The 57,671-nt window shown below is 38.2% G+C and carries 42 protein-coding genes and 1 pseudogene (2 of these 43 only partly in view); 20 read left to right on the top strand and 23 right to left on the bottom strand.

Features of this window, described 5'->3' with window-relative positions; genetic code table 11:
- On the top strand, nt 1-1,036 hold the 3' portion of the coding sequence (gene fabB, locus ACFIK7_RS03580) for a beta-ketoacyl-ACP synthase I (protein ID WP_375630494.1). It extends 185 nt beyond the left edge of the window; the window shows 1,036 of its 1,221 coding nt (coding positions 186-1,221); the start codon falls outside the window, past its left edge; the stop codon is at nt 1,034-1,036.
- A 48-nt stretch (nt 1,037-1,084) separates the two neighbouring features.
- Nucleotides 1,085-1,903 carry an enoyl-ACP reductase FabI gene (fabI, locus tag ACFIK7_RS03575; protein ID WP_273790282.1) on the top strand — a complete coding sequence of 273 codons (819 nt, stop codon included), beginning with the start codon at nt 1,085-1,087 and terminating at the stop codon, nt 1,901-1,903.
- Between the two features lie 1,938 nt (nt 1,904-3,841).
- Here fabI and gpsA read toward each other — a convergent pair.
- The 11 genes from gpsA to acnA all read right to left on the bottom strand — a co-directional run bounded on the left by gpsA (nt 3,842) and on the right by acnA (nt 18,333).
- On the bottom strand, nt 3,842-4,849 hold the full coding sequence (gpsA, locus tag ACFIK7_RS03570) for an NAD(P)H-dependent glycerol-3-phosphate dehydrogenase (RefSeq protein ID WP_375630496.1): 1,008 nt from the start codon (nt 4,847-4,849) through the stop codon (nt 3,842-3,844).
- A gap of 397 nt (nt 4,850-5,246) precedes the next feature.
- Nucleotides 5,247-6,035, bottom strand: a complete 789-nt coding sequence (gene cyoD / locus ACFIK7_RS03565) for a cytochrome o ubiquinol oxidase subunit IV (RefSeq protein WP_375662946.1) — start codon at nt 6,033-6,035, stop codon at nt 5,247-5,249.
- Nucleotides 6,035-6,703: a cytochrome (ubi)quinol oxidase subunit III gene (locus ACFIK7_RS03560; protein ID WP_375662945.1), complete on the bottom strand. Its 669-nt coding sequence runs from the start codon at nt 6,701-6,703 to the stop codon at nt 6,035-6,037. The genes cyoD and ACFIK7_RS03560 overlap by 1 nt, the downstream gene beginning before the upstream one ends.
- A complete protein-coding gene (cyoB, locus tag ACFIK7_RS03555) occupies nt 6,700-8,718 on the bottom strand; it encodes a cytochrome o ubiquinol oxidase subunit I (protein WP_375662944.1) in 2,019 nt (672 codons plus the stop codon). The genes ACFIK7_RS03560 and cyoB overlap by 4 nt, the downstream gene beginning before the upstream one ends.
- A gap of 76 nt (nt 8,719-8,794) precedes the next feature.
- A complete protein-coding gene (gene cyoA, locus ACFIK7_RS03550) occupies nt 8,795-9,766 on the bottom strand; it encodes a ubiquinol oxidase subunit II (RefSeq protein WP_273790277.1) in 972 nt (323 codons plus the stop codon).
- 130 nt (nt 9,767-9,896) lie between these two features.
- Entirely contained in the window at nt 9,897-10,349 is a 453-nt protein-coding gene (aroQ, locus tag ACFIK7_RS03545) for a type II 3-dehydroquinate dehydratase (protein ID WP_273790276.1), read from the bottom strand.
- A 54-nt stretch (nt 10,350-10,403) separates the two neighbouring features.
- Nucleotides 10,404-11,534 (bottom strand): DNA replication/repair protein RecF, encoded by a 1,131-nt coding sequence (gene recF / locus ACFIK7_RS03540; protein WP_273790275.1) that lies wholly within the window; start codon nt 11,532-11,534, stop codon nt 10,404-10,406.
- Nucleotides 11,535-11,554: 20 nt separating this feature from the next.
- Complete coding sequence (gene dnaN, locus ACFIK7_RS03535; RefSeq protein WP_273790274.1) at nt 11,555-12,676, bottom strand: DNA polymerase III subunit beta; 1,122 nt, start codon at nt 12,674-12,676, stop codon at nt 11,555-11,557.
- A 186-nt stretch (nt 12,677-12,862) separates the two neighbouring features.
- Nucleotides 12,863-14,434, bottom strand: coding sequence for a chromosomal replication initiator protein DnaA (dnaA, locus tag ACFIK7_RS03530; RefSeq protein ID WP_273790273.1), 1,572 nt, complete (start codon nt 14,432-14,434; stop codon nt 12,863-12,865).
- Between the two features lie 700 nt (nt 14,435-15,134).
- Nucleotides 15,135-15,401: a 30S ribosomal protein S20 gene (gene rpsT, locus ACFIK7_RS03525; RefSeq protein WP_273790272.1), complete on the bottom strand. Its 267-nt coding sequence runs from the start codon at nt 15,399-15,401 to the stop codon at nt 15,135-15,137.
- A 238-nt stretch (nt 15,402-15,639) separates the two neighbouring features.
- Nucleotides 15,640-18,333 carry an aconitate hydratase AcnA gene (acnA, locus tag ACFIK7_RS03520; protein ID WP_375637199.1) on the bottom strand — a complete coding sequence of 898 codons (2,694 nt, stop codon included), beginning with the start codon at nt 18,331-18,333 and terminating at the stop codon, nt 15,640-15,642.
- A 297-nt stretch (nt 18,334-18,630) separates the two neighbouring features.
- Between acnA and ccmA the strand changes: the two genes are divergently transcribed.
- The 4 genes from ccmA to ACFIK7_RS03500 all read left to right on the top strand — a co-directional run bounded on the left by ccmA (nt 18,631) and on the right by ACFIK7_RS03500 (nt 21,551).
- Complete coding sequence (ccmA, locus tag ACFIK7_RS03515; RefSeq protein ID WP_273790270.1) at nt 18,631-19,242, top strand: heme ABC exporter ATP-binding protein CcmA; 612 nt, start codon at nt 18,631-18,633, stop codon at nt 19,240-19,242.
- Between the two features lie 11 nt (nt 19,243-19,253).
- Nucleotides 19,254-19,919: a heme exporter protein CcmB gene (ccmB, locus tag ACFIK7_RS03510; protein WP_273790269.1), complete on the top strand. Its 666-nt coding sequence runs from the start codon at nt 19,254-19,256 to the stop codon at nt 19,917-19,919.
- Nucleotides 19,920-19,965: 46 nt separating this feature from the next.
- Nucleotides 19,966-20,745, top strand: coding sequence for a heme ABC transporter permease (locus ACFIK7_RS03505; RefSeq protein WP_375662943.1), 780 nt, complete (start codon nt 19,966-19,968; stop codon nt 20,743-20,745).
- A gap of 191 nt (nt 20,746-20,936) precedes the next feature.
- The gene (locus ACFIK7_RS03500) at nt 20,937-21,551 is read left to right on the top strand and encodes a DsbE family thiol:disulfide interchange protein (RefSeq protein ID WP_375662956.1); all 615 of its coding nucleotides are present in this window, start codon (nt 20,937-20,939) and stop codon (nt 21,549-21,551) included.
- 847 nt (nt 21,552-22,398) lie between these two features.
- Here the strand turns inward: ACFIK7_RS03500 and ACFIK7_RS03495 are convergent.
- The 3 genes from ACFIK7_RS03495 to ACFIK7_RS03485 are packed head-to-tail and all read right to left on the bottom strand — an operon-like array spanning nt 22,399 to nt 25,583.
- Nucleotides 22,399-23,400 (bottom strand): Hsp33 family molecular chaperone, encoded by a 1,002-nt coding sequence (locus ACFIK7_RS03495; RefSeq protein WP_375637203.1) that lies wholly within the window; start codon nt 23,398-23,400, stop codon nt 22,399-22,401.
- A 36-nt stretch (nt 23,401-23,436) separates the two neighbouring features.
- On the bottom strand, nt 23,437-24,372 hold the full coding sequence (gene argF, locus ACFIK7_RS03490; RefSeq protein WP_273790266.1) for an ornithine carbamoyltransferase: 936 nt from the start codon (nt 24,370-24,372) through the stop codon (nt 23,437-23,439).
- On the bottom strand, nt 24,369-25,583 hold the full coding sequence (locus tag ACFIK7_RS03485) for an aspartate aminotransferase family protein (RefSeq protein ID WP_375630519.1): 1,215 nt from the start codon (nt 25,581-25,583) through the stop codon (nt 24,369-24,371). Before ACFIK7_RS03485 ends, argF begins: the two co-directional genes overlap by 4 nt.
- Before the next feature lie 488 nt (nt 25,584-26,071).
- Here ACFIK7_RS03485 and ACFIK7_RS03480 point away from each other — a divergent pair, with 488 nt between their 5' ends.
- Nucleotides 26,072-26,608, top strand: a complete 537-nt coding sequence (locus ACFIK7_RS03480) for a GcrA family cell cycle regulator (RefSeq protein WP_273790264.1) — start codon at nt 26,072-26,074, stop codon at nt 26,606-26,608.
- A gap of 913 nt (nt 26,609-27,521) precedes the next feature.
- Here the strand turns inward: ACFIK7_RS03480 and ACFIK7_RS03475 are convergent.
- Together ACFIK7_RS03475 and ACFIK7_RS03470 are read right to left on the bottom strand one after the other, a co-directional pair.
- Entirely contained in the window at nt 27,522-28,112 is a 591-nt protein-coding gene (locus ACFIK7_RS03475; protein ID WP_273790263.1) for a Smr/MutS family protein, read from the bottom strand.
- Between the two features lie 52 nt (nt 28,113-28,164).
- The gene (locus tag ACFIK7_RS03470; protein WP_273790262.1) at nt 28,165-28,857 is read right to left on the bottom strand and encodes a Tim44/TimA family putative adaptor protein; all 693 of its coding nucleotides are present in this window, start codon (nt 28,855-28,857) and stop codon (nt 28,165-28,167) included.
- 174 nt (nt 28,858-29,031) lie between these two features.
- Here ACFIK7_RS03470 and ACFIK7_RS03465 point away from each other — a divergent pair, with 174 nt between their 5' ends.
- Nucleotides 29,032-29,526: an FxsA family protein gene (locus tag ACFIK7_RS03465; protein WP_375662942.1), complete on the top strand. Its 495-nt coding sequence runs from the start codon at nt 29,032-29,034 to the stop codon at nt 29,524-29,526.
- 143 nt (nt 29,527-29,669) lie between these two features.
- The gene (gene secB / locus ACFIK7_RS03460; RefSeq protein ID WP_375630527.1) at nt 29,670-30,146 is read left to right on the top strand and encodes a protein-export chaperone SecB; all 477 of its coding nucleotides are present in this window, start codon (nt 29,670-29,672) and stop codon (nt 30,144-30,146) included.
- 66 nt (nt 30,147-30,212) lie between these two features.
- Here secB and ACFIK7_RS03455 read toward each other — a convergent pair whose 3' ends face one another.
- Nucleotides 30,213-32,513, bottom strand: coding sequence for an NADP-dependent malic enzyme (locus tag ACFIK7_RS03455; RefSeq protein ID WP_375637207.1), 2,301 nt, complete (start codon nt 32,511-32,513; stop codon nt 30,213-30,215).
- A gap of 195 nt (nt 32,514-32,708) precedes the next feature.
- On the opposite strand from ACFIK7_RS03455, the gene mutS reads away from it, so the two are divergent.
- Nucleotides 32,709-35,453: a DNA mismatch repair protein MutS gene (gene mutS, locus ACFIK7_RS03450; protein ID WP_375662941.1), complete on the top strand. Its 2,745-nt coding sequence runs from the start codon at nt 32,709-32,711 to the stop codon at nt 35,451-35,453.
- A 1,039-nt stretch (nt 35,454-36,492) separates the two neighbouring features.
- Here mutS and ilvD read toward each other — a convergent pair.
- The 4 genes from ilvD to ACFIK7_RS03430 all read right to left on the bottom strand — a co-directional run bounded on the left by ilvD (nt 36,493) and on the right by ACFIK7_RS03430 (nt 40,017).
- Nucleotides 36,493-38,331, bottom strand: a complete 1,839-nt coding sequence (ilvD, locus tag ACFIK7_RS03445; protein ID WP_375630533.1) for a dihydroxy-acid dehydratase — start codon at nt 38,329-38,331, stop codon at nt 36,493-36,495.
- Nucleotides 38,332-38,503: 172 nt separating this feature from the next.
- A complete protein-coding gene (locus tag ACFIK7_RS03440; protein WP_375662940.1) occupies nt 38,504-38,683 on the bottom strand; it encodes a hypothetical protein in 180 nt (59 codons plus the stop codon).
- Nucleotides 38,684-39,307: 624 nt separating this feature from the next.
- Complete coding sequence (locus tag ACFIK7_RS03435; protein ID WP_012754519.1) at nt 39,308-39,559, bottom strand: DUF1150 domain-containing protein; 252 nt, start codon at nt 39,557-39,559, stop codon at nt 39,308-39,310.
- A 26-nt stretch (nt 39,560-39,585) separates the two neighbouring features.
- Nucleotides 39,586-40,017 carry an Hsp20 family protein gene (locus ACFIK7_RS03430; protein ID WP_012754518.1) on the bottom strand — a complete coding sequence of 144 codons (432 nt, stop codon included), beginning with the start codon at nt 40,015-40,017 and terminating at the stop codon, nt 39,586-39,588.
- 120 nt (nt 40,018-40,137) lie between these two features.
- Here ACFIK7_RS03430 and nth point away from each other — a divergent pair, with 120 nt between their 5' ends.
- The 10 genes and pseudogenes from nth (at nt 40,138) to ACFIK7_RS03380 (ending at nt 49,884) form a co-directional block, all read left to right on the top strand.
- Nucleotides 40,138-40,878, top strand: coding sequence for an endonuclease III (nth, locus tag ACFIK7_RS03425; RefSeq protein ID WP_273790256.1), 741 nt, complete (start codon nt 40,138-40,140; stop codon nt 40,876-40,878).
- A gap of 155 nt (nt 40,879-41,033) precedes the next feature.
- A complete protein-coding gene (rpmI, locus tag ACFIK7_RS03420; protein ID WP_183193590.1) occupies nt 41,034-41,237 on the top strand; it encodes a 50S ribosomal protein L35 in 204 nt (67 codons plus the stop codon).
- Between the two features lie 33 nt (nt 41,238-41,270).
- Nucleotides 41,271-41,672, top strand: a complete 402-nt coding sequence (gene rplT / locus ACFIK7_RS03415) for a 50S ribosomal protein L20 (protein WP_012754515.1) — start codon at nt 41,271-41,273, stop codon at nt 41,670-41,672.
- A gap of 94 nt (nt 41,673-41,766) precedes the next feature.
- On the top strand, nt 41,767-42,843 hold the full coding sequence (gene pheS, locus ACFIK7_RS03410; protein WP_375630537.1) for a phenylalanine--tRNA ligase subunit alpha: 1,077 nt from the start codon (nt 41,767-41,769) through the stop codon (nt 42,841-42,843).
- Between the two features lie 39 nt (nt 42,844-42,882).
- On the top strand, nt 42,883-45,297 hold the full coding sequence (gene pheT, locus ACFIK7_RS03405) for a phenylalanine--tRNA ligase subunit beta (protein ID WP_375657967.1): 2,415 nt from the start codon (nt 42,883-42,885) through the stop codon (nt 45,295-45,297).
- Nucleotides 45,298-45,587: 290 nt separating this feature from the next.
- Nucleotides 45,588-46,496 (top strand): metal ABC transporter substrate-binding protein, encoded by a 909-nt coding sequence (locus ACFIK7_RS03400; RefSeq protein ID WP_375662939.1) that lies wholly within the window; start codon nt 45,588-45,590, stop codon nt 46,494-46,496.
- Nucleotides 46,493-47,323 (top strand): manganese/iron ABC transporter ATP-binding protein, encoded by an 831-nt coding sequence (locus tag ACFIK7_RS03395; protein WP_273790252.1) that lies wholly within the window; start codon nt 46,493-46,495, stop codon nt 47,321-47,323. The genes ACFIK7_RS03400 and ACFIK7_RS03395 overlap by 4 nt, the downstream gene beginning before the upstream one ends.
- Nucleotides 47,320-48,186, top strand: coding sequence for a metal ABC transporter permease (locus ACFIK7_RS03390; RefSeq protein ID WP_273790251.1), 867 nt, complete (start codon nt 47,320-47,322; stop codon nt 48,184-48,186). Before ACFIK7_RS03395 ends, ACFIK7_RS03390 begins: the two co-directional genes overlap by 4 nt.
- Nucleotides 48,183-49,088: a metal ABC transporter permease gene (locus ACFIK7_RS03385; protein ID WP_273790250.1), complete on the top strand. Its 906-nt coding sequence runs from the start codon at nt 48,183-48,185 to the stop codon at nt 49,086-49,088. Before ACFIK7_RS03390 ends, ACFIK7_RS03385 begins: the two co-directional genes overlap by 4 nt.
- A gap of 408 nt (nt 49,089-49,496) precedes the next feature.
- A pseudogene (locus tag ACFIK7_RS03380) lies at nt 49,497-49,884 on the top strand (YbaN family protein).
- 1,562 nt (nt 49,885-51,446) lie between these two features.
- Here the strand turns inward: ACFIK7_RS03380 and pncB are convergent.
- Both pncB and ACFIK7_RS03370 read right to left on the bottom strand, forming a co-directional pair.
- Nucleotides 51,447-52,751 carry a nicotinate phosphoribosyltransferase gene (gene pncB, locus ACFIK7_RS03375; protein WP_375662938.1) on the bottom strand — a complete coding sequence of 435 codons (1,305 nt, stop codon included), beginning with the start codon at nt 52,749-52,751 and terminating at the stop codon, nt 51,447-51,449.
- Between the two features lie 133 nt (nt 52,752-52,884).
- On the bottom strand, nt 52,885-57,671 hold the 3' portion of the coding sequence (locus ACFIK7_RS03370; RefSeq protein ID WP_375662937.1) for a GH36-type glycosyl hydrolase domain-containing protein. 3,784 nt of this gene lie beyond the right edge of the window; 4,787 of the gene's 8,571 nt are visible here — the last part of the coding sequence; the start codon falls outside the window, past its right edge — the gene reads right to left on this strand; the stop codon is at nt 52,885-52,887.

Below are 57,671 nucleotides of genomic sequence, written 5' to 3'. Positions count from 1 at the left end.
ACGTGCTCTACGTTTTCATGGGCGTGGAACAGCATGGAATCACATCGCCATGGATCAAGCAATTGCTGATGCGGGTCTAGAACCGCATGAAGTATCGAACGAACACACGGGTATTATTATGGGTTCTGGAGGTGCTTCAACACATTCAATCGTAGAAGCTGCTGACATTACACGCCAAAAAGGTCCAAAACGTGTTGGACCTTTTGTTGTCCCTAAAGCGATGAGTTCCACAGCATCTGCAACATTAGCAACTTTCTTTAAAATAAAGGGGATCAATTATTCAATCTCTTCAGCTTGTGCTACCTCCAATCATTGTATTGGTAATGCTTACGAAATGATACAATATGGTAAACAGAAGCGCATCTTTGCCGGTGGCTGCGAAGATTTGGATTGGACACTATCTGTTTTATTCGATGCCATGGGCGCTATGTCCAGCAGATATAATGACATTCCTCACAAAGCTTCACGTGCTTATGATGTTAATCGTGATGGTTTTGTCATTGCTGGAGGGGCTGGCGTTTTAGTCCTTGAAGATTTAGAACTTGCTAAAGCACGTGGTGCAAAAATCTACGGAGAAATCGTTGGATACGGTGCGACATCCGATGGACATGATATGGTTGCCCCATCAGGAGAGGGAGCGGAGCGGTGCATGCGCATGGCTCTTGCAACAGTCAATAATAAAATTGATTATATCAATCCCCATGCGACAGCAACTCCTGTTGGTGATCCTCCTGAGATAGAAGCTATCCGTCGTGTCTTTGGAGCAGGTGATCAATGCCCCCCCATTTCTGCTACCAAGTCTCTAACAGGACATTCCTTGGGAGCAGCAGGTGTTCACGAAGCAATCTATACATTGTTAATGATGAATCATAATTTTATTTGTGAAAGTGCCCATATTGAAGAACTTGATCCAGCTTTTGCTGATATGCCAATCGTTCGTGAACGACGTGATCATCAACAACTGAATACCGTATTGTCGAATACTTTTGGCTTTGGCGGTACCAATGCAACGCTTGTTTTCCAACGTTATGTATAAACAAAAGCTCTTAGTAATTGAAAAAAGTACGGTCTTACGGAGAATAATATGAAAGGTTTGATGGAGGGCAAACGCGGCCTTATTATGGGAATTGCGAATGACCATTCAATTGCTTGGGGCATTGCCTGTCAGCTCGCACAAGCAGGAGCGGAATTAGCGTTGACTTATCAAGGAAATGCTTTTGGAAAACGTGTTCATCCCCTAGCAGATAAACTTGGGTGCAAATTAGTGCTAGAGTGTGACGTTGAAAAAAGTGAAAATATTGATTACGTCTTTGAGCAACTTGAAAAAGAATGGAAAACAATTGATTTTATTGTCCATGCCATTGGTTTTTCAGATAAAACTCAGCTAAAAGGGCGTTACGTTGATGTTACAACACGTGAAAACTTTCAACGCACGATGGTTATTTCAGCTTATTCCTTTACTGAAATTGCCCAGCGCGCGGGTAAGCTTATGCCCAATGGAGGAACACTTTTAACTCTTACCTACGGTGCTTCACAGCAAGTTGTGCCTAATTATAACATCATGGGTGTTGCTAAAGCAGCTTTAGAAGCTATGGTACGTTATTTAGCAGCGGACTTTGGTCCTCAAAATATCCGTGTCAATGCGATTTCCGCTGGTCCTGTTAGAACTTTAGCAGGTAATGGTATTGCAGCTGCGCGGGCAATATTTTCACATCAACGCCGTAATGCCCCATTACGGCGTACCGTAAATATTCATGAAATTGGAAAATCTGCTCTTTATCTACTCTCTGACTTATCATCAGGTGTTACAGGTGAAATCCATTATGTTGATTCAGGCTATAACATCATGTCTATGCCAATACTTGAAGAACTGAAAAAAAGTGACGATTCCCAAGAAGAATAAAATTTATTTCATTGCACTAAAAAAGAAAATAAATCATGTCCATAGTGCTTTAATCGGGTATTGAGTACTTTCTCAGCTATATAATAGTGTATTGACTTATAATAATATGACGTAAGGCATATGTGCAAATGTTTGTAAGAATAAGTCAATACAAAACCAGATGTACGATGCCTTGTTTCGCAAAATATTTTATAAAAAGCCGGAGTATTTCTTCAATCCATGGTTGATAAAGTGTGTATTTTATGACGTTATTTACCTTACTAAAGCATACGCTTTTGTCGTTGCTTATAAATCAATATCCAGCCCTCATGCTACCGTAGTTTGAAACAGAGATTAGAGAATTATTAAAATCCTTAGTTTCAGCTTTTGTGTAGCAAATTGAAAAAAATATTCCTACCGTTTGATTTATTCTTGAAACGCAAATACAATCTAATTTAGGACGAATATGAAGGCGTAAAGAAATCAATCATTAATCTTACTATTATTCTTTAATGAGGCTTTACGATTTTAAAAGCATGTACATCAATGTTTTTTTAATAATGGAGGTTACGCTTTACCTCACACCTTTATTTTTCTTGTTCTTTAATGAAAGCATTTCTCTGATGTGTCAAGTAAAATAGAACACCCAAAAACACTATAGCTGTTTCTCCTTCATGCATTTTTTAAAGATATCTCTCAATGCACGCCATTCCATTTCACAATGGTACCTGTAGAACGTATAAAAAATCCCTGTGAAGTACATAAAATCCTTTTTTTACCACCATTTTAATGTTTATACAGATGACAAACTGACACCGTCATTTTACTTGCCATGTTCTAATATTGAAACAACCCTTGACACTTGAGATGATTCATTAGAAGTATCTTTAATAATTTTTATCCACATACTAACCCGCTTGTGACAAGCAAACACATATTTTTAATTAACTCAATACAAAAATAAAATGAATTATTTATATAAATCAATTTTTTATCTTTATAATCACATTATTTTTCAGTGTAAATGACAGCCACAAACAAGTACAATAATATTTTTTTCAACCTTAGACTTTCAAAGTTATAATTCCAAAAATCATTTCTTGCATATAAAAAACAGAATTGACATGTGAGAAAATAAAAGACTTAAATATTTCTACTGAACAGCTTCAAGTGCTTAGAGCTGTCTCAACATTGGGGGGTGTAATGATGCTCGGCTTCCTCCTTCATAAACGTAAAGATGGGGATGTGCACAATGGCTTTATCGTTACACTATTCACGGTTACCGTCGCGAAGTGGACTTGGAAGTTTTAAGAGAGGTCTCTTTAAAACAAGCGCGTGAATATACAACAGCTATCGTGTTTTTTTGGGCGTTCTATTTTACCTGACACATCAGAGAAATGCTTTCATTAAAAAATGAGAAAATAAAGGTGTGAGATAATCTCCATTATTTAAAAGATATTGCTTTAGATAGCGTAAAACTGAATTTAAAAATGATTGTAGAAATGGGAACTGGTTTTCATCTTTAAAATTTCATCTTCTTCCCAAAACAGATTGTCTTCTTGTTTTAAAGAATCACAAAAACAGAGATACATAATATCCCTGCCCCGATATTCTTAACTTATACGTTACATAAATAAGATGCTTCTACCTAATGAGTCTTGTATTATTCTGTTTGCAAACATCATTGTGAGATGAATTTAAGAGACAATAAAAATATCTTGTTCATTACATTACATAAACATGTGTAAGTGGAAACGATAATTTATCTTCAAAGAGATAGCTCTTAGATAAAAGCAAAAACTTTTATATTTCAGCCATGTTTCATAAAGAATCGAATGATATGAATCTATAATTTGCTGGAATATGACTACCTTATACAACCATCAATAAAATCTATTTTATATGTCTATCATAGCATGTTTCTATTTTTTACGATTTGAATTATTAAAAAACAGGATATCATTGTATTTCGTCCTTGAGGGCGCGGCTTAGTAATGTATTTGCCGCTTCAGTTATGTTTTTACCACAATAGAGAATTTGATAAATTTGTTCTACAATGGGCATTTCTACCCCAATACGCTGCGCCAACGTATGTACTTCCTTGGTATTTAAGTATCCTTCCACAACCTGACCAATTTGTTTTTCCGCTTCTTTTATATCTATTCCTTTACCAAGAAGTATTCCAAAACGACGATTACGTGACTGATTATCAGTACATGTCAAAACCAGATCACCTAAGCCTGTCATTCCCATAAATGTGGAAAGCTCAGCACCCATAGCCCCCCCTAAACGACTGATTTCAGCTAGTCCTCGTGTGATAAGAGCTATTCGTGCATTTGCCCCAAAACCTATGCCATCTGATATTCCTGCACCAATAGCAATAACATTTTTGACTGCTCCCCCTAATTGAACACCAATCATATCTGAACTTTTATAAACTCTAAAACTTTTGTCACAATAAAAAAGTTGCTGCAATTCTTTACCAAACTCAACATCAGAAGCTGCTATCGTCATTGCAGTAGGCCAACCAATAGCTAGTTCTTGAGCAAAAGTTGGTCCAGAAAAAACAGCTAAAGGAATTTTTTCACCTAAAATCTCACGAGCAACCTCTTGTAAAAAACGTCCAGTACCATGTTCTAAACCTTTTGTAGCCCAAATAACACGTGAATGCTGATCTAAATAAGGCTGAATATTACACAAAACTTGATGAAATACATGGCTTGGAACTGCGATTAATATATTGTGACTCGCCGTTATTGCAGTTTCAAGCGAAGCTTCAAGTAATAAATTGTCAGGAAATCGAATATCGGGTAAATATACTTGATTACAACGTTGTTCCTGTAATTCTTTGATATGTTGAGGACTATATCCCCAAAGTAAAACATTATGACCATTACGGGCAAGAGCTATCGCTAATGCAGTACCAAAAGAACCAGCACCAATAACTGTCATTGCAACGGTTTTCATTAAGTTTTCTGATTATTCTCTAAATTTTTGATTTCAATTGCATATTATTATTACAAATAACTTTAATGCTATCTTTAATATAAATTCTGTAAATCTAAAAACATTACTGCTTCGTGTTTTTTTATCTCACACAACATAAAAACTTGTTTCTCACATTCTCTTTCTTTGTAGTAAATTTTACAAACATCACTTTTTGTATATTCTACAAATAGCTATTTGTCTCAAAAATTAAAGCTTGACTAAATACCCCACGGACTTTCTCTTTTAAATTAAAAGTATATTCAAAATAATGATACTCATTCCACTGATATCTTGTACTTCTTCCCTTCTTTATATCCTACGAATTTCTTCTACGAGCTGATACATGCCGCATCAGCTCCATAGATATTTCTAACAACTACTCCACAGGAAACTGTGTATTTGGATCTTGATCCATGGGTATTTCTGAACCAGGCGCTTGATCTACAGGAGTTTGCGTACTTAGACCTTGCCCCATGGGTATTTCTGAACCAGGCGCTTGATCTACAGGAGTTTGTGTACTTAGACCTTGCCCCATGGGTATTTCTGAACCAGGCGCTTGATCTACAGGAGTTTGCGTACTTAGACCCTGCCCAATGGGCATTTCTGAACCAGGTGCTTGATCTACAGGAGTTTGCGTACTTAGACCCTGCCCAATGGGCATTTCTGAACTAGGTGCTTGATCTACAGGAGTTCGCGTACTTAGATCCTGCCCAATGGGCATTTCTGAACCCTGTATCTTTTCTGGCTGTTTTCTTACGGATATATCTTTGTTTGATAACTGCTCAGACACTGAAGAATCATCTCTACTTGATATTTCCGGTTCAATAACACGTCCTGAACCACCCATCATATTATAATTTAAATGAGAAATAGCCCACCAAGTTCCCCCAATAATAACAAAAACGCAAATAGCAGCAAACCATAACGCGCTTAAATTCCATTTGGCGTCTGGACCAGAATTCAAGTGCAAAAAGAAAACAATTTGTACTATAATCTGAATAATCGCCATCCCAATAAGATACGCAACCTTTGTACTAACTGCCCAACTCTCCATCATTCCATACATCACAGGAACAAAAGAACCCAAAGTGAAAAATACAGCCAGAATAAAACCAACCAAATAGGAACCAGTACTGGGACCATGTGTTTCATTTTGCACGCTCATCACAACGCTCCTAATAGATAAACCATGGTGAAAACACCAATCCATACAATATCAAGTAAATGCCAAAAAATGGAAAGGCATGCTAAACGTGTTTTATTGTTCTGATCCAAACCATTACGACGAAGATGAAAAAACATCACAACCATCCAAAGAAGACCAACACTTACATGAAGTCCATGGGTGCCAACCAAAGCAAAAAATGCTGACCAATAAGCAGAGAGAATTTCCCGTCCAAAAAGCTGTAAACCTGTTGCAGGATCAATACCCGCATAAGCATTTGGATCGTAATAAAAAACCTCACTCAAAAGTTCATGAAATTCGTAAAGTTCCATACCAATGAAGCAACACCCCAATACAAAGGTAACAGCCATCCATAAACGCACACCACTGATGTTATTTTTATGTGCTTGTACCATTGCAAAGCCATAAGTGACGGATGAAAACAACAAGAAAGCAGTCTCAACCAAAACAAACTTTAAATCTATAAACTCATTACCCGCTTTACCACCGCCATAAGAAGCAGAAAATACAGCAAAACTTGAAAACAATGTCGAAAACAGGATTAAGTCTGAAAGAATATAGACCCAAAAACCAAACGTCATTACCGAGCTACTATCGTGGTGAAGTTCATCTATAGTACTCGCGTTATTCATTGTTACAGCACTCATACTGTCACTCCTTGTTCTTTAAGAACAGCCGTAAAGGCATCTTCAGTTTTTTGCACTTCTTCAGCTGGAATATAGTAACCATGATGATCACCTGTTAATGAATGACACACAAGCGTTGCAATAAAACCAACCAATCCAACCGCAACAAGCCACCAAATATGCCAAACAAGTGCAAAACCAACAACTAATGAGAAGAATCCTGCAATAATTCCAGCAGATGTATTTGATGGCATATGAATTTTTGTAAATCCACTTGTCGGCCGTTGATAACCACTTTTCTTCATATTCCAATAAGCGTCATCAGACTGTATCTTTGGAAGGAGGGCAAAATTATAGGAAGGAGGCGGTGAAGAGGTAAACCATTCAAGTGTACGTGCATCACCCCAAGAATCATTTAATGTTACCGGTAAGTGACCTTTATGCTTAATACCGTACCAAATCGCCAAAACAACCTGTAACACAAAACAAAGAATACCAAGTAAGATAATACAAGCACCTAATGCAGCAATAATAAACATCGGCTGCCAACTAGGTTCCATGTAATGCTGAAGACGACGCGTCGCCCCCATTAAACCAAGCGCATAAACGGGGAAAAAGGCAAGGTAAAAACCAATAAACCAACACCAAAAAGATGCAATACCTAGTATGCGATTTGGTTTATAACCAAAAACTTTTGGAAACCAAAATGCAATCCCCGCTAAGTACGCAAAAACCACACCTCCAATAATTGTATGATGGAAATGTGCTATCAAAAAGAGCGAATTATGAAACTGCCAATCAGCAGGGACAATAGATAATAAAACACCGGTTAATCCACCACCAACAAATGTAAAGATCATGCCCATGCACCAAAGCATTGGAGGCTCAAAGCGAATTCGACCTTTATACATCGTAAGCAGCCAATTAAAGACTTTTACACCTGTTGGAACTGCGATGATCATTGTCGCAATACCAAAGAAAGTATTTACAGCTTCACCGCCACCCATTGTGAAAAAATGATGTCCCCAAACAAGAAGCGAAAGAATCAAAATAACCAACATGGCCCATACCATCGAAGTATAACCAAAGAGGCGCTTTGAAGAAAAAGTTGACACAACTTCAGAAACAATTCCAAAAGCAGGAACAACCAAAACATAAACCTCAGGATGACCAAAAACCCAAACATAGTTAATCCATACCATCGGATTTCCGCCACCAACATTAGAAAAGAAATTCATGCCCAAATAACGATCGCATGCCAAGAGTGCAAATGCTACAGCCAAGACAGGGTAAATAACTAAAATAAGAACATTGCTGACAAAAGCACTCCAACAGAAAATAGGCATTCTCATCATTGTCATTCCAGGAGCACGCATTTTAATCATCGTTGCAATAAAATTTACTGATCCCATTGTTGTTGCAATACCAGAAAGCTGAAGTGACCATAAATAATAATCTACCCCTGTATCTGGACTCGTTTGCAATTCTGTAAAAGGTGGGTACATCAGCCAACCACCACGACCAAAATTACCAACACCTAGGGATATGTTAATTAATATTGCCCCCGCAGCCGTAATCCAAAAACCTAGATTATTTGCAAAGGGAAAAGCAACATCACGCGCACCAATTTGAAGCGGTATAAGATAATTAAAAAGACCAAATAAAATAGGCGTGGCCATGAAAAAAATCATGATCGTACCATGCGCCGAAAAAATTTGATCAAAATGCTCAGGGGGCAAATAACCAGCTGTTTCACTCCCAAGAGCTAAAGCTTGATGCGTTCGCATCATAAGTGCGTCCGCAAAACCGCGAACAAGCATAATAATTCCAAGAACGATGTACATAATACCTATGCGTTTATGGTCAACCGTCGTAATCCAATTTCGCCATAGAACTCCCCACCACCCAAGTGCTGTTAAAGCAATAACAGCAATTAAACCAACCAAAACAATCGCAATACATGTATACAAAACGATCGGTTCATGTGCAAGCGCATGAAAAGCACCTGCCGTAGGATCTGTAAGTCTTCCAAACATTTCTCAACCCATTTCAAATGAAATTCAAGTTTAAAAGAAACCTTTGTTAAAAGGGCTCTTTACTTTATTGACTCTGTTAAATAACATCAGGATCAAATACTGAACATAGTGCACCCCACAGCGTCTGAGCAGCAGCACGTTTCATTAAATCTTCATTACATACCGTCTTTTCATCGACACATCGATTAACAACACGATAGTAAAGCCGCTTCTCAACAGGTGCAAAATAACGAACTTCAGCATCTTTTTCCTTCGCAGCAATATCACCCATACGAGGCGCAATAGAAAGTTGACGATAAGATGCACGATCAAGTACTCGACCATTAGCCCGAGCTTTTACAATCCAATCCTCAAAATCCTGCAAAGACACAGAATGCCACTTAAACCGCATACTCGAAAAACCATCACCACTGTAATTTGCTGAAGCTCCTTTGAATACTCCTTGCTCTTCAGCGACCAAATGCAACTTAGCATTCATCTGCGGCATAGCGTAAAGAACTGTACCCAATTTGGGAACCCAAAAAGCATTGACAGAATTCTCTGACGTTAATTGCAATAAAACTTGACGTCCTTCAGGCGCATAAATCTCATTAATCGATGCAACACCATATTCAGGATAAATAAAAAGCCATTTCCAATCAAGAGCAACAGCATCAATCTGTAATGGCTTTCCTTCACCCACAACTTCCACTGGAAGAGGATTTGTAGGTTCAAGCTTATAGGTATAATAAGCTGTTAATGAACCTAAAACCATTACAATTACAACTGGAATACCCCACATCAATGCTTCAATTTTATTTGAATGCGCCCAATCAGGAGAATAGTCCGCTTTCATATTCGATGCACGATATTTTATAGCTAAAAATACCACACTCACCATAACTGGGATGACAATACAAAGCATCACCACCACACAAACAACGATCAAAATGAGCTGTTGACGTGCAACATAACCTGATGGCTGTATAACATCAATTTTACAACCAGACAAAAGCAGTGCTCCCCCTAAAATCACAAGCATTTCTAATTGTCTAACAAAGCTTTTCACCTTTATTTACCCCCGTCATACGCACTAAAAATTGTCATAAATATATACCTCACATTGTACAGATTTGAAAATAATTATCAAGAGAATTCAATGCCTATATTACTCTTATTAAACGCCTACTCTTTATCTATCACAATTTAATTGTTTTGCTTAATTGTTTTGCAATATACTCAAGTGCAAACCAATATCCATCACCTCCACACCCAGTTATGACAGCGTCTACACCTGCAGATGTATAAGAATGGTGACGAAAAGCTTCACGCTGATAAATATGAGATAAATGAACTTCTACTTTCGGCCCTGAAAACATTTTTAGGGCATCAAGAAGTGCAACAGATGTATGACTGTAAGCCGCTGGATTAATGATCAATCCAGAACTTGCCTCTATTGCTTCTTGTATCCATGCTACTAATTGCCCTTCACAGTTACTTTGATAAAAATTTATTATAATATCATTTTTTTTTGCCCATTCTCTGCATCTTTTTTCAATATCTTCTAGAGTTTCAATTCCATAAATTTCTGGCTCACGTTGACCTAGAAAATTTAAATTAGGACCATTTAAAATTGTTATTATCTCTGACATAGCAAGCCTTTTCTTTCAGACCTATCACTTATTAAAAAAATATTTAGCATGTTTTTATGGCAATAAAGCTCCATCCTTAATCTCAAAGAATTCTGCGCGTCCTTTTAAGTCATCGAATAAAAGACGATCTGTTCCTGTCATAAATGTTTGTACAGCTAAATCATCAAGAATATCAAATAGAGCAGCACGTCGATGCGAATCAAGATGGGCAGCCATTTCATCAAGAAGAAGAATGGGAGATCTTTCCGATATCATACCTGTTAGACGTGCATGACACAAAACTAAACCTGTCAGCAGCGCTTTTTGTTCACCTGTTGAACAAGATGTTGCTGCTCTATTTTTATCAGCATAAAAAACCTGCAAATCTGCACGATGTGGTCCTTCTAACGTCCGACCAGCAGCACGATCCATTGCGCGATTATGCCGTAATCGATCACAAAATTGTTCTTCAACTTCAGTTGCTGATATTTCACTAAGAGCTGTTTCCAAAAAACCATCAATTTGCAAAAAAGCTCGTGGAAAAGGTATCTGTGATGGCATTTGTGTAAACATGTCATTTAAAAGACGAATAACATCAACACGCGCCGCAGAAATAGCTGTCGCCAGTTCTGCCATCTGCTTTTCTAAAGCATCAAACCAAGCACAATCTTCATTTCCATCTAAAAACAAACGATTACGTGCGCGCATAGCTCTATCATAATCGGCTATGCGGCGCCTATGCAAGGGATCAATCGCCAAAACCATACGATCCAAAAAACTACGGCGCTCAAGTGAAGGACCTGTAAAAAGACCATCCATAGACGGTGTTAGGACACTAATATGACAATAATCTGTTAGGCAATCACTCGACTCATTCACACCATTAATATGGACCTTTCGACTGTTATCACTAACCTCGAAAGCTGTACCAATCTTTACTTCACCATAAAGAGCGCATTCAAGACGCGCAAATACAACAAATCCTCCACCACCATCTACAAAGCTAACGTCAGAATAAACAGCGCGCCGCAAACCACGGCCAGGAGAAAGAAAAGATAACGCCTCTAAAAGATTCGTCTTACCAGCACCATTATGGCCAGTAAAAACCACATGCTGACCAGAAAAATGAATATTGAAAAAAGAATAATTGCGATAACGTAAAAGCTTCAGCTGCCTCACTGCCACTTTGTGCACATGACTGGCCATACATTGCAAAACAACCGCCCCTAAACGCGAATAGGCATCAGTACATAGAGCACATCCACATCATCATTATCACGAATCAGAGCGGGTGCTCCAGCCTCAGCCAACATAAAAACCATCTCATCGCTTGAAAGCTGCCCAGCAATATCCAAAAGATAACGTGAATTAAACCCTATCTCAAGCGGTTCAGATGCATAAGTTACTGATAATTGATCTTCTGCACTGCCCGAATCTGGGCTATTAACAACAAGCCTTAACTGTCCATGCTCAATCGTTAATTTAACTGCACGCCCCCGATCACTTGAAATCGTTGAAACACGATCAACGGCAGAAGAAAAGTCCTGCCTATTAACAATTAATTCTTTATCATTTCCAAGAGGGATAACACGTTGATAATCTGGAAATGTTCCATCAATTAATTTTGATGTAAAAATCACAGAGCCTATAGAAAAACGAATTTTTGTCTCTGAAAGCTCTATACACACATCACTATCATTTTCTTCTGAAAGAAGTTTTTGCAATTCTCCTACAGCTTTACGGGGAACAATAACACCAGGCATTCCCTCAACACCCGAAGGAGCTTCCATCTCAACTTGTGCCAAACGATGACCATCAGTTGCAACCAAACGCAATTTCAAAACATCATCATTAATAATATGGAAATAAATACCATTAAGATAATAACGGGTTTCTTCAGTAGAAATAGCAAATTGTGTACAATCAAGTAAATGTTTTAAGCCTGATGCCGATAAAGAAAAACGATAACCAAACTGCCCAGGAAGCGACTCTGGAAAGTCTGACTTCGGAAGACATTGAAGCTGAAAATGTGCACAACCCGAAACCACGGACATTGTACCTGCTTGATTCTCATCGACGGATAATACAACTTCATTGCTATCAGGAAGTTTTCGAATGATATCATAAAGCAAATGTGCTGGAACAGTTGTTGCTCCAGCTTGTTTAACATTAACTGCAAAAGATTCCATAACCTCTAAATCAAGGTCTGTTGCTTTTAACTGTACACGGCCATTTTCTGCATCAATCAACACATTCGATAAAATAGGAACAGTATTACGGCGCTCTACCACACGGTGAACCCGACCAAGAGACTTGAGAAATTGACTGCGATCAACTGTAATACGCATAAAAGCCCCGTATGATTTACTAAAAACTATAAGAATTCTTTAGACTTAAAGAATAGACCCTCTTTAAGAATCGCCTGCTAGAGTTTATTAAACCTCTCTTAAAATGGCAAGTCACTCCTGCATAAGAAAAAATAAATCTTTTCATTAAATTCTTTAAAGTCTCTCCAAGGAAAGAAACGATAAACACTATACAGCCTGTTCTCCAATCAACCGCTTAAGCAATTCAAGTTCCTTAGCCAAGGTCTGATCACCACAAACCAAATCTTCAATTTTACGCACAGCGTGTAAAACTGTTGTATGATCACGCCCACCAAAACGGCGCCCAATTTCTGGCAACGAGCGAGGAGTTAATACTTTTGCTAAATACATTGCAACTTGCCGTGGCTTCACAACCGTACGTGTTCGACGATTAGATAACAAGTCCTGTTTAGAAACATTATAATGGCGTGCTACCGTACGCTGAATTTCTTCAATCCGAATACGCTTAGGTTCACCAGGACGTGTCAAGTGACCTAATAACTCATCAATCCGCTCTAAAGATAAATCAGACTCAAAAGATTGACGAAACAAGAGCTGATTAAATGCACCTTCAATATCACGCCCCGACCCTAAAACCGTTTTCGCAATATATTCCAAGATATCATCAGAAATTGATACCATGCCATCATCTTGTTGTGCCACCTTCAACCGCTGGCGCAACATTTGCAAACGCATTTCATAATCTGGTGCTTCAATCTCAAGGGCCACCCCTCCCTGAAGACGAGAGCGAACGCGAAGATCAAGTGATTCTAATTCTGCTGGTGGACGATCTGCAGCGACAACAACCTGTTTTGCACTATCAAGCAACATATTAAGCAAATGGCAAAACTCGTGTTGTATCGACTTACCCTGCAAAAACTGCATATCATCAATAATCAAAAGGTCGATATCACGAAGCTGTTCTTTAAAAGAAAGAGCATCATTATCACGAATAGCTGTTGCAAAACGCCACATAAAATATTCAGCAGTTAAATAAATAACGCGCGCAGACGTTAAACGCTTCAATGCAGAAGCAGCAATCGCTTGAAGCAAATGTGTTTTTCCTAAGCCAACAGATGCGTGAATAAAAAGAGGATTAAAACGTAAAGCACTTTTATGCCCCTCCGCAATAGAACGCGCAGCGGCTAAAGCAACACGATTAGAAGCCCCCTCAACAAAACTTTCAAAAGTATAACGAGAATCAAGTGGAGATCCAAAAACTCCCGTTTGAGAACTCTTAACTGAATGCTCTGCGCAACTTTCAACAAAAGATGAAGTCGCCTGCTCCTCTAGTACAACAGAAGGAACACTTCTTTTACAAACGACATCTCTTGAAACGCGTTCCATACCGCGAACAATAACTTCAACACGAAGAATTGCTGAATTCTCTTGTTTCCATAAATGAGTCAAAAGAGAACCATAGTGATTATTAATCCATGAACGTAAAAAAGCAGTAGGAACAGAAAGCTTTACAAGAGTATGACTATATTCAGCAAGCTTCACGCGCCCAAACCAACTGGTATAAGCCTCAACACCAACCTGTACCTTTAATTGCGCCATAACACGTATAAAAGCCGCTGCACTTTCCTCCTCTGAAACAATAGAATGCCCTATAGGAGCACTTCTACAAACATTCTCATCACTCTCCGTCATCCTATTCTTTATTATGTTCTCTGCCGACAGGATATTTACCGAAACCCTTTTAAAGGAACTAGCTTTAGAGTTCAATTTATCCACCATCTTCCATCCTGATAAAAATAAAATTTTGTCCTGCCAAACAGCTAAAATAAATCTAGCGAAGGCAAAACGCCCTACCCCAAATAAGATTACTCACCCTCCCCTAGGATAGCCTCATCACAACCCCACTAACAAAGATGACCAATAAGATTTACTTGCACTCATGATATGACCCACCCTTCTAAAATGGTAAACATATCCATTAAGAAAACTAAAAAACCGTCAGAAAACCTCTCCAACACAAAAGTTTAGAAAAGCCTAAATCAAAACATCTTGTATTCAACAAAGTACAGAATAATACGCTGATGTGACCCCTTCATGCTTTTTAGTCTTCATAAGAACCATACAAAACAGCAGAGGTAAAATGCAAGAGGTCAAAATAAAATCAAAAAACCCAAAAAAAATGCTTATATTAATGAGGACTGAAAAAAATATTGATTCAATTCATTTTTTTTCTCTAAATTTACCAATAATTAAAGAATCTCTTCAGATTTAAAAAAAAAAATAAAATGCTTGACAAAAAAGACTCTGTAAAAATCCACAAAGCTTGTGGATAACCATACCCCCCTCTATAAACTTTCTCTCCTTTTTCAAGTGGAGAATCATTATCGATTCTTATTTTCAATAGAAACTTTTTGAAAATAAACAAAAAGCCAGCATCCTCATGGATACTGGCTTTTTTCTCAATTAAAGGAGAAAAAGTTTAAACGCTGAGAGCCTTCAACCGTTTAGCTAAACGCGATACTTTCCTCGCAGCAGCATTTTTATGAAAAACCCCTTTAGAAACTGCACGCATAATTTCAGGCTCAAAATTCTTAAATGCAATCTCCGCAGATGCCTTATCGCCACCCGCCAAAGCATCATCAAACTTACGTATAAAAGTACGAACGCGTGAACGGCGGGCCTTATTAACCTGTGTGCGCGCCGCAACCTTGCGCACCGCTTTTCGAGCAGAAGGTGTATTCGCCATAAATATAATCTCTCTTTCAACACCTTGGTAAAATGAGTCTCAATAACAACTCTACCAATATAAATAAATCCAACCCAAGCAAAACTATAAAGCTGCCTATAACTCGTGTGGTTTATAACGCAATCCCAAAGCTAACGTCAATTAGATTTTCAAAGATAGTCATAAAAAAACGAAGCCAAACTCTTTGATCCGCAACTTTATAGCCTAATAATAGATATTCCTTAACAAACAAAAGAATTTAAACGGCTAACTTACGCAAGACATATTGCAAAATTCCACCATGATGCAAATAATCTAGCTCATCTTCAGTATCAACACGGCATAATAATGGAACGGTTTTTACCGTACCATCAGAAAAAGTAATTTTCGCTACAGTCTTTTGACGAGGTTTCAAGTTATGAATCCCTTCAATTGTCACCTTTTCATCTCCCTTTAAGCCTAAAGATTTCCAACTTAGCCCCTCCTCAAAGACAAAAGGGACAATGCCCATACCAACAAGATTAGAACGATGTATCCTTTCAAAAGATTGCACAATCACCGCTTTGACACCAAGAAGATTGGTCCCCTTGGCAGCCCAATCGCGTGATGATCCATTACCATATTCAACACCTGCAAAAACAACGAGCGGAATACCTTCTTGTTTATACGCCATTGCTGCATCGTAAATGGTTTGTTCTACCGCTGACGGATAATGAACCGTATAACCTCCTTCTCGACCATTTTCCCCTAACATAAAATTACGAATGCGAATATTGGCAAAGGTCCCACGCACCATAACTTCATGATTCCCACGACGCGTTCCATACTGGTTAAAATCAGCTACTTTAACACCATGATCCATTAAATATTTTCCGGCAGGAGAAGCTGCTTTAATAGAACCAGCAGGAGAAATATGATCCGTCGTGATTTTATCACCAAATAAACCTAAAATCCGTGCATCTCTAATATCTGGTAAGATATCAGGTGTTTTCTGCATATCATCGAAATAAGGTGGATTGCGTACATAGGTGGATCGCTCATCCCAAGAATAGGTAGAACCCGTAGGAATCTGAACTTTTTGCCAATTTTCATCTCCCTTAAAAACATCTGCATACTTTTCGGCAAAAACCTTACGCGTGACATTTTTTTCGATAAACTCCTGTATTTCTTGAGAAGTTGGCCAAATATCTCTCAAATAAATGGGTTGGCCATTTGAATCTTCACCAAGAGGCTCCTTGGTTAAATCCTTACACACCGTCCCGATGAGCGCATGTGCAACAACTAACGGTGGTGAAGCTAAATAATTCGCTTGCACATCAGGGGAAACACGCCCTTCAAAATTACGATTTCCTGAAAGAACCGCAGATGCAATTATACCATTGTCATTAATCGTTTTGGAAATAGCTGGATGCAAAGGACCAGAATTCCCAATACATGTTGTGCACCCAAATCCTACTAAGTTAAATCCCAGTGCATCTAAATCTTTTTGCAGACCCGAATTTTGAAGGTAAGCTTCAACGACTTGTGAACCAGGTGCAAGAGAAGTTTTTACCCATGGTTTACTCTTGAGCCCCTTTGCCACAGCATTTCGTGCCAAAAGACCCGCTGCAATAAGAACACTTGGATTCGATGTATTCGTACACGACGTAATCGCAGCGATCACCACATCACCGTGACCAAGCGTATATTCTTCACCCTCGACCTGATAACGCTTATCTTTATCTTGTCCAGAAGTCTTCTTATAGTCTTCGACCAATGCCTTCTCAAAACCCTGCCCAACGTTTTCCAATGCAATACGTCCTTCAGGACGTTTAGGACCAGCCATAGAAGAGACAACAGTTCCCATATCTAATTCAATTGTATCACTAAAAATGGGATGAGCTACCATTTCATCATGCCACATCCCTTGTGCTTTGGTGTAAGCCTCCACTAAGGCAATCCGATGTTCATCACGCCCTGTCATATTGAGATAACGCACTGTCTCCTTATCAATTGGGAAAAAACCACACGTTGCTCCATATTCAGGTGCCATATTTCCAATCGTTGCCCGATCAGCAAGTGTCATATGCTCCAAACCAGGACCAAAAAACTCAACAAATTTACCGACAACACCCTTCCGACGTAGCATTTGAGTCACCGTCAATACGAGATCGGTGGCTGTTACACCTTCCTTAAGTTTACCTGTTAGACGAAAACCAATCACTTCAGGTAACAACATAGAAACAGGTTGGCCTAACATTGCTGCTTCTGCTTCAATACCACCAACACCCCAACCTAAAACCCCTAAACCATTTACCATAGTCGTATGCGAATCAGTTCCCACACAGGTGTCAGGATAAATCGTCTCACACCCCTCTTCATTCTTCATCCATACACATTGTGCTAAATATTCTAGGTTAACCTGATGACAAATCCCTGTTCCTGGAGGAACAACACGAAAATTTTGAAAGGCTTGCTGCCCCCATTTAAGGAAACGATAGCGTTCACCATTGCGTTCATATTCATGCTCGACGTTTTCCTTAAAAGCCATGGAAGTGCCAAAAGCATCAACAATAACTGAGTGATCAATGATGAGATCAACGGGAATGAGAGGATTGATTTTTTCAGCGTTACCACCAAGTTTAACCATAGCATCACGCATTGCAGAAAGATCAACAACTGCTGGAACACCTGTAAAATCCTGCATAAGAACACGCGCAGGACGGTAAGCAATTTCTGCCCCGGCACTCCCTTTGTCGTTTAACCACTTAGCAACATTGAGGATATCCTCTTTTTTAACTGTGCGACCATCTTCAAATCGCAATAAATTTTCGAGAATAACTTTCATCGAAAACGGTAAACGAGAAACACCTTCAAGTCCGTTCTTCTCCGCTTCGATCAAACTATAATAAATATATTCTTTGCCACCAACATTTAATACTCTGCGACAATTAAAGCTATCAATTTGAGTCATGACTGTCCACCCTCAATACTATAACCACCCAATTTCCAGGAATGAACAACACAAACTACGAGTCAAGGTCGCAGCTTGAGCGCAGACGCAATTACCTCCGCTATCCATTTCCCCTCCACCCTCTCATAGGCAAATGCGGAAATCAGCGCCAGAAACCATTTTACACCAGATATTGATGTAAGGTATCCTTTATAGAACTATTTCTAGAACTATTCTAGGTACAATTGCATAAAAAATGTGTTTTTTATTCTATAATACAATAAAGAATATGAAAATAAAAACAAAATAGGCAATCACATGGTGTTATCAGGCAAAGATTTAGCCGCTTACAGAAACGAAGAAATTCTGTTTAAAGGTCTTTCTTTTTGTTTATTTTCACAGCAACTTATGACAATCACCGGTCCTAATGGTATCGGAAAGTCTACATTACTCCGAATCATTGTCGGTCTTCTTGAAGCTGCTGAAGGTCATATAATACTTAAAGACCATGATCAAATATACCCTGTTGCAACTGCCTGTCATTATCTTGGTCCTCAAAATGCTATGAAACCTCTTTTATCTGTCATTGATAATTTGCAATTTTGGGCAGATTTTTACGGTCAACATTTACGTTTTGCGCATGAAGCTCTTGCCGATATTGGTCTTTCTAACCTTGAACATTTACCCTTTAACGCTCTGTCAACTGGACAACAAAGACGCGTAGCTATTGCTCGCCTTTTGCTCTCCTATCGTCCTCTTTGGATTTTAGATGAACCAATATCTGGGCTTGATAACCATGCTCAAAAACTCCTTGCTCGTATTTTCCAGCGTCATCTCAATCAAGGTGGTATGATTATCGCTGCAACTCATAATTCCATAGGCATTCCAGAAAACCATAAAATCGCTCTGGAAAAATTTTTACCTCTCTAGGAGAGAATAAAATGAAAGCACTGTTCTGGCGTGATCTTAAACTATTATTAGCGCTACAAGCCTCTTCACTAACAGGATTATTGTTTTTTATCGCTGTTGTTGTCATAACCCCCTTTGCCATTGGGCCAGACCCCAAAATCCTTGCACAAATAGGACCAGGTATATTGTGGTTTGGAGCCCTTCTTGCAGGGCTTCTCAATCTGAACAAACTTTTCCAAATCGATCGCGATGATGGTAATCTCGACCAATTTATCCTTTCAGGACAAAGACAAAGTTTTACTCTAATTGTCTTTACCAAATGTTTTGCCCATTGGGTAGGAACAATGCTTCCTCTTATTTTTGCCACACCTATTTTAGCCCTCATGCTCCATTTAGATGTAACAATAACTTTTACAACAATACTCACCCTTTTATGCGGAACACCAGCTATTATTTTTATTGGTGCTATAGGCGCTGCACTCGCAACCTCATTGTTGCACAGTACTTTGCTTATTTTTATCATTATCTTGCCGTGGATCATTCCAATTATGATTTTTGGTGTTTCGGCTGCTACAGCCCCAATAAACCCAAATACCTCTTTTCTTACTTCCCTAGCTCTTCTCAGTGCTTTTTCACTTCTTTTGAGTCTCTTTAGCTCTTTTGTTGCTGCAATAACGCTTAAACTTTTATCAGAATAATAAAAGATGATTGCCGCATAGCAAAACTCTGCCTATTATGAATTTTATGAATGAACTATCTCGTACATATAAAATCAGGTCACTCCCTGCAAGTTTCACCCTTTTCATGAAAATAAGCAGTATCGTCTTACCTTGGTTGGCCGGCATAACATTGTGTTTCCTTATCTTAGGGCTTATGCTGGTGATGCATTCTCCTGATGACTATCAACAAGGCATTACTGTTAAGATTATGTACCTTCATGTTCCCTTTGCGTGGTTGTCTACATTCTGTTATGTAACGATGAGTGCAGCGGCATTAGGAAATCTGATTTGGAAATATCATCTTGCTGATGTAGTACTTAAATGTGGAGCGCCTATAGGGGCAATTTTTACCGCCTTGGCTCTCATGACAGGAGCGCTTTGGGGGCGACCTACATGGGGAACATGGTGGGTCTGGGATGCACGGTTAACATCAGTTTTAATTCTGCTTTTTATCTATCTCTCCATTATCCTGCTTGGGCGTGCTTTTGACAACCAAGTAAAAGCCGCTCGTGCGACTGCAATTCTTACACTTGTTGGATTTGTTAATATCCCTGTTATTAAATTTTCCGTTAATTGGTGGAATACATTGCATCAACCAGCATCATTGTTACGTGCTGGAGGATCAACAATCGACAATGCTATGTTATGGCCCCTTATAACAATGCTCTTTTGTTTTATCTTTATGTTTATTGTGCTTTATTTGATGGCTATGCGAAATGAAATCAATAGTCATTATATCCGAATACTTCAGATTAAAAAATCCCGTCGTGCACAACAACAGGACGCTTCATCATGCTCGACCTAAATGGCATCCACAGCGGACTTTTAGGAAATCTATCTCAGAAAATTGATTTTTTCCTTAGCACCCTTAAACACGAGCAAATTGTTGTTTTAAGCTATGTGCTTTCTGCAATATCCCTCTTATGTCTTATTGGATATATTCTTTGCAAAGCTCTATACCAAAAAAAAATTCTCCAACAACTAAACAAAAAAGAGCTGTCACAAAAAGAAAAGTATAATGAAAAACATCCCTCCAAACTTAAAAAAAATATATCTTTGCCTGTTCTACTTGTTTTTTTTGGACCATTTGTTCTTTTTCTTCTTCTCATGGTGTTTTTTTTCAACTTTATGGATAAAAAACACCTTCAAGATTCTTCTCTTCTCGCAAACGCATTGGCTGAAAAACCTGCTCCCAATATTCATCTTCCTCTTCTTGATAAAGAAAGTTATCTCAATTCAAAACAGTTTAAAGGACGTGTCACATTGGTCAATTTTTGGGGCTCTTGGTGTCTGCCCTGTCGCGAAGAACATCCTATTCTTATGCAAATTGCACAAGATAAACGTTTTGATCTGATTGGTATTAATTATAAAGATAATAAAACAAACGCTCTGCGTTTTTTAAACAGTTTTGGTAATCCTTTTAAATTTATTGGCTTTGATGTTTCAGGATATACAGCCATTGATTGGGGAATATATGGCCCCCCAGAAACCTTTCTCTTGAATAAAGAGAGCATCATTATTGCCAAACATGTTGGTCCCTTAACGTGGCAAATTTATCAAAAAAAAATTCTACCAAAAATTGAACAAGCGATTATGACAAAAGAAAAATAAAATAATGCAGGTTTGTAAAAACATAACGTTTTATCATGCTATGTATGCTATTTTATTTATACGGACCATCATTCTTCTTAGAAAAATTTTACAAGAGCATTACCATTGTTGATTCAAAAACATGTGTAAAGAAATATCTGTTTGGGAGCTTTATTTTTGATTACTTGGACAAAAACAATATTGCTATAGAACCATCGTTAGATTAGTGACAGCAACCAACTATTATTTTCAAAGTCATATAGTATTTTGTCTTCGCTTTTTATCTAAAATGCACATTGTTATGAGGGGACTTCACCACTATTCTCATCTTTTTTATAAAATAACAAACCCGTTCCTTCGCAGCGTCATTGTTATATTTATTCCCATTACACTATCTGTTCGTAATAGACTCTATAAAGTCCATATTGAGTCTATACATTCTTATTCTATCGATAATTTCTCTTATGATTATAACTAATGAGCTTTTTTGACTCTTAATAAGATAAATTCGAGTAAGAAAATATGACTACAATCAAAAAGTCTCATTTAACAGAGAAGATAAGTTATGAATACATAATCAATCTATCAATGAACATTATAAAAGAATTCATTGTAAGAAATAAACTTTTGAGATGTAAAAAGTATAAAAGAAGCTTTTTCGAGAGGAGAAAATATATTTTACAGAGAACTCTTTTTTAAGCACTCTATAACGTAATTACTGATCTCAACAGAAAAATCACTCGTATACATTAAAAAACTCTAAGACAAAAAATATTCTAGAAGTTCATATGAGCTTATGCGCAAACTTTTATGACGCAAATAAAATAGGCTTTTGTTGCAATCATCATTTTTTATGAAAAATATTTGATTATGTTTTTTCTTCTAAAAATTCTTGCGGTGTAAAACAATATGTTTTTGAGCAAAATTCACATGTGACTGAAATATATTTATTTTTAACCATTTTATTGCGTTCATCAATAGAAAAGCCTTCTAGGATTCCTTTAATTTTTTCGTGTGAACAAGAACATTGATCGACAAGAGAAAAAGGATTAAAAACTCTAACACCTTGTTCATGAAAAAGACGGAACAAGAGCTGTTTACTACCGACTTGGGGATCTGTTAATTCTGAACTTTCAATCGTTTCCATGAGTATTTTAGATTCCTGCCATTGGTTATCCAATTGGGTATGAGTTTTCGTTTCTTCTCGCTTTTGATGAGGGGCATCTATTTTATGATGAGACGATTCTTGGGGTAAAAGTTGGATCAAAATACCTCCAGCTCGCCAGCTTTTCTGCGGTTTTCCTTGTTGGTCACGATTAATTAATATAGCAACAGCCAGACGGATATCGGTAGGAATTTGTTCTGATTGATCAAAATAAATACGAGAAGCTTCTTGTAAATTTGATCCATCTAATGCAACTATCCCTTGATAGGGTTGCATATGGGGACCTTGATCAATTGTGAAGGCTAAAGTGCCTTTTCCTAAAAGTGTTTCTGAAGAGGTTTGACCATTGTCTATGGCTTGTTTCAGCTGTTCTTTATCAAAACGAGCGTATCCACGTAAACTGGAAGGAGGCGAAAAATCGCACACCAACATATTAACCGGTCCATCGGAATGGGTTTGTAGAATAAATTTTCCCGTAAGTTTTAGAGAAGTTCCAAGCAGAACCGTTAAAAGTAAAGCTTCTGCCAGAAGATAAGAAACCGGTTCAGGGTATTGATGTCTGTTAAGAATAGAATTTAAAGTTTCCCCAAGTTGTACGGCACGTCCACGGATATCAAGTTCTTCAACTTGAAAGGGAATAACACTATCATCTTCATGCAAGAAGTTGTTGTTGAGAGAGGCTTCATCTTTAGCTTGTTCACTCATAGCTTTGCCTTTTTTATATAATTTGTTGTAGGGAGGCTATTGTGGAGAGAAAAACGCATCTTGTAAACACCAAGAAAGAATTGCTTTTTGAGCATGAAGACGATTTTCAGCCTCATCGAAAACAACGGAGTGCGGTCCATCAATCACAGTATCGACAACTTCTTCACCACGATGAGCAGGAAGACAATGCATAAAAAGAGCATCAGATTTTGCTAATTTCATGAGAGATTCATTGACTTGATAAGGCTGAAAAGTAGAACGACTGCGAGCACGAAATTCTTGTCCCATGGAGACCCATGTGTCGGTCATAATACAATCAGCATCTTGAGCTGCTTTTTGGGGATTATGGGTTAGTGTAAGATGTGCTCCTCGTTCACGTGCCCAATGGATAAATTTTTCCTGTGGCTCACTGCCCTTTGGAGTAGCAATACGCAAATGAAAATCAAAAAGAGCTGCGGCTTCAATTAAGGAATGGAGTACATTATTACCATCCCCCATCCACGCAAATATTTTACCAGAAATAGGCCCCCGATGCTCCTCATAGGTTAATATATCTGCTAGAATTTGGCAAGGATGTGTATCATCTGTAAGGGCATTAATGACAGGAATTTGTGCATATTGTGCCAATTCGAGCATACGTTGATGTTTTGTTGTTCGTAATATCACGATATCCACAAAACGAGATAAAACACGAGCCGTATCAGCTATAGTTTCACTGTGACCAAGCTGCATTTCTGAACCCGTGAGCATGATTGTATCTCCGCCAAGCTGGCGCATACTGATATCGAATGAAATACGGGTTCGTGTGGATGGTTTTTCAAAAATCATCGCAAGTGTTTTACCTATAAAAGGTTTTGAACCTTTTCCTGCTTTAAAAGATGCTTTAAGGATCTTCGCATAATCGATCAGTGCGCGTGCTATTGCTGGCGTTAAAATGGATAAGTCCGTGAAATGACGAAGAGCATTTGTCATGTGTGTGATATTTGTCTTTCTTTGTTTACTTGCGAAAGATAAGCTATTGCTTTTTCAATACGATGCAAACTTTCATCTATTTCTTCTTCCCTAATGATAAGAGGAGGCAATAAGCGCACAACATTGTTGTTGGCAGCAACACTTAAGAGATGTTCATTTTCTAAAGCATTAACGACAAGATTTGAAGACACAACACATTGAATACCCAACATTAGCCCCATCCCCGGAACTGCGCGGATAATATCAGGATAGATATTGAGAATATGCAAAAGTCCACTTTTTAGTTTATCCCCCATGCGCTGAACATGGTTGAGAAAACTTGGCTCTAACAAAATATCAAGAACACTATTTCCTACAGCCATTCCAAGAAGATTTCCTCCAAAGGTTGAACCATGTGTCCCAAGTGTCATGCTTTTTGCAACTTTATCCGTTGCAAGGCAAGCGCCTAATGGAAATCCCCCTCCTAATCCTTTTGCGAGGGTAAGAATATCAGGCGTGATATCACTCCATTCATAAGCAAAAAGCTTTCCTGTTCGTCCTATACCCGTTTGGACTTCATCTAAAATCAATAATAGACCATTATCATCGCATATTTTGCGCAAAAATCTTAAATATTCATGAGGGACCGTTCGTATTCCTCCTTCTCCTTGAATAGGTTCAATAAGAATAGCGGCGGTATTTTTATTAATAGCATTACACAAAGCGATTTCATCACAAAAAGGTACTTGAATAAATCCACCAGCTTTAGGTCCAAAGCCTTCAAGATATTTTTCATGCCCAGTCGCAGCAAGTGCTGCAAGTGTACGTCCATGAAATGCCCCTTCAAAAGTAATTATTTCAATGCGTTCTGAATGACCAGCAGCATAGTAATAATGACGTGCCGTTTTGAATGCGCACTCCAATGCTTCAGTACCTGAATTGCAGAAAAAAACCTTATCCGCAAAACTATTTGCACAAAGCCGCGTGGCAAGAGATGCTTGTTCAGGAGATTGAAAAATATTAGAAACATGCCAAAGTTTTTCAGCTTGTATTTTGAGCGTATCAACCAATTTTGGATGTGAATACCCTAATGCATTAACAGCAATGCCAGATGTGAAATCAAGATAATGTTCTCCTTTATCGGAAATAAGCCATACACCATGCCCCTGTTCAAAATGCAAATTTCGTCGTGCGAAGCATTCATAAAGTGGTTGTATAGAGACAGCATCCATCATAATTCCCTTTATATTTTAACCTTTTCAATATATATATACAAAGCAACACTACAAATAAAACAGCATGGTACATTTCGTTACGGTGCTTTCAACATTTCATTACGATTAGTGATTACACCTATAGAATAGATCATTACACCAATTGAAAAAAAGTCAATGAAGGTTCTACAAATAAGCATTTTGGGGAAAAGCCTTAAACAAAAGTGAAAGTTTAACCTATGATTGATTTGCAAGTTGGGGAAAACATTCTAAATAAACTCTTCAAGAGGTAAAGACTCTTGTCATAGAGTGAGTGCATATTGTAATTTACAATATAATAAGCAAGATGATGTGTTTTGATTTGTAAGTCCACAGGCTGGATGATTTTCTTATGCTCGTTTAGAGTGTAAAGTTCTTTCATTCAGCGTAATGAAAACATTATTTAAACATTTGAAGATGCAACGGGGGAGAGCATCTTAGTGACGTAATCGGAATGGAGTGCTGGTATGGGTTGGACATGTGAACGCGTTGAGCTTCTTAAAAAGCTTTGGAGTGAAGGGTTAAGTGCAAGTCAAATTGCTGCTCAATTAGGTGGGGTCAGCAGAAATGCAGTCATCGGCAAAGTACATCGATTAAAGTTACCAGGACGTGGTAAGACAGCTCAAGGAAGCACGCGTGCGCAAAAAACTCCCGTGGGAAGCAGCAGCCCATCATCTCCACGTGTGCGTCGCAACACATCCACGGTATCGCCAATAAACACATCATCTGTAAGTATTGAAGAAACAGCTTTAAAGACAGAGTTTGTAGTGGAAGATGTAAAAGAAGTTGATATGTCCACAAAATCCAATGTAGTGGTGCCTATATCACGTCAACTTAATCTTCTACAATTGAGTGAAAATACATGTAGATGGCCGGTTGGCGATCCATTATCAGCAGATTTTCATTTTTGTGGTGCAGATTCTGATGAAAGTAGCCCCTATTGTGCCTTTCATGCTAAGCTAGCATTTCAACCAATATCTGAAAGACGTCGGATAAGAGTGTAATATCCTCAATTGAATCTCGTATTTTACGTCTTCTGCGCTTCGTTATTAAATTTTAATTATCGAATTATTATGAGAACGAAATTTGATGGAGCTTTTAATGAATGAAAAAATTTCTTCATGAAATTATTCAACGAAACTGTATCTTTTGATGCTACTGCGCAGCTATGTGTTGTAAAGTTATATTCTTGTTTATTTTCACGATTCTCTTTAATTTAGTTGTACTGCTGTTAACACTATCCATAGCAATGTCTTTTGAATAATACAGTTCTCAATTTCTCATGTTTTTATTCTTCGTGTATTTAATAGAGTAATGCTGTGGTTTATAAAAATAATTTATCGCTTTGCAACCTGAATGAGATCCATCTATATCTCTCTCATTTTAAGTCCTCTTATATTGAATCGATCAAAATCTTTCGTTTGGGCGTCACGCGCGAGATGAGAACTGCGGAGAGTAAAAACACTTACAGAAAAGCATGCCTCTGTATAAACGCTTTAAAATACCAAGGACTTAAAGGGTTGTTGCAACATTGGGAGATGGTAAAGTGTATGATGATGCCAGCTTACTCTTTTACTAAGCATAAAGATAGGGGGGGTGCTTCATGGATTTATCATTATACTCTTCACGGATACTGTCGCAAAATAAGCTTGAGAGCGTTGAAAGATGTTTCTTTAAAACAAGCCTGTGGATATATTCAATTCAATGTCGTTCTGTTTTGTGTGAGGGATGTGCCCCGTTAACGAATGCTATAAACAAAAGCGTGAAGCAATACGTAGAATGTAAAATAATATCTTTATAATTCTTTATAAAAAATTATAACGAAGGGAATATTGTATTCAAGGCTCTTACGAAATATACGAAAACAATAAATTATAAGTATAAATAAATATTAAACCTGAAACGACCATAATGACATCACATTCCTTCTCCCGACATAAAACGGCGCAACCAAACATAAAGCGCACCTTCTCCGCCATGCTGACGTGCTGCTTGCTCAAACGCGTGGACATAATATCGAAAAGCTGGTGTTGATAACCAATACGGAACAAATCTATACAAAGCTCCATCACTCCCAACGGATCGTCCTTTTCCTGTAATCACAAGGACATAACGCAATCCTCTCTGCTGAGAGGATTGTAGAAATTTTTTTAAGAAAAAATAAGCTTCTTCCTGCATATAACCATGAAGATCAAGACGCGCCTCAAGAGGATAACGACCTTGGGAAATTTTACGATATGCAACATGATCAAAGAAATGAATCTTTTGTGCTTGTATAACTGCCCTCTTTTCTCTTTTAATAATTGTCGAGGGTTGTTGATTTTCCTGAGACAATGAGGAGATTTGAGTTACAGGTTGATTTTTATCATTAATATTTGCAATAATTTCTGAAGTAGAAGAGAGCATCTTACCGTGAAGCGGTGTTATCGTACGACAAACCATCTCCCATAAAAGGCGATCTTGTGAAGCCAATAAATCTCTTTTTTGTCTCCATTTACTTGAGGACATTTTAATTTCTCATAAATCATTGAATGCTTATGGAAGAAAAACAAAAAGTATTTTAATTTTCATTTTCTGTAGCAAAAAGCTTCCAGTTGGGATCTGACGATAAACTATTGCGAACAAAAGTCCAAATATCTCTGATTTCTACAATAGCATCAGGATCACCGTCTATACGCTCGCCCTGTTCATTATAAGTAACAGAAATCATCTCACTGACAATACGTATCGTTAAAAGTTCATCCTTTTCTTGTATTGCCGCCGCAATAAATTCGATCTTATTAATTCCAACAAAAGTGAATTCTATTCTTTCTTTATTTTTTTCTCGTTGCTCAATAGCCGTACAAAAACTCTCAAAAACATCCTGACAAAGCAAGCTTTTAAGCTGATTGCGATCACCTTTGGCAAAAGCTGTTACAATCATTTCATAAGCAATTTGCGCACCTTTTATAAAAAGTTGAGGAGAAAAATGAGAATCAATTCTATGCAATTCCCGCAAATTTTTATTCAAAAGACTCCCCTCCGGTGAAATTTTATCAATTTCACTAAAGTCGTCTTTTTGTGAATTTTTCTGATGAGGGAACGAAACAATATTATCAGCCGTTTCTGCTTCAACCTGTTTTTTAGAACGACGTGAATAAGGATCAAAGGGTGGCTTTTCAAACCCAATTCGTTTCCCTAATACATTACGGAGTTGCACAAAAATAACAACCATAACAACAAGAGCTATGACAAGTATAACGTCAAATTCCATAGGCGCTGTCAATCTCCAAAGCTTAAGTCTCTAATAAACATTGCAGTCAATACCATTTATCAATAAATATGTAAAATAAGGAATCTTATCATTCAAATATTTTTATAGATTTTGTATTTAAACGGAGTGCTCTTAAGAATTTCTCCCCCTACTCATCCAGAAGGAAATTTTCATGTGATAAAACTTTATTCTATAAATCCTCGTTTTTTTGTTGTTATCTTTCTTTGCATTCTTTTAATCGAGATTGCTGGTTTTATCTTTGTTGGTCAAGAAATTGGTATTTTGGCAACTTTGAGTTTGGTTATTCTCACAACCATAGTTGGGGTTGTTTTATTGCGAATTCAAGGGATTAGCCTTTTAAAAAATATACAAACTGAACTTGTCCAAGGACGCACATTAGAGAATAATATTATTAATGATGCTTTCATCATCTTTAGTGCAATTTTACTTATTCTTCCCGGCTTTGTAAGTGATTTCTTGGGAATATTACTTCTTATTAAACCAATTCGCTCTGTTGCTTGGCATTTCTTTATATCATTAAAAAACAAAATTAATCCCAATACTAAAAGAAAAAATGACTCTGAAAAAATAATTGATCTTAAAGCAGAAGATTACACAATTCATGATACGACAGAATCTCCATGGCGCAAAAATGATGATAACCATTGAAATGCCTAAAAAATCTGCAACAAACTAAAAAAATATTCAAGATAAAGAGCGCATTTCTTGCAACCTTTTGCAAGGCGTGATAACCAATCTGGTCTTTAGATCTAAAATAAATTATACATATTATAATAAGAGAGGTTCGTCGTATGGCCGAAGGTGAAATGAATAACAGTGGTGGAGAGCCGGTTTTTGCTGTATTAACTCAATATTTAAAAGATTTATCATTCGAAAATCCAGGTGCTCCTCGTTCATTGCGTGCACGTGAAAAATCACCACAAATTGATATCAATATTAACGTCAATGCTAACCCAATTGGTGATGACAATTATGATGTCGTTTTGTCTCTCTCCGTCAAAGCCAATGATGAAACTGAAACCTTATTTCATGTAGAATTGATTTACGGTGGTGTTTTTCACCTTAAAAACATTCCACAAGAACATGTTATGCCTCTGGTCTTTATTGAATGTCCCCGTCTTTTATTTCCATTTGCTCGCCAAATTATATCTGATGCTACTCAAAACGGTGGCTTTCCACCTTTGTGGATTGATCCTATTGATTTTGCAGCACTCTTCCAAAAGCGTCTTTCTGAAGAACAAAAAGACAGTCAAATACAGCCCTCTTAAAAAGTTTATTCTTTTGTTATTAAAAAGCCCCTTGATATATTCTTGGTATAGTAGGGGCTTTTTCCTTTAGACGACTTTTGCGGCATGATAAGCCGCAAGCATTGCAATATTGACAACATCTGTATCGCTTCCACTAAATGGTACAATTTGGACAGATTTTTCCAATCCAATTAAAATAGGACCAATGATGGTTGCTTCACCAAGTTCTTGTAACATTTTGCTTGCAATGGAAGACGCGTGATATCCAGGCATAACCAAAATGTTAGCGGGCTCCGTTAATCCCATAAATGGATATTGCTGCATCAATTTGGAATTGAGTGCCACATCAGCACTCATTTCTCCATCAAACTCAAAATCAACTTTGCGTTCATGCAAAATATTAATCGCATCCTGAATTTGCTGCGTCGTCTGCCCTTTCATATAAGCAAATGTAGAAAATGCTAAAAATGCTACCCGTGGTTGATATCCAAATCCTCGCACAAATGAAGCTGCTTGTTCCGCTATATCCGCAAGTTCTTCAGCATTAGGATTTTCATAAACGGCTGTATCCGTAATAAACACAATTCGTCCACGGCAAATAGCCATTGAAATACCAATCAATCGTTCTTTTGGTTTTTCATCAATTGCACGACGTATATCGATTAACGCTGTTTCATAATTGCGTGTCACCCCTGTAACCATTGCATCAGCATCTCCTAGTGCCACCATACACGCAGCAAAATAATTGCGATCATTATTGATACGATGATGACAATCACGCAACAGCCAGCCTTGACGCTGCATCTTTTTATAAAGATAATTCGCATAAGCATCTGTACGGCAAGAAAGCTTAGCATTCATAATAGAAATACCTTCACGCTCCAGATCAATTCCAGCGATAACAGCCGCTTCTCTTACTTGCTCTTCACGACCAACCAAAATCGCTTGTCCTAATTTTTGATGGACATAGGAAACGGCTGCCCGCATAACTTGCTCTTCTTCACCCTCTGCAAAGACAATTTGTTTTGGCGCTTGACGAACATGGTTATAAACCCCACGCATCATCGAGGAAGTAGGATCACGTCTCGCATTCAAATCGCGCTCATAGGCCTCTAAATCATCTATGTTCTTTTGCGCAACACCGCTTTCCATTGCTGCTTTTGCTACCGCTATTGAAACAACCGTAAATAAACGCGGATCAAAAGGAACAGGGATGATATAATTAGGACCAAATTTTAATCGCTTTCCATGATAAGCTTCCGCAACGCTGTCAGGCACTTCTTCATGCGCTAAATTAGCAAGAGCCTTTGCCGCAGCAATCTTCATGTCTTCATTAATAACTCTTGCACGCACATCAAGCGCACCACGAAATATATAAGGAAAACAGAGAACATTATTAATCTGATTTGGATAATCGGAACGTCCTGTTGCGACAATGGCATCATGACGCACTTGCATAACCTCTTCCGGCGTAATTTCTGGATCGGGATTAGCCATAGCAAAAATGATCGGCTGGGGTGCCATGGATCTTACCATTTCAGGAGTAAGAGCACCTTTAGCAGAAACCCCAAAAAATATATCTGCACCTTCCATTGCTTCCATAAGCGTACGTTTATCTGTTTGAATAGCATGCGCAGATTTCCACTGATTCATTCCCTCTTTGCGGCCTTCATAGACCACACCCTTTGTATCACATAATATGATATTTTCGGAACGAAAGCCCATCGCTTTAATCAGTTCAATACAAGCAATTCCTGCAGAACCAGCACCATTACAGACTAACCGCGTATTTTGCATATCGCGCCCTGTTAAAGTCAAAGCGTTGAGAACACCAGCAGCAACAATAATTGCTGTACCATGTTGATCGTCGTGAAAAACAGGTATATTCATTACCTCGCGTAGGCGGCTTTCAATCATAAAGCACTCTGGCGCCTTAATGTCTTCAAGATTAATTCCACCAAAAGAAGGTTCTAAATGGCGCACCAAATTGATAAAACTTTCTGTATCGTTTATATCAATTTCTAAATCAATGGAATCAATATCCGCAAAACGCTTAAACAGCACTGCTTTTCCTTCCATGACCGGCTTAGAAGCAAGTGCACCTAAATTGCCTAACCCTAAAATAGCTGTACCATTTGAAATAACAGCAACAAGATTGCCTTTTGCTGTATAATCATAAGCTAGCGCTGGATTTTGAGCAATTGCCTTAACTGGAACGGCAACACCTGGTGAATAAGCAAGTGCTAAATCATGCTGTGTTGCCATAGACTTTGTTGCAACAATCTCAAGCTTTCCTGGTCGACCACGACTATGAAAATCTAGAGCTTCTCTTTCGCTCGCACTGTAAACAGTTTGAGATATTTTCTGATCTTGCTCGCTCTTTTTCATCTCACTTTATTTTCTCCAAAAACAGTGTAAATTTTGCTTGATAATGCGTATAGTCATTAAATCTGATTCATATATTAGAAATCGCTATTCTTGCCTTAGCAAATCTGATGATGCGTTGCAATTTAGAGATAAATAGATATTGAAGTAAATAAAAAAGAGTAAAAACTTCACTTAAAGGAAACAGGCCTCGTACAAATGGATAAAAAAAACAATCATAAAAATAATTTAATTCCACAGCCTGCCTCCTCATCTGCTTCCTCTCAAGAACGTCTTACACCTATGATGGAGCAGTACATAGAAATCAAAGCCGTCCATCATGATTCCCTTCTCTTTTACCGAATGGGGGATTTTTATGAATTATTTTTTAATGATGCGATTGAAGCTGCTCAGGCTTTAGGAATCACACTCACAGCACGCGGAAAACATTTAGGACAAGATATTCCTATGTGCGGTGTTCCCGTTCATGCTGCTGATGATTATTTACAAAAACTGATTGCTTGTGGTTACCGAGTTGCTGTTTGTGAACAAATAGAAGATCCTGCTGAAGCAAAAAAACGTGGCTCAAAATCTGTTGTTCGGCGTGATGTTGTTCGCCTTGTAACACCTGGAACGATAACAGAAGAAAAACTCCTTGATCCAACACGCGCAAATTATTTGATGACACTTTCCCGTATAAAAACTAGCGATGGAGAGGAATTTGCTCTTTCTTGGATTGATATCTCAACAGGCATATTTCGTGTAACAGAAAGCCGCCAAGAAAAACTTTTAGCAGATATTATGCGTGTTGATCCACAAGAAATCATTGTTGCTGATTCATTTTTTCATGATAAATCTCACAAGTCACTTTTTAGTATTCTTGATCGTATCGTTTCACCTCAACCTGCTTGTCTCTTTGATGCACTCACCGCTGAACGCGATATTTGCAATTATTTTAAACTCTCAACTCTTGAAGGCGTTGCCGATTATTCACGTTCCGAACTCTCTGCAATTGTAGCTGCTATTCGTTATATCGAAAAAACACAAATCACGCATCGCCCTCCCCTCATGCAGCCTGAGCGCCAAAATGAAAGTGCGACTCTTTTTATTGATGCCGCAACCAGATTAAGCCTTGAACTTATTCGTACGACATCAGGTCAACGGGATGGAAGTTTATTAAAAGCTATTGATCGCACTGTAACAGGAGGAGGATCACGCCTTCTTATTGACCGCCTTATTGCTCCCCTCACCACTCCTTCGGCTATTGATACGCGTTTGGATTCTATCGATTTTTTTCTACGTAATCCTTCTCTTGCAGAAGCGATAAAGCTTATTTTAAAGGGGGGACCAGATATGCCCCGCGCCGTTTCACGTTTGGCTCTTGGACGAGGAGGTCCCCGTGATATGGCGACAATCCAGCGCGGCTTTGAAATCATTCGTGAATTGCATCAACTTCTTGATAATGAGCTTCTGCCTCAAGAAATAAGTGATGTACAACAGGTGTTCTCAAACTTACCCACAGCGTTATACTTTCATTTAGAACAGGCATTAGCTGATGATCTCCCACTCCTTAAACGTGATGGTGGTTTTATTCGTTCTAATTATCATAAAGAGCTCGATGAAATGCGTGCTTTACGTGATGAATCTCGCCGTGTCATTGCTGAACTTCAAGCGCAATATGCCCAAGAAACAGATATTAAGACGCTTAAAATAAAGCATAATAATATTCTAGGTTATTTCATTGAAGTAACCAGCACACAAGCATCTTCCCTTACAAATAATCCACAAGCTAAAGCGCGTTTTATTCATCGGCAAACAATGGCAAACGCTATGCGTTTTACGACAACAGAGCTCGCTGACCTTGAAAGCCGTATTGCCCATGCTGCCAATCACGCATTGACACTTGAACTAGAGATTTTTGATATTCTCGTTCAGGAAATTACCGAACAAGTTGATTTTATTCGTAAAGCCTCTGAAGCACTTGCTATTTTAGATGTCTCTGTCGCTTTAGCATATCTTGCTGAAGAACAAGGATATTGCCGCCCTAAAATTGATCTTTCACTTACCTTTCATATTACAGCAGGACGCCATCCTGTCGTCGAGCAAGCACTCCGCAAACAAGCAGCAGAACCTTTTATTGCCAATAATTGTGATCTCTCTGTGCAAGAAAATCAGCAATATGCAGCAATCTGGCTGTTGACAGGGCCTAATATGGGAGGAAAATCAACTTTTTTGCGGCAAAATGCTCTTATTGCTATTATGGCGCAAATGGGGTCCTTCGTTCCAGCAACTTCAGCACATATTGGTGTCGTTGATCGCCTATTTAGTCGCGTTGGGGCTTCCGATGATCTTGCACGGGGGCGCTCAACCTTTATGATGGAAATGGTTGAAACAGCAACGATTCTCAATCATGCTAGCCACCATTCCCTTGTTATTCTTGATGAAATAGGACGTGGAACATCAACCTTTGATGGACTTTCTATTGCTTGGGCTGCTGTTGAATATCTCCATGAAGTTAACCATTGTCGTGCTATTCTTGCTACCCATTTTCATGAAATGACTGCACTTACCGAAAAACTTGACAGACTGCATAACGTAACCATGAAAGTCAAAAATTGGGATGGTGATGTAGTTTTTCTTCATGAGGTCACACCAGGAGCCGCTGACCGTTCCTATGGTGTACAAGTCGCAAAGCTTGCTGGACTTCCCCCAGCCGTTATTACACGAGCAACAGATGTACTCCATCAATTAGAACAAGGCGAAATGGCTGGAAAAGGACATAAACTCATTGATGATTTACCACTCTTTTCTCTTAAAGCAACATCTCCAGTCAATGAAGCAAAAAACAAACATTGTATACTTCACGAAGCTTTAAAAAATATTCATCCCGATGAACTCTCTCCTAAACAAGCTTTAGAAGCAATTTACCACCTCAAACAACTTGAAAAGAGTAACCCTTTATAGAAAACAGATGTTATTTTTTATTAAAAAACCTTCTTAATAGGAGATAACGTAACCATTTTTGATATACCACAGCATAAACAGTTATTTATCGTATTCCCATCGCTTTTCTACATAATATATTTTGTAAGTATAATTGCCTATAGAAGCAAAACCATATGCATTATATTTCATATTCCCTTAGATTAATATTGGCTCTTATACAAAAAATTGGTCAAGATCGACTATTTTTACAAGATAGTCGTTTTTTGTAAAGATTGTCATGAAATCTCCTCCACCTTGCAAATACGCCATATTTAGTGAATTATGCTTTTTCACGATCGATATTATTGTTATCATAGCAACATTTCTAGTTTAAAGCTGTTGGTGTTGGGATACCATCCCATTTTGCATAATAAATTAATGGATAATGGGTCTCGTATTTTCTTCACATTTTAAGCTATAAAGAGCTCTTTTACTGTTTTCATATGGAACATATAATCAGATATATCACAGCAGCATTTTATTTTCCTAAATATCCTTAAACTCCTTCTTACATCTCAAAGGATAGAGATTTTCATTCGAATCAAGTCTGCAAACAATCCAGATTCTAAGGAATTTATCTTGATTTCCTAGTCATGTGATTCACTTAAACTAAAAGCTTTACAAACAAGTCTAAGAATATTCACCACGCACTAAGAAACACTTAATATTTAAGGAGGATGCCGTATATCACAGTCCTAAATGACAGTGTTTTACGGTACAACAAGATAATGCCACCAGTACAATAAATATCTTCCATAAATATGAGAACAGGAAATTGTAATTTCGTATAAGATTGGAATATGATATGAAAAGTAATGATACTGTATCTATCTTTATCTGTCTTACATAGCTGCTAAAATAAGCAATCCGCAGCTGCTTTTAGTTGTATTGATAGCTTTTTAATCATACTCATCCATGACTCGAAATATTCTGATAAGTTCATAAACTCATAAAATAATTAACTTAGAATATCGTGCAAAAGATGCAAAAAATCAGAGTACTGTCTCTATTCAACTCATCAAATATTACGTACTGCACCTTTTGAAGCAGATGTAGTCATCGCTGCATAAGCTTTGAGAGCCTTTGAAACTTTACGCTGACGCTTCTCAATCGGTTGCCAAGCGCCTTTTCCTTTTGCTTCCATCTTAGCACGGCGCTGCTTCATCTCAACGTCATCCACCAACATATGAATTCTACGATTTGGAATATCAATTTCTATGATATCCCCTTCTTCCACTAACGCAATTTCTCCTCCTTCCGCAGCTTCTGGAGAAATATGTCCTATCGAAAGCCCTGAACTTCCTCCTGAAAAACGTCCATCCGTAACAAGTGCACAAACCTTGCCTAATCCTTTAGATTTGAGATAACTCGTTGGATAAAGCATTTCTTGCATTCCAGGTCCACCACGTGGACCTTCATAACGGATTAAAACAATTTCACCTGTTTTAATCTTATCAGTTAATATAGCTGAAACAGCTGAATCTTGGCTTTCAAAAATTCTTGCCGGACCTTTAAAAGTTAAAATTGATTGATCAACGCCTGCTGTTTTTACAATACAGCCATCTTTTGCAAGATTTCCATAAAGAACTGCCAATCCTCCATCTTGTGAATATGCATGTTCCCTATTGCGAATCACACCTTTTTCACGATCAAGATCAAGGGTCTCATAGCGACAAGATTGGCTAAAAGCTGTTTGTGTCGGAATACCACCTGGAGCAGCACGATAAAATGCACGAACTGTTGGCTCATTAGTTTGCTTTACATCCCAGCGGTAAAGAGCTTCTTTCATTGTTTTTGCATGAACCGTATAAGTTGATGTATCAATGAGTCCCGCCGCATCCAGTTCGCCTAAAAGCCCCATAATACCACCAGCGCGATGAACATCTTCCATATGTACATTTGCAACAGCAGGAGCAACCTTACATAAAACAGGAACACGACGTGAAAGATGATCAATATCCGTCATGGTAAAATCCACCTCACCTTCTTGCGCCGCGGCTAAAAGATGCAGTACTGTATTGGTTGATCCCCCCATGGCAATATCAACGGTCATTGCATTTTCAAAAGCCTTGCGTGAAGCAATAGAGCGTGGCAAAATTGTTTCATCATCATTTTCATAATAACGCTTAACCAATGCAACAATCTGTTTTCCAGCTTCTTCGAAAAGCATCCGCCGATCTGCATGTGTTGCTAACATTGATCCATTTCCAGGAAGAGAAAGCCCCAATGCTTCCGTTAAGCAATTCATGGAATTGGCCGTAAACATTCCTGAACAAGAACCACATGTAGGACAAGCTGCACGCTCCATTTCAGCAACTTCTTCTTCTGAATTTTGTTCTGAAGCTGCTGCAACCATGGCATCGACCAAATCAACCCTTAGATCTTGATCCTTCCATTTAATCTTACCTGCTTCCATAGGACCGCCAGAAACAAAGATTGTCGGAATATTCAACCGTAAAGCAGCCATTAACATACCAGGCGTAATTTTGTCACAATTAGAAATACAGACAAGTGCATCCGCACAATGTGCATTAACCATATACTCTACAGAATCAGCAATGATTTCACGTGAGGGCAAAGAATAGAGCATTCCATCGTGCCCCATCGCAATTCCATCATCTACAGCAATGGTATTAAATTCTTTCGCAACACCACCGGCAACAGCTATCTGTTGTGCGACTAATTGCCCAAGATCTTTTAAATGGACATGCCCTGGTACAAATTGTGTAAAAGAATTCGCAATCGCAATAATGGGTTTACCAAAATCAGTATCTTTCATCCCTGTTGCACGCCAAAGTCCGCGGGCTCCTGCCATATTACGCCCGTGGGTTGATATTCTTGAACGGTAAGAAGGCATTATTTTTTTCCCCTCAAATAATTCCATTTTGCTTGTTGTGCTGTAACTTAATTATAAAAACAAGAGCTTTAATATTTAAAAGAGCAAAATACCTCGTACTGAGGCATTTGAAGCACAAAATTAAAAGCTCTGCATAAACTTTTTCATAAAGCCTTTGTTTTTTTCTTACCTGTTAATCAACATCTAATCCCTGTGCAAGTCCACGTTTGAGACAAATATCAAAACGCTTCAGTGTGGAACGAACTGTTCCAGATTTTTGTATGCCAGATTTGGTCAGTATATTGCATCTATCTGTTTGCGTAATTTCTGGAATTGGAAAGAATATAAAGGCATCGTGGTAAAAATCTATCATCTCCTTACAATTCAGCTTTACACCTTTCAAACGCATTCATAGAAATATCTTTTAAATAATTATGACGCATTATCTCATGCTTTTGTTTTTACACTCTTCAATAGAGCTACTCCCCTCAGGAAGAACAAAACACACCAAACAAAATACACTTGTATAGCCTTTATGTACTCATTTTAAAGAGACATCTTTCAATGTAACTCGAGCCCATTTCACGATAGCGCCCATGAATGGTATAACAGCCCCCGTGAATAATATAAATCTATAAGGGACATCTTCACACTTATGAAGAAGAAAACTGACACCATCATACATTTTTTCATCCCCATATTGTGAATGTCTTTGGTAATTGAGACAATTAAAAAGAGATATTTTTATTCCTTTCTTCAAGTGTTTTTATCCACATGGCTCTCCCTGCTTATGACATAAAGCAAGTGACTTTAATTGTTTCAATATAAGAAGATCTCAAATGAGAGAACCTTATGATATTCGGGACTCTCATTCCAGTTGTAAAAAATTAATTATGAATATAAATCAATACTTAATCTAATTATAACCCACATTACACCCTTTACGAAAAAACAGATAGAATTTATAAAAGAGTACAGCTTTTTCTCGTAAGGTAATCTAGTGCAGAGTTACAATTTGTAGTTCATGCTCATTGGCTCCAGCAAGAGCGATAGAACGCTCATCGGATAAAATGATAGGATAACCTGTTTCACCAAAGAGAGCCCATATCGTAATGCCTGGGGTCATCGGTGGAAGATCTGGAAAGTTTTTAGCCAGATCATCTGTACAAACTTTTTTTAAATAGGCAATCTGTCCCGCATCAGAGTAGGATGTGTTCTGAAACGACAAGTTTTGTTTATGTTCTCCCATTTCACTGTTCCTTTACGCCTTAACTTTTATGACTCACCACTACTGACTTTAATTGGAATCTGTTTTATTTCTTTTTTTAATTTTGGTTGATACAGATTAATTGATAAAAGACCATTTTTCAACTCCGCATTTGTAACATGCATCCCTTCCGCGAGAACAAAGGTTCGCTGGAATTGTCGCGCAGCTATACCGCGATATAAATATTGATGATTTTGGTTGTCTGTTTGTTTACCATGAATAACCAATTGATTATCATCAAGCAAAATATTAAGATGGTTAATCTTAAATCCAGCAACAGCCAAAGTTATCCGGATATGATTTGCATCATCATTTTTATGCAAACGTTCAATGTTATAGGCTGGGTAAGCCTCATCAGCTTTACCGATACGTTGCAATATTTTTTCTACGGTTTCAAACCCTAAAAGAAAGGGATTGGAGAAAGGCGTCACATGTGTCATTCATGAGTATCCTCTTTAAAACGGCTTTACTTGACCACACTCTATAAAAGTGTTCGCTGCATTTCTCTCATATGGCGAGCGTGAATGATAACTTCAAGAGAGAAGATTTAAGAGAGTTCAATGCCTCAACGTACCATAAAATTGTCAAAAGTGCGAAATTTATCTGGTATATTATATAATGAAAATGAAATTGCAGAAATATTTCGCCGTTTTTCTGTGCAACGCCCAGCGCCTAAGAGTGATCTTATCTATACAAATATTTTTACGCTTTTGGTTGCCGTTGTGCTTTCGGCTCAAGCGACAGATGTAAGCGTTAATAAAGCGACAAAAGAATTATTTCGCCTTGCTGATCAACCGGAAAAAATGGTTGCATTAGGAGAAGAAGAAATAGCACATCATATCCGTTCAATTGGTCTTTGGCGTGCAAAAGCACGTAATGTTTATGCGCTTTGCAACTATTTAATTGATTATTATGGCGGTCAAGTACCCGATACGCGTGAAGCACTCATGGCCCTTCCTGGAGTGGGGCGCAAAACGGCTAATGTGGTCTTGAATGTTGCTTTTGGTCAACCTACATTGGCAGTAGATACACATATTTTTCGCTTAAGCAATCGTCTTGGTTTAGCGCCTGGCAAAACACCAGAAATTGTTGAGAAAAAATTATTAAAGATTATACCGGTTCATTATATTCGCCATGCACATCATTGGCTGATTTTACATGGTCGCTATATTTGTCAAGCCCGTAAACCACAATGTACGCAATGCATTATTGCCGATTTATGTAAAGCAGCCATCAAAACAAATGCAATTCCAGCACCTTTAGTTGAGCTTCAAGGCAATGGAGCGCCGATTTTTTTGTAATACGGTCTTGCAATTTTGTGTATACTAGCTTATGAAAACGTCTTTAAGAGCCGCCCGGCAGGGCATGCCGTGGCTGTTTAAATGCTTGTTCAAGCGTTGGTCCGCTTGAGTGAATAAATTTTTTGATTGAATAAATTAATGTACGGAGTAGCAAAATGCCCAAGATGAAGACCAAATCATCCGCTAAAAAGCGGTTTAAAATCACTGCGTCAGGCAAAATTAAAGTAGCAGCTGCCGGTAAGCGCCACGGCATGATTAAGCGTTCGAATAAATTTATTCGCGATGCACGTGGAACAATGGTTTTGTGTGAACAAGATGCTAAAAAAGTCATTCAGCATTATTTGCCGAATGGTATTTAAACCTTACGCTTTTGATTTTGAGGAGATTATAATATGGCTCGTGTGAAAAGAGGTGTGACAGCACACGCTAAGCACAAAAAAGTTCTTAAACAGGCTGAAGGTTTTTACGGTCGTCGTAAAAATACCATTCGTGCAGCTAAAGCAGCGGTTGATCGTTCAAAGCAATACGCTTATCGTGATCGCAAAAATAGAAAACGTACTTTCCGTGCTTTGTGGATTCAGAGGATTAATGCGGCTGTTCGTGCAGAAGGTTTAACTTATGGACGTTTTATTGATGGCTTATCAAAAGCTGGTATTGAAGTTGATCGTAAAGTTCTTTCAGATATAGCAATCCACGAGGCGGAAGCATTTTCTGCTTTAGTTGCCTCGGCAAAAAAAGCTTTAGAATATTTAAAAGATACGACACCTAATGCTTTCGAAGGCGCTGTCAAATAAGCCAGTCGTGTTCTCTTAAAGCATTCATTTATTTGAGGTCCCGTGCTGGCTATTGCGAGTGCGGGTTTTTCTTTATTAAAAAATAGGCAAAAATATGAATGATATTGAGCGTCTGGAACAAGAAATTTGTTTAGCCTTAGAGGCCGCAGGTGATGAAAAAGCTCTTGAAGAAGTGCGTATTGCAGCATTGGGTAAAAAAGGTAGTATCTCTGAAAAATTAAAAGAATTAGGAAAAATGGATGCTGGCGAGCGTCATAAAGTTGGACCAGTTCTTAATGGATTAAAAAATCGTATTTTAGAATTATGGGCGCAAAAGCGTGATCTTCTGAAAAGACAGGCAATGGATGCCCGTCTTTCTCGTGAAACAGTTGATGTTACCTTGCCTATTCGCTCTTCACCTATAGAACGGGGACGCATTCATCCTATTTCACAAGTGATTGAGGAAATTATTGCCATTTATACGAAGTTGGGTTTTTCTCTTGCAGAGGGACCTGATATTGAAACAGACTATTATAATTTTACGGCATTGAATTTTCCTGAAGGGCATCCAGCACGCGAAATGCATGATACCTTCTTTTTTGATGTTGATAAAATGGGAGAACGAAAATTATTGCGGACCCATACATCACCTGTACAAATTCGCACACTAGAAAGACAAAAAGCACCGATACGGATCATTATTCCTGGAAAAACTTACCGCATGGATTCGGATGCAACACATTCTCCCATGTTCCATCAGGTAGAAGGTCTTGTCATCGATAAAACCTCCACCATTGCCCATATGATGTGGCTACATGAAACCTTTTGTAAAGAATTTTTTGAAGTTCCCTCTGTAAAAATGCGTTTTCGTCCCTCTTTTTTCCCTTTTACCGAGCCATCTATGGAAGTGGATATTCAATGTGATCGTTCTGGTTCAGATGTAAAGTTCGGAGAAGGGCAGGACTGGTTGGAAATTTTAGGATGCGGAATGGTGCACCCTCATGTGTTGAAAAATGTTGGCTTAGATCCCGATGAATATCAAGGCTTTGCATGGGGAATGGGCATTGATCGTATTGCCATGTTGAAATACGGTATGCCTGATTTGCGGGCTTTTTTTGATGCTGATCTGCGTTGGTTAGACCACTATGGCTTTCGTTTCTTTGATATGCCTGCTTTTTTTCCTAATAGATAATGTGTGATCTTAGTCATCGCTTTCATGTGAGGTTTTAAAATGAAATTTACATTGTCGTGGTTAAAAGATCACTTAGAGACAAATGCATCTTTGGATGAAATTTGTGAGAAACTAACAGCTATCGGTCTTGAAGTTGACTCCGTTGATGATCGATCTTCTTTAAAAGGTTTTGTGATTGCAAAAGTTTTAACAGCAATAAAGCATCCTGATGCAGATAAACTCCAGATTCTGTCCGTCAATACAGGGACTTCCACACCTGTTCAAGTTGTCTGTGGAGCACCAAATGCGCGTGCAGGTCTTATTGGTGTTCTGGCACTACCAGGTACTTATATTCCAGGACTTGATGTAACATTATCTGTAGGAAAAATCCGTGGTGTTGAAAGTTTTGGGATGATGTGTTCACAAGCAGAGCTTGAATTATCGAATGAGCATGATGGGATTATTGAACTTCCAGAAGATAGTCCTATTGGAGGTTCATTTGCAGCTTATGCTGGTTTAGATGATCCGGTCATTGATATTGGTTTGACCCCTAATCGTTCCGATTGCACAGGTGTTCGTGGTATTGCCCGTGATCTTGCCGCTACAGGAATCGGACAATTAAAAGAATTGTCTTTACCAAAATTTGAGCCTTCCTTTGAAACACCTCTCAATGTTTCATTAGATTTTTCGCAAGATTCATCATTATGTTTAGGTTTTGCTTGGCGTGAAGTACGCAATGTTCAAAATGGCGAATCACCACAGTGGATGCAACAGCGTTTGAATGCAATTGGTTTGAGACCGATTAATGCGCTTGTTGATATGACCAATTACATCAGTTTTGACCTTGGTCGTCCACTCCATGTTTTTGATGCAGATAAAATTAAAGGTAATTTGTGTGTACGTTGTGCGCGTGAGGGAGAACAGCTTCAAGCACTGAACGGAAAAATCTATCATTTGGGCGCTAAGAATTGTGTCATTGCAGATGACGAGGGAGTTGTTTCGATTGCCGGTATCATGGGCGGAGAAAGAACGAGTTGTGATGAAACAACACATCGCGTTATTATTGAATCGGCGCTTTGGGATGCGCAAAGCATTGCACAAACAGGAAGAGCATTAGGTCTTATCAGTGATGCACGTTATCGATTTGAACGAGGTGTTGATCCGGCTTTTATAGAAACAGGGCTTGAGATTGCAACAGAATTGGTCTTGCATCTTTGTGGTGGTGAAGTATCTAAGAAGAGGATCGTTGGCTATCAGCAACAAGAAATCAAACAGATCGCTTTTCCTTTTTCTGAAATTAAACGTTTAACAAATTTGGAAATAGAGCCTGAAAAAATCATCTCTATTTTAACAAAACTTGGATTTTTTGTTGAAGGAAAAGGAGATGTCGTTACGGTAAAAGTACCATCATGGCGCCCTGATATTATGGGTAAAGCCGATTTGGTGGAAGAGATCATGAGAATTTATGGGTTAGATAAAATTAAACCTATTCCTTTGGAAAACTTCGTAGAAGAAAAAGATCAGATTGTAACATGCGCACAAATTCGTTCACGTGCTACACGTTTGGCTTTAGTGCAACGCGGTATGAAAGAAGCGGTAACATGGTCTTTTATTTCTGAAAATCAAGCTCTTGCTTTTGGAGGAGGTCAAGAAGAGCTTAAATTGGTTAATCCTATTGCTGCTGATATGTCAATGATGCGTCCTTCCCTTTTACCTGGTTTGATTATGGCGGCACAAAGAAATGCTGATCGTGGTTTTTCCGATCTTGCTTTGTTTGAAGTTTCCAGTATTTATGAGGGCGACACCCCTGATAAACAACACCGTGTTGTTAGTGGGATTCGTCGCGGAACAGAGCAATTTAAAGGTGCTGGGCGCTTTTGGAATGGAAATGCAACCGTCGTTGATGTTTTTGATGCCAAAGCAGATGCTTTAGCTATTTTAGAAGCATGTGATATGGATATTGGGAAAGTGCAGATTGAAGTTGGAGCACCAGATTGGTATCATCCTGGTCGTTCAGGTGTCATAAAACTTGGATCAAAGATTATTCTTGGTTTTTTTGGTGTTTTTCATCCTGCTACATTAGAAAAGTTAGATGTCAGTGGCCCTTTATGCGGCTTTGAAATTTTTCTAGACCGAATTCCAGAATCAAAGAAAAAAACGACCAAAAGCCGTCCTCCTTTGAAACTCTCACCTTTTCAAATGGTGCGGCGTGATTTTGCCTTTATAGCGGATAAAACTGTTGCCTCTTCTCTTATTATTCGTGCGGCAAGTGGAGCCGATAAAAAACTTATTCATTCAGTGCAAGTTTTTGATGTTTTCGAAGATTTAAGCTTTGGTGAAGATAAAAAATCTGTTGCAATTGAAGTAACTATTCAGCCCATAGAACGGACTCTAACGGATGAAGATTTAGAAAAGCTTGCCTCAAAGATCGTGGATAATGTTACCAAAATGACAGGTGCATATTTACGCTACTGAGTATTCTCATTTTTTATGAGATATTTTACATGAAGTGGGAGCATCTTTGAGTGCTCCCTTTTTGTTTGGCATTCAAGAGCTATAGAGCTTCTTGAAAGGGGACCTTCTTACCAAAACAAGCTGCTTAAATCATCAATTTTTTCAATATGAAAAAACTGTTTTTAAACATTTTGAAAAGTTATTTTTTCTCTTAATCCTTCATTGCAAATGTAAAAGATAACTGCTATTGCTAAATGATAATGCAAATTATTTGCAATAAAAAGAAGGCATATAAAGGAAAGAGAAAACCAATGAACGTAAGAACGTTTTTCACCATAGTTTTTGGAAGTGTTATTTTTTTTACACCCAATTTTGCTTTGTGTGCTGGTAAATTTAAAGCTGTTACGACATTCACTATCATTGCTGATATGGCACGCAATGTAGCAGGTGATGCCGCTGATGTTGAATCCATTACAAAACCAGGTGCGGAAATTCATGAATACCAACCCACCCCACGCGATCTTATGCGTGCTCAGGGAGCTAACCTTGTATTGTGGAATGGTTTAGAGTTAGAGCTTTGGTTTGAAAAGTTTTTTCAAAATATCAAGGATGTTCCAAGTGTTGTTGTTTCAAAAGGTATTGTACCCATTAAAATTGGTGAGGGCCCCTTTAGCGGTAAACCTAATCCTCATGCGTGGATGTCACCGACCTCTGCTTTGATTTACGTTGATAATATTCGCGATGCTTTTGTAAAATATGATCCTGAACATGCTGAAATTTATAAACAGAATGCTGAAATTTATAAACAGAAAATTCGTGCAACGATTGATCCAATTAGGGCTGAATTAGAAGCTGTACCGCAAGAAAAACGTTGGCTTGTGACAAGTGAGGGGGCTTTTAGCTATTTGGCGCGTGATTTTGATCTAAAAGAACTTTATTTATGGCCCATCAATGCTGACCAACAAGGAACACCACAGCAGGTCAAGCATGTTATTGATATGGTTCGCAAATACAATATTCATGCAGTTTTTTCTGAAAGCACTATTTCCCCTGCGCCTGCTAAGCAGGTTGCCAGAGAAACAGGGGCTAAATACGGTGGTGTTCTTTATGTTGATTCTTTAAGTGAGAAAAATGGTGAGGTACCCACTTATATTGATTTATTACGTGTCACGAGTGGGCGTATTAGCAATGCTTTAGTAGAGGGAGTAAAAAGCCAATGACGGAATGTGGAATATTTGCCCAAGGAGTAACGGTAACATATCGTAATGGACATACAGCTTTACGCGAAGTGAATTTTGAAAGTCCAAAGGGTTCTATTACGGCATTGGTTGGTGTTAATGGATCCGGTAAGTCAACGTTATTTAAAGCGATTATGGGGTTTGTACGCCCCTCAAAGGGAAAAATTCGCATGTTTGATTTACCTGTTGATATAGCTTTGAAAAAAAACCTCATTGCTTATGTTCCTCAAAGTGAAGATGTTGATTGGAATTTTCCTGTCTTGGTCGAAGATGTTGTATTGATGGGGCGGTATGGTCATATGAATTTCTTTCGCTATGCCCGTACACAAGATTATGAAGCCGTTCGTATTGCCTTAGAACGCGTTGATATGTTGGCTTTTGCCAAGCGCCAAATTGGAGAACTTTCTGGTGGACAGAAAAAGCGTGTTTTCCTAGCGCGCGCTCTTGCACAGAAAGCAAAAGCTATTTTATTAGATGAGCCGTTTACAGGGGTTGATGTTACAACAGAAGATAAAATCATTGCTTTGTTACAAGATCTTCGTAAAGAAGGAGCAGTGATCTTGGTTTCAACTCACAATTTGGGTTCTGTTCGCGAATTTTGTGATCATACAGTTTTAATAAAAGGGACCGTTTTAGCTTCTGGGTTAACAGAAAAAATCTTTACAAAGGAAAATCTGGAGAAAACTTTTGGAGGGTCTTTGCACCACCATATTTTTGATCTTCAAACCACAAAAAAAAATGATGTTTTCATGGGAAGAAAGCAGTCTGCCGTTTGTGAAGATATTGAAAGAGTGGAGCACGTTGCATGATTTCTTGGTTGCTTGAGCCACTGAGCTATCAATATATGGTGAATGCAATGTGGGTTTCTGGATTAGTTGGGTGTGTTTGTGCCTTTCTTTCGGCTTTTTTGATGTTAAAAGGTTGGTCATTGATTGGTGATGCACTTTCCCATTCGATTGTTCCTGGTGTAGCAGGAGCTTACCTTTTAGGGTTACCTTTTTCACTTGGCGCTTTTTTTTCTGGTGGTCTTGCAGCAGCAGCAATGCTCTTTTTTAACCACCGGACAAAGCTTAAAGAAGATACCATTATTGGGCTCATTTTTTCTTCCTTTTTTGCCTTTGGGTTGTTTCTCAAATCATTAAAACCAATGGCTGTTAATATTGATACGATTGTTTTGGGAAATATTTTAGCAGTTAGTTCAACAGATATTCTACAATTGGCTTTTATCGGCTTTGTTTCGTTGCTTATATTGCTTTTGAAATGGAAAGATCTTCTTGTTTCGTTATTTGATGAGACGCATGCGCATGCCATTGGATTAAACGTAAAATTTTTAAAGATTCTCTTTTTCACATTGCTTGCCGCTTGTACCGTTGCTGCGATGCAAACCGTTGGAGCGTTCTTAGTCATTTGTCTTGTTGTGACACCTGGGGCAACGGCCTATCTTTTAAGTGATCGTTTCGTGAACATCTTGGTTATTGCAGTTGTAATTGGAACCTTCACAAGTATCTTGGGTGTTTATGTGAGTTATTTTTTGAATGCACAAACGGGGGGGGTTGTTGTGCTTTTTCAAGCATCTTTATTTGTTTTAGCTTTTATTTTTGCTCCTAAACATGGGTTTATTGCCGCGCGCTTACGCATAAATGCAGCAAAAAAGGGTGTAATATTATCATGATTGATCAATTACTGCTTCCGTTTCAGTTTTCTTTTATGCTTAAGGGTATGCTTATTGTCATGATTCTTTCTATTCCCATGGCGATGCTTTCCTGTTTTCTTATTTTGAAAGGATGGGCGCTGTTAGGGGATGCCATTTCTCATGCAGTTTTTCCAGGTGTTGTTGTTGGTTATATGACAACACCATGGGTAATCGCATTTTTAACTTCTTTGCCATTTGCTTGGTTTCAGCATATGCGTCCAGAGAATATTACAATGACTTTGATTACTTGCGGTGCTTTTGTTGCAGGAATGGTGTGTGCACTATTAACGGGTTTTTTAGGGAGCAATAGCCGTATCAAACAGGATACGGTGATGGGCGTGGTCTTTTCTTCAATGTTTGGTTTAGGGCTTGTTTTAGCCACGTCTATTTATAGTAGCTTAGATTTGAATCATATTCTATTTGGTAATCTCTTGGGTGTTAACTGGCTTGATATAACGCAGACGGCAATCATTTCTGCTGTTGTCACTTTTATTTTAGCAGCAAAATGGCGCGACTTTATGCTGTATATTTTTGACACAGTTCAAGGACGTGCAATGGGGTTACCAATATCTCTACTCCACTATACCCTTCTAACGATGATTTCTCTTACAATTGTTGCAGCTTTGAAAGCTGTCGGTATCGTGCTCGTTATTTCTTTACTGATAGCACCAGGAGCAATTGCCTATCTTGTCACAAAGCGGTTTTCTTTTATGTTAATGATCGCGATACTTGTTGCAGCTTTTTCTGGTTTTTTAGGGATTTATCTCAGCTTATTTATCGGCTCTGATTCTGCTTCCACAATTGTGTTGATCTTGACGTTGATTTTTATGGCTATTTTCATGATGATTTTCTTTCGTCGAAACACAGTTCAAGAAACTTGAAAGTGTTAAAATTCATGCATATCAGCCATGCATTTTTATATATTGTTTCTCATTTTTATTTTAATTAGAGTCTGGGGTGCTAGGTTGTTTTTCCTCCTAATATCTAGCAGATGAGTGCAGTACATTTTCTCCCCCCCAACACTGCATTCTTAATTAAGAGGCTGCATTGATTTCTTCTGCAGCCTTTTTATTTTTTTGTTTTTCTAAAATCTCTCCTCTTTTCTTGAAATCATTTAAAATGATTATCATATTGTGTAAGCTATTCGGTATTTTCAAGGAACTTATAACAGCAAAAACACTTACGCATGAAGGGGTAGAGCGTAATTGTGCACTCAGACATGTAAACAGAAAAAAACAGATACAATGTTTTTGTATAGGGTTTTGCGTAGAGGAAAATAATACGAGAGAATGAAAAAAGATTCGAAGATATCGCACCCTTTACGTATCTGCTATTATATAGCAGGGTGGGCGATGGTTATATTAGGTATTATCGGGTGTCGTATTACCTATTATGCCAACTGTGCCTTTTTTATTGGTTGCCTCATGGTGTTTTACGCGTTCTTCTCCACGTTTTCATCAATGGTTGAATAATCATCGTATTTTTGGTCCCCCTATTAAGCGATGGGAAGAAAAAAAAGCAATCTCTCCATTCGTTAAAGTTTTTGCAATGATGAGTATGACAGGAGGATTTTTATCCTTTTTCGTAATGCTACACCCTCCTTTATGGATTTCCTTACTTGTTGCGGTTATATTATTGCTGATTGCCATTTATATTGTAACACGTCCATCTTCTTAATGATAAAAAAGGCTTTATGAGATACTCTTTTTAGCTTCGACTTATTTGTAAAAACTATGAGGACTTTTAAGTTTTGAATATAAGCTCTCCATATCCAAAATACATATGAAATAGCAAGCTTTTTGAGCGCAATTAATTAATAATATGTTTGTGAAATAATTTTTATGAACAAAGAAGATTGTTTACGAACACTCAAAATGTTCTCACTTGGTAAACAATGATAAATCACATTCATGGAAGAGAGTCATTATTTTTGTAAAGCATGTTTGTATGAATCTCTATATATACATCATTGAAAAGTCATTGATATGATAGACATTTCGTTTGTTTTCATATCTCTTAATGAGGATATAATACAAAGCTTACTAAATACCCTCATTTTTATACTTATACAGTTAAGAAGCCGGTCTATTATATCAATCTTTAAGGTTACATCTGTTCTTAACTTAAGAATAATTCATAAGAAACAACAGAATTTTTCAAATGGTTTATACATACACGCATTCTTATTATAATATGCGAATAAATAATTTCTCTGTCTTGATATAAAGCTTATTCGAAATAAAAATATTATTGCATTCTCTGTTTTTTAATGAAGTCATGCCCCTCACGTAAAACAAAAGGTCTCCCAAATCATGTTATTTACACATTTATTTTAATGAAACATTTCTCAACGCTTTACTCATTTCATAATAGCAGACCATACATGGATAAAGTAAAATCTCCTGTAAAGTGCATAAAATCTATTTGAGCACCATCATCCTTGCCTTGCAAAATGCATACCGATAGTCACCATGCTATTTATCATCCTCCAATGTTGCCTTAGTAATTTCTAATGTTGCAATTGTAGCTTGTCATCTGGTTTTGTATATTTTGACACTAGATTTTGTACCAATTTATTTTTTTCAAAGAGTTTTAAAGGTGTTCTCAAAGGGTTTTGAAAGCCTTTTCTCATTTTTACTATGGAAACGCACTTTTTTCTGATTTTCGGTAATTTTTGTAATTTTAGGTGTCAAAATCTATTTTGATAAAACGCGCATTTAATGGTAAAAATTGTACATAAAACAACAAATTACCACGTATTCCTACTTAATCCCGCCTCTTTCCACTTAGTATAAAACCTACTGTCAAACTACAACAATAACTCTTAAAACTTGAAAACCTTCATATATGCAAGGGGATTAGTGTGCTTGATTTAACAGGATTGAAATGAGAAAAACTTATGATACTCGCGCACGCTCATTCAACATGCAAAATGATAGTATCTTGTTATGCTGTATAACACCGTTATTTATGACAAATGATATAAGGAAGCCTCCTTGGCTAAACTTCCCTAGCACGTTAAGTATTTTTTTAATGCGTAGTGAATATTTTTAAGTCTTATCTATCGCGCCTTATGTAAGTGAAGCGTATGCGTTGATAGACTAAGTAGAATCTGCTCAAAAAACAGCCGAACGGTTTACAGACCAGCCAAGGTTAAAAATCCTCGTTTTAAGGCAGGACAAAAATCAATTTTATAAACAATATGATGAGGCAATATACTTGTTTTAAAGAGCCGAAAACTACGTCTTTATAGGTCTAGCAATTCGCTTTGTATTACCAAAAAAATTGATATAACGTTGTACTTCTTTTGAATCACCGATCGTTTTTTCAGGATTATCTGAAAGTTTCACGGCTGGTCGACCATTGGCATAGGTCACCTTACAAACAAGGGAAAGAGCATCAAGAGTTTCGATTTCCTGAGGTGCACAGCCTGTAAAGTCATTGGTAAGATCCGTGCCCCATCCAAAACTCATGCGCACTCTACCATGGAAATGATGATAGGTTTTTTCAATTGTATTGACATCAAGAGCATCAGAAAAAATTAGAAGTTTTTTGCATGGATCTTTTCCTTTTTCTTTCCACCATTGAATAATACGTTCGCCACCTTCAATAGGGGGCGCACTATCGGGTCTGAAACCCGTCCAATCAGCTACCCAATCTGGTGCATTGCGTAAAAATGCTTCTGTACCAAAGGTATCAGGTAAAACAATGAGAAGATTTCCACCATAATAACGGTTCCAATCCTGCAAGACTTGATACGGAGCTCTGCGTAATTCATCATCGTTATTGCTGAGAGCCGCAATAACCATGGGCAATTCGTGTGCATTGGTTCCAAGAGCTTCTAAATCCGTATCCATGGCAAGAAGAACATTAGAAGTTCCAGTAAAAGAATTACCAATCCCTTCTTTTAATGCTTCCACACACCAGCGCTGCCATAAAAAAGAATGGCGGCGCCTTGTCCCAAAGTCAGATATTTTAATATCAGGCAATTTTTTGAGACGTTCAACTTTACTCCACATTTTTGCTTTAGCACGCGCATAAAGTACATCAAGAGCAAAACGATCTAGTTTTTTGAGAGCAGCACGTGAACGTAATTCACTTATAATAGCAAGGGCTGGAATTTCCCACATAGAGCTATGAGCCCACGAACCATAAAAATGAAGAATATACTGGCCATCTTTACGGGTTAGTTCATATTCTGGGAGTTGAAAATTCTCAAGCCACTGAAGAAAATCCGGTTCAAAAATTTGTTTGCGTCCATAAAATGTATTACCAGCAAGCCAAATCATTTCTTTTTTTGTAAAGTGCAAACTAAGAGCATGATCAAGTTGAGCACGTAATTCACTCTCATCAATATCATCGGCAAGACGTATTGTTTTAGAGCGATTTATGAGGGAAAAAGTAACATCAACATTAGGATATAACCCCCAAATCATCTGCACCATAAGAAGCTTATAAAAATCCGTATCGAGAAGTGAACGAATAATGGGATCAAGTTTCCAAGTATGATTGTAAACACGTCTAGCAATATCCGGATGATTCATAACCTTTTTCTTTCAGTTTCATAAAATCTAAAATATTATGCACCAACACGGCTAATATAGGCGGTGCAATATAACAACTCTACAGTTTTGGGCAAGAATAAAAAAGTCTGCTCTCTTTTTTCATCTTTCATCTTTAATATTTGACAATACGTATAATTTCATGCTGACCTGTTTTTTGTAACTTTATCCCTGTATGAAATTCGGTATATTCTTTGCTATTAACATAGAGCATATTTTTAGGTCCCCATTTTACTTTAATGCTATAAACGGCATCATAAAACTTCATTGTTGCTTCATATTTTGGCCAAATAGAGGGTAAATGTGGCTGCAAAAACAAGAGGTCTCCCTGACGCTGTATTCCAAGAATAGCTTGTGTTGCGGCGCGATAAAACCAACCGGCTGAACCTGTATACCAAGTCCAACCGCCTTGACCACATCGTGGTTCAACAGCATAAATATCTGCGGCCATCACATAAGGTTCAACACGATAAATTTCAGGATCTTGTCCGTGGGTAATTGGGTTTATCATAGAAAATAAAGCATAAGCTTTATCGTTTTGTTCCATTTCAGCCAACGCAAAAATACTCCAAATGGCACCATGCGTGTATTGACCACCATTTTCTCGAATTCCTGGAGGATAACCTTTTATGTAACCAGGCTCGAGCGTACTTTTATCAAAAGGCGGCCAAAAAAGGCGAATGAGTCCACCTTTTTTATCATAGAGATGTTCCAGCATTGATGTCATTGCTTGTTTTTGGCGTTCAAGCGATGCCATTTGAGAAATGACAGCCCAAGATTGAGCAATGGTATCAATTTGACATTCATCATTGACTTTAGAGCCCAGAGGCGTTCCATCATCAAAATAACCACGTCGATACCAAGCACCATCCCAACCATTTTTCTCTAGGGATTTTGTTAAATGTTCAAGGTACGTACTCCATATTTGCATATGGCTATTGTCACCACGTTTTTTGGCTAAAGAGATAAATGCTTGTAATGTGTGCCCAAGAAACCATCCTAACCAAATGCTTTCGCCTTTTCCTTCCACACCGACCAAATTCATGCCATCATTCCAATCCCCACCTAAAATAAGAGGGAGACCATGTGGTCCGCAGCGTTTAATGGCAAGGTCTAAAGCTAAAGCACAATGTTCATAAACTGTTGCAACCTTTGAGGATTGGGTGGGTTGAAAATAAGCATCCTGTTGCCCACTTTTGAGAACATCACCTTCAATAAAAGGAATCAGCGTATCAAGAAAGGCATTATCGCCAGTGGTATTGACATAAAGAGCTGTTGCATATGCAAGCCAAACGATATCATCAGAAATATATGTACGAACACCAGCATTTGTGTCAGGCAACCACCAATGTTGCACATCACCTTCAAGAAATTGGTGCGCTGCTGCATTTAACAATTGTTCACGTGCTAATTGTGGTTCCAGCAATAACAAAGACAGGCTATCTTGTAACTGGTCACGAAAACCAAATGCACCACTAGCTTGGTAAAAGCCTGCGCGTGCCATGATGCGGCATGAGTAGATTTGATAAGGAAGCCAATGGTTGACCATAAGATTAAAAGAAGCGTCCGGTGTTTTGACTTGGAAAGGAGAAACAAAATCACTCCATTGCTGTTTTTGTTTTGTGAGCTGAATCTCAAAATCACTTGCACGTACTTGATTAAGTAATTTTTCAGCTTCTTGCCTATTTTCAGCACTGCCAAGATAGAAGATGATTTCTTTTGTTTGCCCTGGTTGAAGATCAATATCATAGGCGAATGCTGAACAAGGATCACATCCTGCTTCAATGGTATTCGAAAGAGCACCGGCTTTACGGATCGCATTTGGACGTGTTACGGTTCCCGTTGCACCAATAAATTCAGCGCGATTGGTCGTAGTGCTGGTTGGCATTTCGGATGCTGATAAAAATGTAACTTGTTGAGATTTCTCGATGTGATAGGGATTTTGAATAAAATGTGCACCCCATCTGGCCTCATAAGAGGAAACAATAAAGGGGGCATATTTTGTACGGATATTTCCCAAAACCCATTCAACATAATTATAAAGGCGTAAACTACGTGGTTTTTTCCCTTCATTCGTAAGGATAAGACGTGAAAAGCGAATAGGTTTTTCGGGATCAAGTGTATGAGTCAGTTCTAATGCGATTTCTGAATGTGTTGATTTAAAAGTTGAGAATCCAAACCCATGACAAGCCTCATAGACAATATTTTCGTCACATTCAACAGTAGAAACGGGTGAGAAACGTTTTAAAGACTGGCGATCAACCAGATAAAGAGCTTCTCCTGGCCGGTTAGACGTTGGATCATTCGCCCAAGGAGTTAGTTGATAATCGCGGCTATTGTTAGCCCAAGTAAAAATTGCACCTTCAGCAGAGACATGAAAACCAAATCTGTGATTAGCAATGACATTAATCCACGGATGTGGTGTGGTGGTACGTCCATGAAGACGTATTACATAATGATTGTGCTGATTAAAACCACCGTAACCATTCCAATATCTTAGATCTTCTCCATTTGGGAGAAAAGAGGATGGTTTTTGTTGGCTAATAAGACCAATGGAAGAAAAAAGATTTTGTTCAGTTTGTGTTGTAAATTGCTGTCCTTCGTTATATCTTGGCAAGTCTAATTGATCATAAGATTCTTGATAATTTTTATGAATTGTGAGATTAAAATCATTCTCATCAAGTCGTTTAAGTTGTTCAGATAAAGAGCCATTTTGGGCATCAAGAACGATGCGTGCTGATGCAAGAAGCGTTTTAAAACTCTGTTCACTCATTTGATCGCGTCGAAGCATGAAAACATGTTGGCGTTCATCTGCTTTTTGCGTGTGGTGATAATAAGTTTCACAGACCCACTCGAGAGCGCGTTGTGTACTTTGTATATAAGAAAATGTTTGTTCATTAAGAATGACCAAATCAACAATGAGTCCGCGCATACACCAATATTCGTGTGCTTTAAGGAGCTCGCGCAGTACGGTTATATTTCCCTCGTTATTTAATCTAAGAAGACAGAGTGGATTGTCTCCTGAGATAGACATGGGCCAAAGATCAGACTGTTTTCCTAGCGTTTTTGCTAATATTTCAGAAGGAAGACGCCACGTTCTTTCTGGATAGATAAGCGGTGTTGCATATTTTTGATAGATAATAGCTTCTTTAAGCTGGGTTCCGCTCTGATACAGTGCGACTTGTGAGCGCGTCCATGCCATTGAAAGTTCTTTTTGAAACATATCAGGTTGTCGATAATGTTTAATATGATTATTTAGCGCTTCTTTTGTATGAGCAGCAAAGGTCCAAAAAATAAGTTCTGCTTTTTCATGGGCTGAAATTTTTATACGGCATCGCAATGACATAACAGGATCAAGAACACAACCTTGACTGTTACTGAAACGAGCATTTTGGTCAAATGCAGCGGGCCGATGAATGGATCGCCCCCGACCAATAAACAGAAAGCGATCTGTTTCAGCTTCTGTCTCTTGGAGAATATCTGTTGTACTAGAAACAAAATGGGCAACATAGATTTCAGGATCACTAGGCGAGCGTTTGCGCCTTTTGGCAAAAATTGTTTTACCTTCTTCAGCAATTTCTGTCTCTATAAACATACGGGAAAAAACAGGATGAACTTGATCTGTATCCATCGTGGCAAGCGCTAATTCACCATAAGAAGTCACTTCAATGAATCGGTCTTTATTTGTCGTATTCATCAATTGAATACGTCTCCCTTCGCCACATCCTTCAGATGTAATAAGACATTCAAGTGTTGATTTAATACCATCAACCATTTTTGTATATTCAGCCTTTTCATCTGTAAAAATGCTGACAGCTTCTTCTTCAATAACACGTGTTGGCTCACCAGTAACAGACCACCACCGTCCACTATGCGTGTCACGCAAGAAGAATAAAGTACCTTGTTGATCTTCTGTTGCATCAGGAATAAAGCGCGTAATCACATAATCGTGCCAACGGCTGTAACCAGAACCATTCGCTGTTAACATGGTAGAATAAAAGCCATTAGACAAAAGTAAAGTCGCTCGTGGTTTGAGTAACGGGTTTGTAATAATGCGCAAAGGGGCTGCATCAAATGCTTGAGACTTATTGCGCATACGATTAACAGCTTTGGTATGAATAATAGGAATGAGATGAGGCGCTCTTTCCTGTAAGAGCAATTGTGTTGCCTCAATAAAGGGATCACGGTGAAAACGATCACGCATTCGCCCTTGAAAAATAACATTGTTAAGAGCAAGGATAGACATGCCATGATGGTGCGCATAATAATTGCGTACAACGGCGTATTTTTCCCCTGTTTTCACGCGTGAAGGGGTAAAATCAACAGAGTCATAATAACCATATGTTCCTAAAGCTCCAAGATCACGAAGTCGTTTTAAATTAGCGACAGCGTAAGCAGGAACATATTGTGCCGCTAGAAGGCTGGCATAGGGAGCAATGACAGCATTGCGTGAAAGACCACGTTGGAGTCCGAGGTTTGGAACACCAAAATGAGCGTATTGGTAATTCATTAAATGATCGCGAGCATTAAATGCGGCTTCTGAAATACCCCATGGTAATTCCCGTTTATGGGCATATTGTATTTGACAACGAATAATCAATCGATTTGTTTGATCCAGGAGAGACCCTAAAGGTTCATGCATTACGAGAGATGGCATAAGATATTCGAACATTGATCCAGACCATGATAGGAGTGCACCTTTCCCACCTATGGGTACGAGAAGTCGACCAAGACGAAACCAATGTTTAAGTTTTATATCTCCTTTTGCGATGGCAAAAAAGCTTGCAAGACGTGCTTCTGAAGCAAGCAGGTCATAACAATTTTCATCGAGTTTGTTTTCTTGAACACGATATCCAATGGATAAGAGATGCCGTTTAGGCTGTTCTAAAAAGTCAAATTTCA

This window comes from Bartonella sp. CL266QHHD (assembly GCF_042195355.1).
Taxonomy (GTDB): Bacteria; Pseudomonadota; Alphaproteobacteria; order Rhizobiales; family Rhizobiaceae; genus Bartonella.
Note: the sequence above shows the minus strand (reverse complement) of the source record. Positions and strands in the feature narration are given on the sequence as shown.

Excerpts from the sequence above, each read along its gene's own strand:
- rplT (WP_012754515.1), top strand. The coding sequence starts at position 41,271 with ATGGCTCGTGTGAAAAGAGGTGTGACAGCACACGCTAAGCACAAAAAA.
- acnA (WP_375637199.1), bottom strand. The coding sequence starts at position 18,333 with ATGACTCAAATTGATAGCTTTAATTGTCGCAGAGTATTAAATGTTGGT.
- argF (WP_273790266.1), bottom strand. The coding sequence starts at position 24,372 with ATGACAAATGCTCTTCGTCATTTCACGGACTTATCCATTTTAACGCCA.
- ACFIK7_RS03385 (WP_273790250.1), top strand. The coding sequence starts at position 48,183 with ATGATTGATCAATTACTGCTTCCGTTTCAGTTTTCTTTTATGCTTAAG.
- ACFIK7_RS03505 (WP_375662943.1), top strand. The coding sequence starts at position 19,966 with ATGAATGAACTATCTCGTACATATAAAATCAGGTCACTCCCTGCAAGT.
- ACFIK7_RS03430 (WP_012754518.1), bottom strand. The coding sequence starts at position 40,017 with ATGACACATGTGACGCCTTTCTCCAATCCCTTTCTTTTAGGGTTTGAA.
- ACFIK7_RS03485 (WP_375630519.1), bottom strand. The coding sequence starts at position 25,583 with ATGGATGCTGTCTCTATACAACCACTTTATGAATGCTTCGCACGACGA.
- dnaN (WP_273790274.1), bottom strand. The coding sequence starts at position 12,676 with ATGCGTATTACAGTTGATCGCAGTCAATTTCTCAAGTCTCTTGGTCGG.
- ACFIK7_RS03440 (WP_375662940.1), bottom strand. The coding sequence starts at position 38,683 with ATGATAGATTTTTACCACGATGCCTTTATATTCTTTCCAATTCCAGAA.
- ACFIK7_RS03455 (WP_375637207.1), bottom strand. The coding sequence starts at position 32,513 with ATGAAAAAGAGCGAGCAAGATCAGAAAATATCTCAAACTGTTTACAGT.
- cyoB (WP_375662944.1), bottom strand. The coding sequence starts at position 8,718 with ATGTTTGGAAGACTTACAGATCCTACGGCAGGTGCTTTTCATGCGCTT.
- ACFIK7_RS03470 (WP_273790262.1), bottom strand. The coding sequence starts at position 28,857 with ATGGAATTTGACGTTATACTTGTCATAGCTCTTGTTGTTATGGTTGTT.
- mutS (WP_375662941.1), top strand. The coding sequence starts at position 32,709 with ATGGATAAAAAAAACAATCATAAAAATAATTTAATTCCACAGCCTGCC.
- rpmI (WP_183193590.1), top strand. The coding sequence starts at position 41,034 with ATGCCCAAGATGAAGACCAAATCATCCGCTAAAAAGCGGTTTAAAATC.
- nth (WP_273790256.1), top strand. The coding sequence starts at position 40,138 with ATGCCTCAACGTACCATAAAATTGTCAAAAGTGCGAAATTTATCTGGT.
- ACFIK7_RS03400 (WP_375662939.1), top strand. The coding sequence starts at position 45,588 with ATGAACGTAAGAACGTTTTTCACCATAGTTTTTGGAAGTGTTATTTTT.
- aroQ (WP_273790276.1), bottom strand. The coding sequence starts at position 10,349 with ATGTCAGAGATAATAACAATTTTAAATGGTCCTAATTTAAATTTTCTA.
- gpsA (WP_375630496.1), bottom strand. The coding sequence starts at position 4,849 with ATGAAAACCGTTGCAATGACAGTTATTGGTGCTGGTTCTTTTGGTACT.
- ccmB (WP_273790269.1), top strand. The coding sequence starts at position 19,254 with ATGAAAGCACTGTTCTGGCGTGATCTTAAACTATTATTAGCGCTACAA.
- secB (WP_375630527.1), top strand. The coding sequence starts at position 29,670 with ATGGCCGAAGGTGAAATGAATAACAGTGGTGGAGAGCCGGTTTTTGCT.
- pheS (WP_375630537.1), top strand. The coding sequence starts at position 41,767 with ATGAATGATATTGAGCGTCTGGAACAAGAAATTTGTTTAGCCTTAGAG.
- ACFIK7_RS03495 (WP_375637203.1), bottom strand. The coding sequence starts at position 23,400 with ATGAGTGAACAAGCTAAAGATGAAGCCTCTCTCAACAACAACTTCTTG.
- ilvD (WP_375630533.1), bottom strand. The coding sequence starts at position 38,331 with ATGCCTTCTTACCGTTCAAGAATATCAACCCACGGGCGTAATATGGCA.
- ACFIK7_RS03390 (WP_273790251.1), top strand. The coding sequence starts at position 47,320 with ATGATTTCTTGGTTGCTTGAGCCACTGAGCTATCAATATATGGTGAAT.
- ACFIK7_RS03435 (WP_012754519.1), bottom strand. The coding sequence starts at position 39,559 with ATGGGAGAACATAAACAAAACTTGTCGTTTCAGAACACATCCTACTCT.
- ACFIK7_RS03475 (WP_273790263.1), bottom strand. The coding sequence starts at position 28,112 with ATGTCCTCAAGTAAATGGAGACAAAAAAGAGATTTATTGGCTTCACAA.
- pheT (WP_375657967.1), top strand. The coding sequence starts at position 42,883 with ATGAAATTTACATTGTCGTGGTTAAAAGATCACTTAGAGACAAATGCA.
- ACFIK7_RS03395 (WP_273790252.1), top strand. The coding sequence starts at position 46,493 with ATGACGGAATGTGGAATATTTGCCCAAGGAGTAACGGTAACATATCGT.
- fabI (WP_273790282.1), top strand. The coding sequence starts at position 1,085 with ATGAAAGGTTTGATGGAGGGCAAACGCGGCCTTATTATGGGAATTGCG.
- ACFIK7_RS03480 (WP_273790264.1), top strand. The coding sequence starts at position 26,072 with ATGGGTTGGACATGTGAACGCGTTGAGCTTCTTAAAAAGCTTTGGAGT.
- ccmA (WP_273790270.1), top strand. The coding sequence starts at position 18,631 with ATGGTGTTATCAGGCAAAGATTTAGCCGCTTACAGAAACGAAGAAATT.
- recF (WP_273790275.1), bottom strand. The coding sequence starts at position 11,534 with ATGGCCAGTCATGTGCACAAAGTGGCAGTGAGGCAGCTGAAGCTTTTA.
- dnaA (WP_273790273.1), bottom strand. The coding sequence starts at position 14,434 with ATGGTGGATAAATTGAACTCTAAAGCTAGTTCCTTTAAAAGGGTTTCG.
- pncB (WP_375662938.1), bottom strand. The coding sequence starts at position 52,751 with ATGAATCATCCGGATATTGCTAGACGTGTTTACAATCATACTTGGAAA.
- ACFIK7_RS03560 (WP_375662945.1), bottom strand. The coding sequence starts at position 6,703 with ATGAGTGCTGTAACAATGAATAACGCGAGTACTATAGATGAACTTCAC.
- cyoD (WP_375662946.1), bottom strand. The coding sequence starts at position 6,035 with ATGAGCGTGCAAAATGAAACACATGGTCCCAGTACTGGTTCCTATTTG.
- rpsT (WP_273790272.1), bottom strand. The coding sequence starts at position 15,401 with ATGGCGAATACACCTTCTGCTCGAAAAGCGGTGCGCAAGGTTGCGGCG.